The organism is Halomonas daqiaonensis, from assembly GCF_900109725.1.
GTDB lineage: Bacteria > Pseudomonadota > Gammaproteobacteria > Pseudomonadales > Halomonadaceae > Halomonas > Halomonas daqiaonensis.
On record NZ_FOBC01000001.1, the window covers coordinates 223,900 to 281,570 of the forward strand.

The following is a 57,671-nucleotide window of genomic DNA, read 5'->3' on the forward strand; positions in this document are numbered from 1 at the left end:
CTGCGACGACCCGCTGGGCGGCATCCGCGACACCGAGCGGCTGATCGGTGACTGGCACGGCAAGGGGCGGCTGGGCTACAGCTTGACGCCGCGCTTCGCCCCCACCTCCAGCCGGGCGCAACTGGACGCCACCGGGGGAGTGATGCGCAACGATGCCAGCCTCTGGCTGCAGACCCACCTGGCCGAGAACACCGGCGAGCTGGACTGGGTGGCGGAGCTCTTCCCGGAGAGTCGTGACTACCTTGCGGTCTACGAGCAGTCGGGCCTGGTCGGCTCGCGCAGCACCTTCGCCCACGGCATCCACCTGGACCAAGCGATGCGCGGCAGGCTGGCCGAGCGGGGGGCGAACCTCGCCTTCTGCCCGAGCTCCAACCTCTTCCTCGGCAGCGGCCTGTTCGACCGGCTGGCGGCCCGTGAGGCGGGACTCAATATCACCTACGCCAGCGACGTGGGCGGCGGCACCGACCTCTCGGGCCTGGCGACGCTGAAGGCTGCCTATCAGGTCGGTCAGCTCAGGGGCCAGCCGCTCACTGCCTGGCAGGGCTTCTACGGGCTAACGCTGGGCAACGCCCGGGCGCTGTCGCTGGAGGGCCACATCGGGCGCCTCGCCCCGGGGATGGAGGCCGACTTCGTGGTGCTCGACCCGGCTGCCACCCCGCTGCTGGCACGCCGCACGGCCCGCAGCCGCACTATAGGCGAGACGCTCTTTGCGCTGATGATGCTCGGCGACGACCGCAGTGTGGCCGAGACCTGGGCCGGCGGGCGATGTCAGCATCGGCGAGGATGAATCCTGCTTGACAAGAAGATCAGACCAGGACACGGGCAGCGTTTCTGCCCTCGTCCTTCGCCTGGTAGAGCGCCTCGTCGGCCCTCAGCAACATCGCATCCAGACTCTCGCCGGGGATCGACAGACAGGCCCCGATGCTGATCGTGATAGGCGATGCCCTGCCCACCTGGGCTTTCACCTCATGGCGTAGCCTCTCGGCCACACGCAGAAGATTGTCGGCGTCACAGGGCGAGAGCAGAACGAGAAACTCGTCACCGCCCCAGCGTGCCGCCTGGTCGTAGGGTCGCAGGGTTTCCTGCAGGACGTCGGCCACGGTGGTGAGCGCACGATCACCCGCGGCGTGTCCCAGGGTATCGTTGACCTTCTTGAAATGATCCAGATCCAGCCAGATCAGCCCGAAAGGCGACGCTTCGCGACTGGCGCGCTCGACCTCCTCCTCGAGACGCAGCTGCATGCCGCGGCGGTTCATCAACCCTGTTAGTACGTCGCGACTGGCCAGGCGTTCGAGCTCCTCGGTGCGCTCGCGAACACGCTGCTCGAGTTCCCTAGTATTCAAGCGGATGGCCTCGGCCATGGAGCGGAAATGCGTGATGAGACGACCCATCTCGCCGTGACCGGAAGTCAGTGGCGCCGGGGAAAAATCCCCTTCCCTCACCCTTGCCATCGCCGACTCCAGGGCCGATACCGGCGCCAGGATCTGGCGGCGAAGCACCAGGTGGAAGAGCAGCAGGGTCACCAGCAGGGTCAGCACGAAGACCACCGCCACCGGGGTGAAGCTGGACAAGGGCATCAGGACACCCAGATCGAGCAAGGTCACCTCGAACCAGCCGATACTCGGCAGGAAGGCCACCCCGGCCAGGTGACGCTTGCCTTCCACAGTGACGAAGACAGTACGTACCTTGGGGCCCTGGTCCGGCGCATTGCGCAGCTCGCGCATCACGGTCTCGAGCGCGGCCGCATCTTCGGGCAGGTCGACGAGCAGATCCAGGGTGCGCTTCTGGCCCTCCGGCTTGACGAAACTGCCGTAATCAATCAGACGACGGTCGCGATAAAGCTGGATGGCGCCGTTGTAGTCGACGAAGAGCGTGGTGATACCCGGCTGCTGGATATCGATGATCTCCTCGAGAAAGCCCTCCAGCTCCATTCCCGTGCCGATCACGCCGAGAATCTCACCCGAGGCATCGCGCATCAGGACATCGATCCACAGCTTGGTTACACCCAGCTCCACATCGGGGTTGACGTTGAGATGGAAGTCCCGCCCCTCCTCGATAAGCCGATAGAACCAGGCATCCGCGGGGCGATCGGGACGCAGGAAATAACGGAAAGGATCACCCGCATAATCATTGTCGGCGTTGTTGTGGTAGTAGGCACCGCTGTCGCGCAGGGCGACGAAATAGCTGTTGTCACGGAAGTTGCGCCGGAAGCTCTCCATCTCCGCGAATGCCTGGCTCTGCAACAGCGGATCATCGGGGTTGGCCGCCCAGCGCTCGAGGACGAGGGAATCGGCCATCTGGCGGGCCAGGGCAATCTCTCGCTCGAGGGGCTGAAGCAGGCGTCCACTGTCGTACTGGACCTGGATGGTGGCGATCCGCTCTCCCCACTGCTCGATGATGCCTTCGGTGATGCGATGAAAGACGATCCAGGCAGCAGCCGAGGCGAGCAGCACGAGGGCAGCGGCGAGCAGCAGGAAACGGGTCTTCAGGCTCAAGAGACGACACTCCGGAGTGGCGTGATGGCACGGTCTTTCTCAGGCCATTTAACATCATGCAACAGAGCAAATCACACCCGACTGCGAAGAGCCAATTTAAACGCCGCATGGCCGCATAAGTGAGCGCTTGGTTTTTACGAACGAGGTCTAGACCTTGATCCAGGACAAGCTTGCCCCTTATCCGAGTGCTGCGCTGGGTTGAATCACCCCGGGTGGGGCTCTAGCTTGACGGCAGACGAAAAAGGTTTCGTCTTCACGGATCCATTCAGGGGTAGAAGAACATGATCATCAAATCCCATCCGTTGTCGTGTGCCATCGCCATGGGCACGGCCCTACTCGTCTCGGGAGCCGCCCTGGCGGACGACGGCCTCGGCGACTATCGCGATCGCTTCGAACCACTGCCGCACTTCCCGCCGCTTCCGGCAGACAACAGCCTGACACCGGCGAAAGTCCAACTCGGCAACATGCTGTTCTTCGAGCCGCGCATCTCCTCCAGCGGGGTGATCAGTTGCGCCACCTGCCACAACCCGGCCCTGGGCTGGAGCGATCGCATTCCGCGGGCGACCGGCCACGACGGCCAGATCGGCGAGCGCAACACCCCCACCGTGCTCAATTCGGGCTTTCTGGATGCCCAGTTCTGGGATGGCCGCGCGCCGGACCTGGAAGCCCAGGCGCTGGGTCCCATCGAGGCGGACGTGGAAATGGCCATGGACCTGGGAGACGCCCTGGAGCGACTCGAGGGCTTCGACCTCTACCAGGAGCGGTTCGCCGAAGCCTTCCCCGACCAGGAGACGCCCATCAACGAGACGAACCTGGCCCAGGCCCTGGCAAGTTTCCAGCGTACCCTCAATACGCCGGAATCGCCGTTCGACCGGTACCTCTACGGTGACATGAACGCCCTGAACGAACAGGAAAAGGACGGCATGGTTGCCTTCGTCGACAATGGCTGCATCGCCTGCCACCGCGGCCCCAACTTGAGCGACAGCCAGTTCCACCGCATCCAGGTACCGGGCTCCACCGACGTGGGCCGCTACGAGGTGACCGGTGAGGAGAGCGATCGTCACAAGTTCCGCACCCCGACCCTGCGTAACGTAGCCGTCACCTACCCCTACATGAACAACGGCGCCACCGAAACCCTCGAGGAGGCCGTGGCCATCATGGGCCAGGAGATGCTCGGACAGGACTTCCAGGATGAGGAGATCGCTAATATCACCGCCTTCCTGCACACCCTGACCGGCGAGATGCCTGATTTCGAGGTCCCCGCCCTGCCCTGATCCAGCGTTGGCTCTCGCACGTCAAGAACCCCGGTCACCACCGGGGTTATTTCGTTGGTGGTGGCACAAACTAGAGGCAGTCCGCCAACTGGCGATGCAGCTCGAGGCGGCGCGTCTCGCCGATGAAGGCGGCTTCGATGGCCGTACCGGCGAACTGGATGAAAATCTCCTTCGACCAGCCAAAGGCATCGGCGCAGGCCTCGAAGTTGGCCAGCATACCGCCGCCGAAATAGGCCGGATCGTCGGAGTTCAGGGTCAAGCGCAGGCCGGCATCGAGCAGTTGCGGCAGAGGATGGTCGGCCATGCGCTCGACGACACGCAGGCGCACATTGGAGAGCGGACAGACGGTGAGCACCACGCCTTCGTCCCGCAGCCGGGACACCAGTTCCAGGTCCTCCAGGCAGCGCACGCCATGGTCGATACGACAGACATCCAGCAGGTCCAGGGCCTCACGGATGTAGGCGGGCGGCCCCTCTTCACCAGCGTGGGCCACCCGGGGAATACCGAGTTGTCGGGCTCGCTCGAACACCTCAACGAACTTGGCCGGAGGATTGCCCTGCTCGGCGCTGTCCAGTCCCACGGCGTCGAGCATCTCCCAGTAGGGAGCCGCGCTCTCCATGACCGCCATCGCTTCCTCGGCCGGACGGTCGCGCAGGAACGCCATGATCAGTGCCGTGGACATGCCCAGCTCGCGCTGCGCCCGACGTCGCGCCAGGGAGAGTCCCTCCATCACCACCGGCAACTCGATGCCACGCACCAGGTGGGCCTGGGGATCGAAATGCATCTCGACATGCACTACCCCTTCGGCGCTGGCACGGCGGAAATAGTCCATGGCCAGGTCATGGAAGTCCTCGGCGGTGCGCAGCACACTCATGCCCTGGTAGTAGAGATCGAGGAAGGATTGAAGATCGGAAAAATCATAGGCCGCCCGGACCTCCTCCACCGAGGCATAGGGCAGGCTGACGCCGTTGCGTTCGGCCAGGGAAAACATCAGCTCGGGCTCCAGGGAGCCCTCGATGTGCAGATGGAGTTCGGCCTTGGGCAGGCGCTTGAGGAAATCACGCATGGCATACCTCGTCGGGGAAGTCGTGGGTCTCATCCTGAAACATCCTGACCATTCGTGCAAAGGCGTCCGCTGCGCAGGGTCAGGCAGCGGTCGATGCCGGGCGGGTCGACGACCTCGCCGAGCTGGTGCACCAGGTAGATGACGGTGCGATCTGCCAGCCACTCATCGAGGCGGGTCGCGAGGCGGCCCGCAGTATCGGCGTCGAGTCCAGCGAAGGGTTCATCCAGCACCACCAGGTCCGGCTCGCACAGCAGCAACCTGGCCAGGGCGAGGCGACGGGATTGGCCGCCGGACAACCGCTTGCCGCCCTCCCCCACGCATGTGTCGAGCCCCCGCGGCAGGGCCAGGGCCCAGTCGGCGAGCTCGACCATTGCCAGCACCCGCCACAGCCGTGACTCGCCCGCCTCGGGGTCGCCCACCCGCAGGTTGGCGGCCAGGGTATCGTCGAACAGGTCCGTCTGCTGGGTCAGCAGGGCCACACGTTTGGTCAATGCCGATTCCGGCCAGGCCGCCAGCGCCACACCTCCCAGCCGCACCTCGCCCCCCTGGGGCCTGAGCTGTCGCGTCAGCAGCCCGGCCAGGCTGGACTTGCCCGCACCGGATGCCCCGCACAGGGCAAGCCGCTCGCCGGCTGCCAGACCCAGACTGACCTCGACCAGGGCCGGCACCAGGGCGTCCGCATGGGTCAGGGTGACGTCCGCGAGAGTCACCGAGAGCGCTCCTGCGGGTAGTCGCACGAAAGCGTTCTCTGGGGCCGTCTCACCCTGCTGCGCTTCCAGTGCATTGAGGCGCTCGGCGGCGCCCCGTGTAGCCCCCAGCCAGGTAAAGGCGGCTGGCAGCGGGGCCAGCGCTTCGCTGATGGCCAGCACCGCGAGGGGCATCATCACCGTCAGCGGCCCGGACAGCAGCCCGGCGCTCCAGGCCTCGGCCGCGAGCCACAGGGACAGGAGCATTCCCAGGCCCACGACCAGCGACGCCAGCGCATTGCCCAACGCCACCCGCCGTCCCAGGCGGCGCTGATCCCGGTAGAGCCGCGCCTCGATCTCGGCGAGCCGGGCACGGTGATCCGCCAGGCTGCGATACGCTTCGAGCTCTGCCAGACCCTGGAGCTGCTCGATCAATCGCCCCCTGAGCTGCTCGAGATCACCAACCTGGCGGCGGCTGGCGGCCATGCCGAGACGGGCCTGACCCAGTGTCAGCCAGAGCCAGCCCAGCAGCAGCAGCGCCCCGATCGCCAAACCGGCCCTCGGCGCCCAGAGGGCCAGGAATCCGGCCAGGCCGAGGATCGCCAGCAGCGCCACCAGCGCCGGGGCCAGGAGGCGCAGGTAGAGGCTATCGAGGATGTCGATATCCGCCGTCAGGCGGTTGAGCCAGTCACTGGCGCGTCGCCGCGACAAGGTGTGGGCGTCAAGGCCGGAGAGCACCGAGAACAGTCGGGACCGCAGGTCAGCAAGCAGTCGCAGCACGATATCGTGGTTGTAGAGGCGCTCAAGATAGCGCGATACCGTGCGGGTCACCGCGAAGAAGCGGATCCCGCCCCCGGGAACATAGACATCGAGGGTCGCGGAGATGCCCATCGCCAGGAGCAGGCCGGCCATCGCCGTGGCCGTGATGAACCACCCCGAGAGGGCCAGCAGGCCGATGGCCGAGACCAGGGTCAGCCCCATCAGCAGGGCGCCCAGGATCAGCCGGCGGCGACGCTCTCCGAGCAAGGCAAGCCAGGGACGCAGGCTGTGCCAGAGCGAAGCATCATGCCGGGGCATCGTGGCTCACCTCCCGCGGTGTTGCCTCGGGCTCGAGCGACAGGCGCCGCTTCGCCAGCGCCATCAGGGCGGGATGATGGGTCGCGATGACCAGGGCCCGACCCTCATCGGCCAGGACCTGGAGTGCTTCGATGAGGTCGTCCTGCGTCTCGGCGTCCAGGCTGGCCGTGGGCTCATCGAGCAGCACCAGTGACGCCCGGGAAAGGAAGACCCTGGCCAGGGCAAGCCGCTGTGCCTGCCCCCCGGAGAGGCCCACACCGCGCTCGCCGAGGCGCGTCTCGAGTCCCAGGGGAAGCGCCGCCAGCAGCTCACTCAGTCCGGCCCGGCCCAGCGCACGACGCATCTCGGCCTCAGTGGCATCGGGTGCCGCCAGCAGCAGGTTGTCCGCCAGGCTGCCCTGGATCAATAACGGGCGCTGGTCCATCCAGGCCAGGCGAAGCCCTTCGGCTACACGGATGCTGCCGCTGGCGGGCGCCACGAAGCCGGCCAGCAGCTGCAGCAGGGTGGACTTTCCGACGCCCGAGGGACCGGTGACGGCCACCACCTCTCCCGCGGCCAGCGACAGATCGACGGGCCCCAGCACACGGCCGCGACCGAGGTGCTCGACGCTGGCAGCCTCGAGTTCGACCAGCACATCGTGAGAGGTAGCCGGAACAGCACCACCCGTCATGCGACGGGCATCGGGGGTTTCGGTGAGCAGGGCCACCAGCCCCTCGGCAGCGCCCAGCGCCGCCGCCCGGTCATGGTAGTGCTGCGACAGGCTGCGCAGCGGCTGGAAGAATTCCGGGGCCAGCAGCAGTACCAGCAGGCCGCTGAACAGGGTCAGTTCGTCCGCGGGGCCATACGCGATGTAGCCCAGCAGACCGAAGCCCACGTAGATCGCCACCACGGCGATCGCCACCGAGGCGAAGAATTCCAGTACCGCCGAGGAGAGAAACGCGAGGCGCAGGGTTCGCATGCTGCGCTGCCGGTAGTCATCGGCAGCGGCATGTACCTCGCGGGTGGCCTGGGACGTGCGACCGAACAACTGCAGCGTAGTGATGCCCCGCACGCGATCGATGAAGTGACCCGAGAGTCGCGCCACGGCGGCGAACTGCTCGCGATTGAGCCGCTCCGCCCCCATCCCCACCAGCGCCATGAACAGCGGGATCAACGGCGCGGAGATCAGCAGGAAGATCGCCGCCAGCCAGTCCAGCCACAGCACCGGCAGCAGGATCGACAGCGGCACCAGCAGCGCCAGGTGCAGTTGCGGCTGGAAACGGGCGAAGTAGCCGTCCAGGGCCTCCACCTGCTCCACCAGTTGGTTGGCAAGGGACGCGCTGTGCCGCGACGTCAGTCTCACCGGCCCCAGTTGCGCCAGGTGATCGAGCAGCGAGCGCCGGACGCGCTGGCGAATCCGCACGCTCGCCACCTGGGCCAGCGTTTCCTGCAGATAGAGCGCCAGGGCACGCAGTGGCAGGACGACCATCAACCCCGCCAGCAGAGGTGTGAGCGTAGACAGCGCTGCCCCCTCGACGAGCAGACGACTGATGAAGCTGGCCATCAGCACCAGTTGTCCGATGGTCAGCAGGCCAGCCGAGGTGCCTGCCAGGACGGCGAGACGCAGCCGCCGGCGTTCGCCGGCGGCCAGATCCTTGAGGTAGCGGCGGGCGGTCAGCTCACCTGTCGCCTCGTCGGGCGAGCCCATCGACTCAGTGGTACCCCTCGCCGGGGCGCACCTTGCCGCGGAATACCCAGTAGGTCCAGGCGGTATAGGCCAGCACGATGGGGATCACGAAGAGCACCCCGATCAATAGGAAAAGCTGAGAGCCAGGGTCCGAGGCGGCATCCCAGAGGGTGTAGTCGGGCGGCACGATCACCGGCCACTTGCTGACCACCAGTCCCAGGTAGGTGAAGAGAAACAGGCCCAGGGTCGCGATGAAGGGCTGTCCTTCCCGCCGCTGGATGACGGCACGCCACAGCAGAGCGGCACAGGCCAGCGCCAGCACCGGGAAGACCCAGATCAGATGCAGGTGGCCGAACCAGCGTTCGCGAACCGCGGTATCGACGAAGGGGGTCCAGATACTGATGATGGCGAACACCCCCAACACCGCCAGCAACAGACGTGGCGCAAGCCGATAGGCCCACTCCTGTATCGCCCCCTCGGTCTTCATGATCAGCCAGGTGGCGCCGAGCAGGGCATAACCTGCCATCAGCCCCAGGCCGGTGAGCACGGTGAAAGGCGTCAGCCAGTCCAGTGGCCCGCCCACATAGACGAAATCCTCCACGGCAAAGCCTTGGATGTAGGCCCCTACCACCACGCCCTGGGCGAAGGACGCCAAGGCGGATCCCCAGCAGAAGGCACGGTTCCACCAAAGCCGGTTACGCTTTGACTTGAAGCGGAATTCGAAGGCGATGCCGCGGAAGATCAGGCCAGCGAGCATCAGGAAGACCCCGAGATAGAGCGCCGGCAAGAACACCGAATAGACCAGCGGGAAGGCCCCCAGCAGGCCTGCTCCGCCGAGCACCAGCCAGGTCTCGTTGCCATCCCAGACCGGGGCCACCGTGTTCATCATGATGTCACGCGATTCCTCGTCCGGGGCGAAAGGAAAGAGGATCCCTACACCCAGGTCGAAGCCATCCATCAGCACATACATGATCACCGCAAAACCGATGATCAAGGCCCAGATGAGAGTCAGGTCGAACGCTTCCATGGCTCAGCTCCTTCCCGGTTGGCGAGAGGCGTCATCGAAGGACACATGGGCCGCCGACAAGGGGCGCTTGGGCCGTTCCACCTCATGCTCGTGGGGCGATTCGGGCAGCATGCCTTGACGCACTACCCGGGTGAGGTAGTAGACGCCGGCCCAGAACACCACGGCGTAGACGGCGATGTAACCGATCAGGGTGAACAGCGCCATGCCGCCGGAGAGCGACGGCGTCAGCCCCTCGGCATGGGTCATCATGCCGTACACCAACCAGGGCGCACGGCCGGTCTCGGTGACGACCCAGCCCGCCAGTACGGCGATGAAGGGCGTCACCGTCATCACCCGCATCAGTTGCAGATAGCCGCGATGCTCGTACACGCGTCCGCCACGGCGCAGCCAGAGCCCTGCCAGGGCAACGGCGATCATGGCAAAGCCGATGCCCACCATCACCCGGAAGGACCAGAACACCAGCCACACCGGGGGCTGCTCCTCGGGCGGCACCTCACTGATGCCGGGCACCTCGCCGTCGGCATGATGGGTCAGGATGAGACTGGCAAGGCTCGGGATGCCGATCTCGAAATGATTCTGCTGGGCCTCCTGGTCGGGCCAGGCGAAGAGCAGCAGCGGCACATGGGAACTCCGTTCCCAGTTGCCCTCCATGGCGGCGATCTTGGTCGGCTGGTGCTCCAGGGTGTTGAGGCCATGGAAGTCACCGAGCACGGCCTGGGCCGGCGCCAGTACCAGCAGTAGCCACAGACACATGGAGAAGGCCTTGCGATTGGCCTCCACGTCGCGCCGGATGAGCAGGTACCAGGCACTGACACCGGCCACCACAAAGCCCCCGGTCAGAAAGGAAGCCAGCACCATGTGCCAGAAGCGATAGGGGAAAGATGGATTGAAGATCGCCTCGCTCCAGGAGGTCACGTGGAAGCGACCGTCAATCAGTTCCACGCCGGCCGGGGTATGCATCCAGCTGTTGGCCGAGAGGATCCAGAACGAGGAAATGAAGGTACCCGTGGCCACCATGATGGCGGCGAAGAGATGCACGCCCTGGGGCACCTTGCCGCGCCCGAAGAGCAATATCCCGAGGAAGGCGGCCTCGAGGAAGAAGGCCGTGACGACCTCGTAGCTGAGCATGGGGCCGAGGAAGTTCGATGCTGCATACGAGAAGTTGCTCCAGTTGGTACCGAACTGGAAGGACATCACGATGCCCGAGACCACCCCCATGCCGAACACCACGGCAAAGACCCGGGTCCAGAACAGTGCCAGACGGTCCCATGCCGGGTTCTCGGTCTTGAAGAAGAGGCCATTGAGTAGGGCGATATAGGACGCCAGCCCGATGGTGAACACCGGGAAGATGGCGTGGAAGGCGACCACGAAGGCAAACTGCAGTCGCGACAGCAGCAGGGGATCCAGTTCCATCACGCACTCCTGATTACGGCTTACGGCGGAGCGGGAGCTCCACGAAGACTCAGGGGATGCGCATGGCACTCGCCGGTGCTCTTGTACTTGAGGCCGCCATGCTCATGGGACCTTGCCGCATTCCTCCTCACCCATGCCCAGCCTAGTCCAGTCTGATGGCGAGACCGTCATGGATTTTTCCGACTGCGGGGACTTGACATTATCACCAAACATGCCTTGCATCTTTTCCGCACCGAGAAGGTATGGCCGGCACGGGAGCCGTATCGCTGTATCGCACCGGTCTCATCCGGCCGTGCCGGAGCGTATGACCATGCTGATCATGTAGGCGGTATAGCCGAGGAACATGGCCAGCAGGGCAGCGCCCTCGGCCCGGTTGATGCGGCCCTCGCGGCCACGCCAGCCCATGGCGAAGACCGCCATCATCACCGTCATCGCCATCATCAGGCTCCAGTCACGCAGCAGTACCTCGCGACCGACCTCGATGGGCGCGATCATGGCGGCCAGACCCACCACGCCCAGGGTATTGAAGAGGTTGGAGCCCACCACGTTGCCCAGTACCAGGTCGTGCTCGCCTCGGCGCAGGGCACTGATCGAGGAGGCCAGTTCCGGCAGCGAGGTGCCCACCGCGACCACGGTCAGGCCAATCACCAGGTCGCTGACGCCGAAGCCCTGGGCGATGGCCACCGCGCCCCATACCAGGATGCGTGAGCTGACCACCAGCAGCACCAGGCCAATGCCCGTCCAGGCGAGCCCGGCCTTCAGCGACATGGGATGGACCGTCAGGCTCTCTTCGGTGTCGCTGGAAAGGGAATCGTTGCCGTGACGAAGCCCCAGGTAGATGGAAACACCGATGAAGGCGGCCAGCAGCACCAGCAACAGGAGAGCCTCCAGGCGACTGATCACACCACCCAACAGCAGCAGAGCGGAGAGCAGGGTCACGCCGCCAAGCACCGGCAGCTCGCGACGTACGACCCCGGAGTGCACAGCCAGCGGCGAGATCAGCGCCACCAGGCCCAGGATCAGGCCCATGTTGGCGATGTTGGAGCCGTAGGCGTTGCCCAGCGCCAGGCCGGGGTTACCTTGGCTGGCCGCCAGGGCGGAGACCACCAGTTCCGGAGCCGAGGTACCGAAGCCGATCACCAGCATGCCGATCAGCAGCGGCGAGAGCCCCAGCCGGGCAGATGTCGCCGCGGCCCCATCGACGAAGCGCTCGGCGCTCCATACGAGCAGGAGCAGGCCTGCGACCACGGCAGCAATAGGGAGCATCATGGCGTCATCGTCTCTGATTTCAGTGGAGGTTGGGGGTAGGCATGTTTGACTATGGTGTCGCCTACGTCAACGTGTCACACTTTTCGATTCGACGATCGCTCCAGCGACTCTCATCTGCAAACCGGGAGAATGACCGCCGCGGTCTCCATGCGCCAGTTCCGAGTCCCGAATCTGCCCCTGGGCGAACCACAGGTGGATCTCACCCCGCCGGAAGTTCGCACCACACGGCGCCGACTGCGTGCCTGCGAGGAGTGTGACTGGGTGTCGGCCTTGCCGCCATTGCGCAGCGGCGAGAAGGCCGAGTGCCCACGCTGCGGCCATACCCTGGCGACACGCCACTATCGACCCGCTCAACGCAGCATGGCCCTGGCGATCTCCGCCCTGGTGGCCCTCTTCCTGGCCGTCACCTTTCCCTTCGTCAGCTTCACCGCCGGGGGTGTCGGCAACCGTATCGAGCTTTCCGAGACAGCCACTTCCCTCATCGGCTTCGATCAGCCGATCGTGGCCATCGCGGTCATCCTCACCATCATGGTACTGCCGGCCGTCTACCTGCTGGGCGTGATCTGGCTGCAGTTCGGCCTGATGCGAGGCGAGCCACTCGAGGCGAGCCGTCGAATCGCTCGGTCGCTCGCACACTTGCACCCCTGGATGATGGCCGATGTCTTCATCATCGGCGCCCTGGTAAGCCTGATCAAACTCTCCAGCATGGCCCAGATCGACGTTGGCCCGGCCTTCTGGGCTTACTGTACCTTCGCGTTGTTGTTGCTGATGACGACCCAGTCCCTGGACGCCGACTGGATGTGGTTCTCGCTGGCCGGAGAACCCCTGGCTCCGAAGGGCACGCGCACCGGCATGACCGCCGCTCCCCAGGGACTCGCCGGATGCCACACCTGTGGCCTGATCAATCGACTGGATGACCACAGCCATTGCCGACGCTGCGGCGAGCGCCTGCATGCCCGTCTGCCCCACAGCCAGCAACGCACCTGGGCCTTGCTGGCAGCGGCCACCTTGATGTACATACCGGCCAACCTTTACCCGATCATGACCACCACGAGCCTTGGCCAGAGCAGCCCTTCCACCATCGTCGGCGGCGTGGTGGAGCTGATCCAGATGGGCTCCTGGCCGGTGGCGGTGGTGATCTTCATGGCCAGCGTCATCGTACCGGTAGGCAAGCTGTTCGCCTTGGCCTGGCTCTGCCTGATGGTGAAACGAAGCAGCGAGCTCAATGCCCTCACTCGCACACGCCTTTACCGGCTCACCGAATTTATCGGACGCTGGTCGATGGTGGATGTCTTCGTGGTCGCCATCCTCGTGGCGCTGATCCGTGCCGGCTCGCTGATGTCGATCACGCCCGGCCCCGCCGCCCTGGCCTTCGGTGGTGTCGTGGTCCTTACCATGCTGGCCGCCATGACCTTCGATCCCCGTCTGCTCTGGGATAGTCCGGCTCCCCGTGAGTCGGCAGAGCCCCGGGATCGCCCACGACAAGGAGCTCCCGGATGAGCGATACGAGATCCCCCGAGGATGACGCCCATCGCGACATGAAGCGGGCCAAGGCTTCCCCACGCAGGCGTCTCTCGCCTATCTGGATCGTGCCCTTCGTGGCGATACTCATCGGTGCCTGGCTGGTCTATGACGATTACCGCAGCCGCGGACCGGTGATCACCCTGACCATCGTCAATGCCGAGGGCATCGAGGCCGGCAGCACCCTGATCAAGACACGTAGTGTCGAGGTGGGGCGTGTCGAGAGCGTGCAACTTTCCGACGACCTTTCCCGCGCCGTGATCACCGCACGCATGCGCCCCGATACCGAGGACATGCTCGTCGAGGACAGTCTCTTCTGGGTGGTCAAGCCGCGCATCGGACGCGAGGGCATCAGCGGACTGGGAACCGTCCTCTCGGGAGCCTTCATCCAGTTGGCCCCCGGAGAGAGCGACGTCGAGGCCCGGGAATTCGAGGTCAGCGAGGACCCGCCGGTTGCCTCCGCCGGCGCCGAAGGGCTGCGCATCAACCTGATCAGCCAGTTGGGCAATTCATTGAACGTGGGCGACCCGGTCACCTTCCAGGGCTTCATCGTGGGTCGCGTCGAGGAAGCCAACTTCGATGTCGAGACGGGTCGCATGGACCATCGCATCTTCATCGAGAGCCCCTATCACACCCTGGTGACCGACAACACACGCTTCTGGACCGCCAGTGGCTTCGATCTGCGGGTGGACTCGCAAGGCTTCCGCGCCAACCTGGAATCCCTTGAAGTGCTTCTGGGTGGCGGAGTCACCTTCGGTGTGCCCGAGGACCTGATGCGTGGTCAGCCCGTCGAGGCAAACACTACCTTCGATCTCTATCCTGACGAGGAGAGCGCCCGCCAGGGTACCTTTAACCGTTATCTGGAGTACGTATTGCTGGTGGAGGATTCCGTGCGCGACCTGAACCGTGGCGCCCCGGTGGAATTCCGCGGGGTGCGCATCGGCACCGTGGCCGCGGTACCCTGGAACTTTACCGCTCCCCAGCCGGGCTCGCGTTCGAGCTTCGCCATCCCGGTGCTGATGCGCATCGAGCCCCAGCGCCTGGGCATCGACAATCAGGACCTGGATATCGAGGAATGGCGGGAGCGCTTCGATCGCCTCTTCAACATCGGCCTACGTGCCTCTCTCAAGACCGGTAACCTGATCACCGGCATGATGTTCGTCGATCTCAATTTCAATCGCGACCTGGCCGGAGAGCATGAGGCAGAGACCTTCGTCGAGCGTCCGATCTTCCCCTATGCCTCGGGAGGTTTCGCCCAGATCGAGAGTCAGGTCACCGACCTGCTCGCCAAGCTCAATGGACTGGAAATCGAACCCCTGCTTGCCGGCCTGGACCGCAACCTCGCCACCTCGGAGAAGATGCTCGCCGAGGTGACCGAACTCACCGCCAGCCTGGGCAGGCTCCTGGAGGATCAGGATACCCGGGAGATTCCTGTCAACCTCAACAGGACCCTGGAATCGCTGCAGGATACACTGGAGGGCGTTTCTCCCGAATCGAGCGCCTATCGTGACCTGACCGCTACCCTGTCGCAGTTGGAGCGGCTGATGCGAGACCTACAGCCTGTCGCGCGAACCCTTGACGAGAACCCCAGGGCACTGCTGTTCGACAGCCTGGATACGCGAGACCCGATTCCACGGGCCCCAAGCGAGAACTGAGGCGCCCCTCGAGGAGCGCCACCACCCCACAGGAGACGCCATGAGGATGACACCCTGGATCGCCGCCTTTGCCGCGATCCTGTGGCTGACCGGCTGCGCCAGCTCCAGTCCTCCCGCCAGCCGCTACACACTGCCGGCAGGGGAACTTGCAGGCGATACCGCCGGTGTCGATGCCGAGCATCTACTGCTGGTTCGCCCACCCCAGCTGGCGCGCTTCCTGGACGTGGAGGGCATCGTCTATCAGCTCGACGACATCACCCTGGTCGAGGCACGCGAGCACCGCTGGGCAGAGCCCTTGAGTAACCAGCTAGAGCGCGGCCTGCGGGACCGCCTGGCCGCCAGCCTGGCGGATACCCGGGTGGTGCTCGCCGAAGGCGAACGGGGCGACGCCGATGGCTATCGTCTACAGGTGGATATCGACCGCTTCCAGGGACGCGCCAATGGGCTGGCCGTGGCAGGGGGTCGCTGGCAGCTGCGTGATGGCGATGGCGAGCTGTTGGCCGTGAAAAACTTCACCGTCGAGAACAAACTCGAGGCCGATGGCTATCCCGCCCTGGTGCGGGCCCTGAGCCGGAGCTGGGACGGGGTGGCCGACGAGATCGCCGCTGAAATCAAACGGCTGCGTTGAGCCACGCACTGTGGCATAATGCTGACACGCGGCGATCGCTGGTCCCTCCTGCCGCGCCAGATTCCTTTTACACGCCTCGGCCCGGGACTGACCACGTCGTACCTCGACGCGGCGCGACCGGGGCGTCTCTGCGGAGACCGCATGACCTTTTCCGACCTCGGCCTGCGTGCCGAATTGCTGCGTGCCGTCGAGGCACAAGGCTATACCACCCCGACCCCGATCCAGCTCAAGGCAATTCCCGCCGTTCTCAAGGGCGGTGACCTGCTGGCCAGCGCCCAGACCGGCACCGGCAAGACCGCCGGCTTCACCCTGCCGATGCTGCAGCGCCTGGCCGACGGCCCGCGCCCGGCCAAGCGCCAGGTGCGTGCCCTGGTACTGACCCCGACCCGCGAGCTCGCTGCCCAGGTCGGCGAGAGCGTGGCCGACTACGGTCGCCACCTGACCCTGCGCTCCCACGTAATCTTCGGCGGCGTCGGCCAGCAGCCCCAAGTGGACGCCATCCGTGCCGGCCTCGATGTGCTGGTCGCTACCCCCGGCCGCCTGCTGGACCTGCATCAGCAGAAGCACGTGGATCTGTCGAAGGTCGAGATCCTGGTGCTCGACGAAGCCGATCGCATGCTCGACATGGGCTTCATCCACGACATCAAGAAGATCCTGCGCGTGCTGCCCGAGAAGCGCCAGAATCTGCTGTTTTCCGCCACCTTCTCCAACGAGATCCAGGCGCTGGCCGGCAAGCTGCTCGACGATCCGGCAATGATCGAAGTCGCCCGCCGCAACACCACCGCCGAACTCGTCGATCAGGCGATCTACCGCGTCGACCGCGAGAAGAAGCGCGACCTGCTGGCCCACCTGATCACCGAGCACGACTGGCAGCAGGTGCTGGTCTTCACCCGCACCAAGCACGGCGCCAACCGACTGGCCGAACAGTTGTCCAAGCAGGACATCCCGTCCATGGCGATCCATGGCAACAAGAGCCAGTCGGCTCGAACCAAGGCGCTGGCCGCCTTCAAGACCGGTGACCTGCAGGTACTGGTGGCCACCGACATCGCGGCCCGCGGTCTGGATATCAACGAACTGCCCCACGTGGTCAACTTCGAGCTGCCCAACGTCGCCGAGGACTATGTCCACCGCATCGGCCGTACCGGCCGGGCCGGCAGCGAGGGCCAGGCGGTTTCCCTGGTCTGCGTAGACGAGCACGGCCTGCTCAAGGGCATCGAGCGGCTGATCAAGCGCGACCTGGAGAAGCGCATCGAGCCCGGCTTCGAACCCGATCCCAATGCCAAGCCCGAGCCTATCGAGAACGGCCGCGGCAAGCGGTCGGGCGGCGGCGGACGCAACGGCGGCCAGGGCCAGCGACGCCAGGGTCAGGCCGCGGGCCAGCGCAGCGGTGGCGACGAGGCGCGTGCTCCGCGTCGTCGCCGCGGCGGCCGCTCCGGCTCACGTCAGGCCTGATACGCACGACTGGCGGGCTGCATCGCAGTGTGTGAATGTAGCCCGTTAATCATCGCCCCCCTTCCACCATCCAAGGCAGGACACTTCCATGGATGAAAAGAATCTCGTCTCCGGCTACCGACGCTGGCTGACCTTCCAGCAGCAGGCCCGGCTGGATCGTGAACATCACGGCGCCCGCCAGCGGCTCGAAGAATCGAAGGTATCGTCGACGCGCATGACCGAGGCCTACCGCAGCATGGCGGCCAAGGCCGCCAGCGAGGGTGCCAGCTATCGCACCCTCTTCCTGCGTGACCACGACGACACGGCGCTGGCCTGCGAGGGCTGGCTGTTCGTGCGCCGGGTGCTGGCGGAGGGCGGCTCGACGCGCGTGCGTGCCACCCTGCTGACCACCTTCACCCTCGAGGAAGGCCGCATCGAGCCCGGCAGCCAGCCGGCAGAAAAGGTCACCCTGGAGATCTTCGACCAGTTGAACATCGACCGCGGCATGAGCAGCGTGGTACGTGTCGATCGCATCGACGGCAACCGTGACACTCGCTTCATCACCCTGCTCGACGCGGTGCGAGGCGACCTGCGTCGCCATATGCAGTAAGCGCGGCACCATGTTCAAGAAGCTGTTCGGCAAGTCCCCCGTGGAGGTCTGGGTCATCAAGCAGGTCGATGATGGCCTGCTGCACCTCTGTGGCCAGGGCACCCTCGAAAGCCAGAGCAGTCGCAAGGCGATACTCGCGGCCCTCGCACAGGGCCAGTTCCAGGGCGGCGTACGCCTGGCCGGCGGTGGCCTGGTGCTCAATACTCGGCTGTTCGCCGCCCTGGTGCCGCTGGACGACCTGACGCTGACCGATGACGGCCAGGCCCATTGGCATGGGCGCCTCTGGCGAGTCTCCCAGGTGCCCCAGCGCTGCTGGGGCTTCGAGGGCAGGCTGGTCGCCGAGCAGGAAAGCAATCTCCACGGGCCGGGCCTGGTCAGCAGCGAGGATGTCTCCGGCATCCGCGGGCGCGTGGCGCGCGAGAAGCCGCACCAAGGCGGGGTTACCTTCCGTGCGGACAACGAACTCGAGGACCACCCCCTGACCACCAAGCACCGGGACGAGCGTCGCGTCATCCGACCCACGACCCGAGGCGAGCGGCGCGATGATGAGCGGCACTGAGGCATCTCGGCCCGCAGCCCGCCAGTTGGCGCTGTTCATCGGCCTGATGGTACTGGTGGGGCTCAACCTGCGCCCTGCCCTCTCCACCCTGGCGCCGGTACTCACTCGCATCCAGCAGGATACCGGGCTCTCGGCGCTGGCCATCGGTGCCCTGACTACCCTACCGGTACTCTGCCTGGGAGTCTTCGCTCCGCTGGCCCCCTGGCTGGCCAAGCGCTTCGGCCCCGAGAACACCCTGGCCGCCGCCCTGCTGCTGCTGGCCGGCGGCCTGCTGCTGCGTGGCGTGCCAGCCGTCGTCGCGCTATTTGCCGGCACCCTGATGGTGGGGGCCGCCATCGGCGTTGCCGGCACCCTGCTGCCGGCCCTGGTCAAGCGCGAGCTGCCGGCCGGAGCCGACTTGATGACCGGCGTCTATACCATGGCACTCTGCCTCGGCGGCGCCCTGGGCGCAGGCCTCAGCATTCCCCTGGCCGAGACCCTGGGAGGCTGGCCGGCCGGACTGGCCAGTTGGGCCCTGCTGGCGCTGATAGCCCTGGTGGCCTGGCAGGTCCTGATGCCGCGCCATGATGCCACCACGAGCCTGCCCGGGAGCAGCGGGTCCATCCGCGAGTTGCTGAGCCAGCCGTTGGCCTGGCAGGTTATGCTGTTCATGGGCAGCCAGTCGTCGCTGGCCTACATCGTCTTCGGCTGGCTGCCCACCCTGCTGATGGCACGGGGATTCAGCGAGGCGGAGGCCGGCTGGATGATGGGTGCGTCGGTGATGGTGCAGCTGGTCTCGGCCCTTTCGGCGCCCTGGCTGGCACGGCTGGGCCGCGACCAGCGTCCTGCCCTGCTGATCGTGCTGGGCCTGGTCGCCGCCGGCTTCTGGCTGCTGCTGCAGGGACCGGCGGCCTGGCGCTGGCCCGGCGTCGTGCTGCTCGGCCTCGGCCAGGGTGGCGGCTTCAGCCTCGCTCTCACCCTGATCGTGCTGCGAACCGCCACCTCGCGCCTCGCCGGCAAGCTCTCGGGGCTGGTCCAGGGGGGCGGTTACACCCTGGCCGCCATGGGACCGCTGGCCATCGGCGTGATGCTGCAGTTCGAGGTGGGGCTGACCGTACTGACCCTGGTGCTGCTCGGCATCATCGCCGTCAGTATGGGCTTCGCCCTGCTCGCCGGTCGCAACCGACGCCTGGAGATCGACGACGAGGGACGGCTAGTCACCCGCTAGCGGGTCATCGTCCACCCGGCCTACTGACGACCCTGAGCCCATATTGCCGCCTCTCGGCGAACCGGTATCATGGCGCCTTCTCGTTCCCGATCCACCACCGACTGGAGCCCCTATGCACGCCCAGGTTTCCGCTGAACTTCCCGTTCTGGTGATCTACACCGGCGGCACCCTGGGCATGGTCGAGTCCTCCCGCGGCCTGGTTCCGGGCCGCAACATCGAGGAACGCCTGCGCAGGGCCCTGGCCGACCTGCCCCCGGGACGCCAGGCGAGTCTGCCGACCTTCGAGGTACTCGAGACAGACCGCCCCATCGATTCCAGCAATGCCACGCCCGATGACTGGCAGCGACTCGCCCTCCTGGTGGCGCGCCATTACCGGCAGCATGCCGGGATCGTCATCCTGCACGGCACCGACACCCTGGCCTGGACGGCCTCGAGCCTGGCCTTCCAGTTGCTGGGACTCGACCGCCCGGTGATCCTTACCGGTGCCATGCGGCCTCTGGAGGCAGAAGACAGCGATGCTGTGGCCAATGTCGAGGATGCCCTGCGCTTCGCGGTCATCCCCCGCCTGCAGGAAGTGGCGATCTGCTTCGCCGGCCGCCTGCTGCGAGGGTGCCGTTCCCGCAAGTGGCAGACCCGGGAGGCCAACGCCTTCACCAGCCCCAACCAGCCACTGCTCGGCGAGCGGGTCGACGAGGATATCGTGCTCTATCCGGGACGCGGCCTGGCAGATCACCAGCGGGGAGCCCCGCGCTTCGAGCTGGCCGACTATTCGGCAATGCCCCCGGGGAGTGTCATTCGCCTCGCCCTCTGGCCGGGCATGCAGGCCTGGCAACTGGAGGCCTGGTTGCGGGACGACCGGGTCAACGGCGCCATGCTCGAGGTATGGGGAGGCGGCAACCTGCCCAACGACCCGGCTCTGGTCGGGGCGCTCGCCCGAGCGAGCGGCGAGGGCAAGCTGCTGGCGGCCCTCAGCCAGTGTCCCTACGGCCCGGTGACCTTCGGCAGCTACGCTGCGGGACAAGGGCTGAACGATGCCGGGGTGCTCTCGGCCGATGACATGACCCCGGAGGCCACCTTCACCAAGCTGGCCCACCTGCTGGCCCTGCCGCTAACGGAAAGTGATCGACGACGGCGGTTTCTTACGCCACTCGCCGGTGAGCGTTAAGGCATTGCCTGCAGCGTTGACGGACGTCTAGCACGTCGTCTCTGAAGTCGCTAAGGTGGGTGTTTCTCGACAGGACAGCAGGAGCTACGTCATGGAACACCCAGACCACCCCTTCACCGAACTCTTCGAGCAGCTCGGCCTCGCCTCGGATCCCGAAGCGATCAAGCGCTTCATCGAGCGCCATGCCCCCATTCCCGAGGAAATCCCCCTGCACGAGGCGCCCTGCTGGAACGAAGGCCAGGCGGAGTTCCTGCGCGAGGCCCTCGAGGAAGACGCCGACTGGGCCGAAGTGGTCGACCATCTCGACGCCTCGCTGCGCAAGGGCTGAGTGAGCAGCAATGCCTCAGCCCCAGGATTCAGGTCGACGGATTCAAGTCACCGAAGGGGGCCCACTCGGAGGCGTATCGGAAGCAGGCGGATCTTGCGGCAGCCGCCCTGACTCGGACAGCAAGCTTGGCATGGACGCCACACGGCAATCCACGAGATGCAGCACCCAAAGCTGTCCCGCCAGAGCGGCAAGACACCAGAACAAGCCATTGATCATGGGGAGACCCTCGCACAAGCCGACGGCTTGTTCACCCCAGCATAGCCCTCCCGAAAGGCGGCAGTAAGACGGGCCGCTGGTTGTTTTTATCGATCACGGTCGTCGAGCTCATAGCTTCGCCTCGACCCGCTCCAGGATCTGGCGGCTGACCTTGCTGACCAGAGGACGGGCAGCGCGGTTGACGGCCTTCTCCAGCAGCCGGTTGCGGATGGCATAGGTCAGTGTCAGAGCCACTTCGGTGCCCTCTGGTACAGGCCTGAGGCGATAGCAGCCCCGGTTGTGCACCCCGTCCAGCGATTCCCAGGCCAGCACCTCCGGCGCTCGCGACTCGGTAATCTCCACATCGAAGGTCCAGTCCATGCCGACCGCGTGGACATGCCAGCGATAGCGGTCCTTCCCCAGTGGCTCGATGGCCTGGATCAGGTCGGAGTAATCGGCAAAGTCCTCGACCCGTTCGAGCAGGGCGAAGACCCGCTCGGGAGGTGCCTTGAGAATCGCGCTGTGTTCGATAGTGGCCATGCCGCTCCCTGTTCGATGATCAATCGATGTCCACAATGTCGCCGGCAACCCTGGATGTCCAGCCGCCGTCCGGGTCAGCCAAGACTATTGCACATAACTCCGAGGCTAATCTGGGGAAAAGCCTGCGAGGAGGCGCTGTGAACCCGTCCTTGGGCGCTACCGACGCCATCCGTGGCGTAGGACCTCCTCTTCGGCTTGTCCCCAACGCCTCTCACCGTACGTAACTGCGATAATTCTGCCGGGTCAGAGATCACGCATCAGCAGCGCGAACTCGATGCGCTCCGGCGCGATGGCTTCACCCGGCACAGGGATGCGTACCACATGGCCCGAACCCGGTGCCGCCCCCACGGATTCGCCGCGCCGGTTCTCGATATGCTCGAGCACGAAGCGACGGTTGCCGCCGGGCAGCATCAATTCCATGCCGTCGCCCACCTCGAAGCGGTTCTTGACGTCGATCTGGAGTACACCGCGGTCCGGGTCGTAGCCGGTGACCTCGCCGACGAACTGCTGGTGGACACCCACCGAATTGCCCTGCTCGTAGTTCTGGTATTCGTCGTGGACGTGACGACGATAGAAGCCCTCCGTATAACCACGGTTGGCCAGGTTGTCGAGTTCGTCCATCAGGCGCATGTCGAAGGGCCGGCCGGCCACGGCGTCATCGATGGCCCGGCGATAGACCTGGGCAGTACGCGCCACATAGTAGTGGGACTTGGTGCGACCCTCGATCTTCAACGACGTCACACCCATCTCGGTGAGCCGCGGCACATGCTGGACGGCACGCAGGTCCTTGGAGTTCATGATATAGGTACCGTGCTCGTCCTCGAACACCGGCATCAGCTCACCGGGCCGGGAGCGATCCTCGATCAAGGCCGAGAGCTCGTCCTGACCCTCCACGCCGCCGGCGGTAGCGGTACTGGCAACCTCGGCACTGCCGCCGCCGGAGGCGATAAGCCCTCCCTGACCTTCCGGCGTCCAGATGCCGCTGCCCGCATGCGCGCGGGCGGAGTTGGCCGGCACCAGGTCGCCGGTCTCGTCGTGGGCGGCGGCCACGGTGTTGTACTTCCAGCGGCAGGCGTTGGTGCAGGTGCCCTGGTTGGGGTCGCGATGGTTGAAGTAGCCTGAGAGCAGGCAGCGCCCGGAGTAGGCGATACACAGCGCGCCGTGGACGAAGGTCTCGATCTCCAGTTCCGGGCATTCGGCGCGTATCTCGGCGATCTCCGCCAACGACAGCTCACGCGAAAGGATGATGCGGCTGATGCCCTGCTGCTGCCAGAACTTCGCCGCGGCCCAGTTGACCACGTTGGATTGCACCGAGAGGTGGATGACCTGGTCCGGCCAGCGCTCGCGGACCATCATGATCAGGCCCGGGTCGGACATGATCAGCGCATCCGGCCCCGCCTCGATCACTGGCTCCATGTCGCGCAGGTAGGTCTTCAACTTGCTGTTGTGCGGTGCGATGTTCGAGGCCACATAGAACTGCTTGCCCCGCTCGTGGGCATAGGCGATGCCACGGTGCAGGTTGTCGATCTTGAAGTCGTTGTTGCGCACGCGCAGCGAGTAGCGCGGCTGGCCGGCATAGACGGCATCCGCCCCGTAGGCGAAGGCATAGCGCATGTTCTTGAACGTCCCCGCCGGGGAGAGCAGTTCGGGAGCTTTCATCTGGGGTCACCGTTGTCAGGACGATGGCGCGCAGCGGCGCAGGGTGTGAAGGGAGCAGGAGTATAACAGCGCCGAGCGCCTGGCGCCGAGCTGTCAAATGTTTTCGCCAGGGCTATCGCAGTTAGGCACAACGAGAGACGCCGGGGACAAGCCGAAGAGGAGGTCCTACGCCATGGAGGGCGTCGGTAGCGCCCAAGGATGGGTTTTAAAGCGCCTCCTCGTAGGCTTATCGCCGGATCAGCCTCGAGCAGATAGATCTATGTGCAAGAGCCCTGGTGTTTTCGCGACGAGGCGGCATCACGTAGACTGTGCCTTTTCGAATCTTCCGCCCAGGGCAACGCCATGACAGACGCCTGCCGTCCCGGATGCGGCGCCTGCTGTATCGCTCCCTCGATCAGCTCGCCGATTCCGGGCATGCCTGACGGTAAACCGGCGGGCATGCGCTGCATACAGCTCGATGATGCCAATCTCTGCCGGCTGTTCGGTGATCCGCGCCGTCCCGGAGTGTGCACGCGCTTCGATTACGACCCCGAGCTGTGCGGCGAGCGGCGCGAAGAGGCGCTCAGGCGCATTGAGGCCTTGGAGTTGGCCACCTGACGCCCTCGCCTCCCGACGTTAACGGCGCCCTCCAGGGGGCGCCGTTAACGTCAGCGAATTGCGTATCCGAATCTCAGGAGGAGAGATCCGCGGCACGGGGCAGCCGCCGGTCCAGCAGGGTTCGCCAGCGCATCAGGACCGGCGCATCGCTGTGGCTCACCTCGTCCAGCAAGGTTCGAAACTCCTCCCGAGACACCTCATCACAGGGATCGATGAGCATCAGCCAGAGCTCCAGGGCGGCGAGCTGCTGGTGGAGGTTGCCATCCTCCCGTGCCTGCACCAGTGCCTGCTCGGCGAGGTTCCTGACCTCCTCGTGGGAGTGCCCCAGGCGCTGCCGGACGCTTGCCAGATGCACGGCCAGTTCCGGGACGAACAGGGTGGTGCGCTCACGGGCGATCATCAGGCACTGGTCGAGGTAGTCCTCGGCACGGGAAAGCTCTCCCAGGGCCAGACAGGCATCCACGTACCACAGCGCCGGACGCTGGTAAGGGTCTCGCCCGGTAACCTCGGCCAGCTCCTCCTGGGCCGACTCGATCTGGGCCAGTCCGTCACGGTCACCGGCCAGGGCCCGCTGCCATCCCAGCACGATGCGCGAGGCCACCTGCCAGAGATGCAGGTCGGGGGTGCCGGTCAGCTCGAACGCCCGTTCGGCCCGCATGGTGGCCAGGTGCACATGGCCCAGTTGGCGATAGAGGGCTGCGGCATACATCAGCGCCATCGCCAGGCTGCCGGGGTGGCCGATGCGTTCGGCCAGCCGGATGGCCGATTCCACCTGACGCTCGGCACGCCGGTAGTCGCCCCGCAGACAGAGTGTCCAGCCCTGGAAGCAGGCGGCCGCGACCTGGGGATGGTCGGAGAACGGCAACCACTCGATCATCATCGGGACATTGAGCGGGTCGATCTCCTCCAGATGGTCATAGGCCTGGGAGATGCGTCCGGCCCAGTATTCGCAGCTGGCGCGTGCGTAGTCGGCCAGGCGCTGGTAGCGGGGATCTTCTAGACGAGCGGCGAGGCCTGCCAGGCGCGAGGCCAGCGAGAAGGCATCGGCATGGGCATGGCGCTGGCTGCAGCCCACCCAGAGGCCCCACTGGACCAGGAAGGCCTGCTCCAGATCTCCGCCCTCGTCCAGACCGGCCTCTTCCTGGGCGAGAAGTTCCCGGGCCCGCACAAAGCTCTCGTGGGCGGTAGGCGAGCCGTGTCCCTCCAGGGTGAAGGCGGCCTGACCGCGCACGGTGAGCAGGCTGATCTCGCGCTCGGCCTGACCCTCGACATGGCGCAGGCTGGCCAGACCGAAGTCGGCCATCTTCAGCGCCGTGCGGTTGGCGCTGACCTTGAGGGCCTCACGGGCAGCCAGCTCGAAGTAGCGTGCACCACGAGCATAGTGGCCGCTGCGCCGCAGGTGGGTGGCGAAGTCGCCGGGATGGCGACTGATCCACATGGGAAAGCGCTCCTCGATCAGGCTGACCACCTGACGGTGGATGCTGACGCGCACGTCCCGGGGGCAGGAGAGATAGGCGGCTTCCTGCAGCAACTGGTGGGTGAACTGATATTCGCGCTCGCCCTCCTCGCCCTCGGCCGGCTCGATGATCTCAAGCCGTCGCATCTGTTCCAGCGCCGGTGCCAGGCGGCTCATCTCCCAGCCACTGCATTCGGCCAGGAAGTCGAGACGAAAGCGGCGTCCGAGCACGGCCGCCACGTGGGCCACCTCGCGGTCGCTGTCGAGCTGGTCGATGCGGCTGGCCAGCAGCCCCAGCAGGCCACGGGGCAGCTCGTCGAGCTGAACGCTGCGCCCTTCTCGGCGATCCATGTCCACCCGCCGGCAGATCTCCTGAAGGTAGAGCGGAACGCCATCGCAGCGCTCGATGATCTGGCCGCGCAGCCGTGGGCTCAAGTGGATGCGGTAGCGACGCGCCAATTGGGAGAGCAGACGCGAGGACTGCATGGCGTCCAGCCGGCCCAAGGAAATCTGCTGGTCCCAGTGCAGCTTTGCCGGCAACGCTTCTCGACCGTGGTGGCTGGCCACCAGCAGGAAGGGAGTGTTGATCGGCAGCCGCGCCTGAAGCCCTGCCAGCACCTTGAAGGAGGGCTCGTCGAGCCACTGCAGGTCGTCGATCATCAACACCAGGGTACGCTCGCGGGACAGTTCGCGGATCAGGCGATGGACCAGCCCCACGACCAGCTCGACGGCCTCACCGCTCTGGGCCAGAACCGCCATCTCGCGGGGCTCGAGCACACCGAGCGCCTCCTCCAGCAACAGGCGGTGATCGGCATTGGGGGCCACGGCATCATCGCCGGCCAGAAGCTCCGACAGCGCCTCAGAATCGATGCGCCCCCCGAAGTGCCAGCGCAGCAGCTGTCGCGCCACCCCATAGGGCTCCTGGACGGAGAGTCGGGTAGTGGGCTGCCAGCAGATCGCCGCCTCGCGACTCTGCTCGAGCTGGCGAAAGCCCACCAGCAGCGCCGACTTGCCGAGTCCCGACGGCCCCCGCACCAGCACGCTCTGCCGCAGGCCGATGCCGGCCCGAGCGAGGGCATCACGCAGGGTGCGTAGGGACCCCTCGCGACCCACCAGGCTGGGCGGAGGCGCCTCGCGCCCACCCTCGTTCGTGCCGAGGACGAGCGCCCGCAGGCGCACGCGCCCGTCGCTGGCCACCAGCCGAGTGGAGAGCCTCGGCTGAAGGTCGAGGGCCGGCGGCATATGCTGGCTGGCGTCCTGGGAAATGACCAGCTCGCTGCCTTCGGCGGCGCTCATCAGGTCGAGGGAGCCCTGGGTCACCTGACCGAGCGGGTCGACCAGGTGGCGTTCGGGCAGGTAGACCACCCGGCCACTGTCCAGGCCGGCGGCCAGCTCGATGCGCGGTGGTTCGCCCTCTCCGCTCCAGTGGCGAAGAGACTCCTCGGGCAATACGCGTCGACAGTGCTCGTAGAGCGCCACCAGCTCGGCCAGCTGATGCGCCGGGCCATGGGTACCGAAGCAGGCCAGGCCCAGGCCGCCCGTCGCCCCCGGCAGCCAGAAGCCCCCGAGGTGGTGACACTGCTGCTCGAGCCAACGCATCAGCTCGACCTGCAGCGCCAGGCAGGCACAGGCATCGGCGCGTGCCGATAGGTCAGCCTTGAGCCGCAGGCGAATGGCCATCACCGAGAGCTGGCGCTGTTCGATCTCATCCTCGCGCAGGGGCGCACTGTCCATGGCCAGAGTGCGTGAGAAGGCGCCGTTGGGGCCGAGGTGTACCCCTTCGGTCTGGACATCGGACCAGAAGCGGGCCAATTGCAGAAAGGAGGGCTCCGGCTGCTGGCCGGAGAGCGCCAGCAGCTGCAGATAGGCGTTGTACTGCTCGTGGGCGGCGGCCAGTTGGCCCTGCTCGGCCAGCTGGCGCACCAGGCGTTCATGGAAGGGGCCATAGCCGGAAAATCGGCTGACCAGTGACTCCAGTACACCGCCCGGCAGCGGTTCCTGACGCTCCAGGACACTCTCGGCGAAACGGATCACCCGCTGGCGCCACTCGTTGCGCACCTGCACCAGCCAACGCTGGTACTCGGCACAGCTGGCGATATGCAGCTCCTCGGCGAGATCGCCTCGGTAGCAGGCCAGCACCGACTCCAGCGTGGCCACGTCGACGGGTCCCTCCAGCAGGGCCTGCAGTCGGTGCATGTCGAAGTGCCAGCTCTCCGGAAGACGAAAGGCAATGGTCTGACGAGACACCGACAGCACGCGTTCGGCTTCGTCACCCAGTGACTGACGCAGGCAGTGCAGGGCATGGCGCAGGTTGGTGCGCCCCGACGACAGGCCCTGATCGGGCCACAGCAGTTCGGCCAGGGTGGCGCGGCTGACCGGCTGGTCGTGGAGCAACAGGTAGACCAGCAGCGCCTTGACCTTGTCGTAACTGAACTGGGTCAGGACATCATCGCCCAGACTCAGTGAAAAGTGGCCGAAGAGCGCCAGGTGGTCCCGCTCGTTGTCGTGTACGTCGTCGGCAGCATCCCGCATGGTGATCATTCCTGCATGGCGGAAGTGATGGCCTCAGGCCGGCACGCCGCTGTGAAAACGAAAGGCCGTGTCCGGCATGGTGACCAGCTCGGCCTCGCGATCGGAGAAGAAGGCGATACGCGCATCGATGGGGGCCGGGGCCAGGCGGCGCGCCAGCATCAGATAATCCTCGAAATGGCGACCTTCCGACTTAACCAGACTGCGATAGAACTTGGCAAGTTCATCATCCAGATGCGGAATCAGGCGGGCAAAGCGCTCGCAGCTGCGCGCCTCGATCAGCGCCCCGATGATTAGGATATCCACCAGGCGCTCCGGCTCCTGACCCCGCACGTGGCGTCGCAGCCCCTCGGCATAGCGCGAGGCACTGATAGGGCGATAGACGATACCCCGCGCCTCCATCAGCTTGACGACCTGCTCGAAGTGCAGCAACTCCTCCCTGGCCAGCTGCGACATCTTGGCCAGTAGCAGCGGCTGGTCCACATAGCGGTAGAGCAGGCTCATGGCCGTGGAGGCCGCCTTCTTCTCGCACTGGGCGTGGTCGATCAGCAACAGCTCGGGATTGGCCAGTGCCCAGGCCACCCAAGCATCCGGCGTAGCACAGGGCAGGAATGCCAGCAGCTCGGCAGGCAGCAGGTCCCGGCAATCGGTCGTCTTGAGGGTCGGCATCGGGGGCATCATGGGTCCAGTGTCGGCAGGTCAAGGGGGGCGGGGAGCACTGCCTGTCGCCGCTCGGCGGCGGCCAGCAGGTCGGCGGTGATGCGCCCATGGAGCGTTGTGACGTCCCCTTCGTCGCGACCGGCCAGCCCGTAGCGCGACAGGTCGCGAATGCGGCCACGCCCCACCCGCAACAGCTCCACGGCGCGGGACAGCGGCGGTTGCGCATCCCGATAGCGGATACGGTGGCGGCGCAGCTGGGCCTCCAGGCTGTCGGGGTCCACGACCACCAGGTAGCGACCGGCAACCTCGGCCCGCAACCGGTCCAGCTCGACCATGCAGCGGTGTCGCTGCTCGCCGGACAGGGCCGGCCAGTCGCGGATCTCGCTGTCGATGCGCTGACAGCCACGGCACACGCGGTCGCCCAGGGTGGTCGAACAGAGGCCGACACACGGCGAGGTGATGCGCTCTCTCATGCCCCTCCCGTTGACGTTAACGTGCGTTGATAGAGCGTCATGGTAACGCGGGGAATGCCGAGGTGGCATCCCGAGTTGCCGCCGACCAAAGTTCAAGGCCGGGATCACGGGCCAACCTTAACATTGTCGACAGTTTCCTCTATGATCGCGGCACCGCTGACACCCTGGTAACAAGAAAAGGTCTGCCAGACGTTTTCCGCGCCGAAGCGTGCCTGTCATCGATGCTCGACTCGTCGAAGCGTGACAAGGTCTGCCGGTTTCGGCCACCACCACCGATGAGGGCCCCAACGTGCTTGAAGCCTATCGCCAACATGTCGAGGAGCGCGCCGCCGAGGGCGTGCCGCCGAAGCCGCTGAACGCCGAGCAAGTCGCCGCACTGGTCGAGCTGCTGAAGAATCCGCCCGCCGGCGAGGAAGAGTTCATCCTCGACCTGCTCACCAATCGCGTTCCCCCCGGCGTCGACGAGGCGGCCTACGTCAAGGCCGGCTTCCTCACCGCCATCGCCAAGGGCGAGGCCGAGTCCCCGCTGATCGACAAGGTGCATGCGGTGAAGCTGCTGGGCACCATGCAGGGCGGCTACAACATCGTCTCCCTGGTCGAGTTGCTCGACGACCCAGAGCTCGCTAAGGAAGTGGGTGAGCAGCTCAAGCACACCCTGCTGATGTTCGATGCCTTCCACGACGTGGAAGAGCGTGCCAAGGCCGGCAACGCCGTGGCCAAGGACGTCATCCAATCCTGGGCCGAGGCCGAGTGGTTCCTCTCCAAGCCCGCGCTGGACGAGAAGATCACCCTGAGCGTCTTCAAGGTGCCCGGCGAGACCAACACCGACGACCTCTCCCCCGCGCCGGATGCCTGGTCGCGTCCCGACATCCCAGTGCATGCCAACGCCATGCTCAAGAACGAGCGCGATGGCATCGAGCCGGAACAGCCGGGCGTCAAGGGTCCGCTCAAGCAGATCGAGGACGTCAAGGCCAAGGGCTTCCCGGTCGCCTATGTGGGCGACGTGGTCGGCACCGGCTCCTCGCGCAAGTCTGCCACCAACTCCGTGCTGTGGTTCTTCGGCGACGACATCCCCAACGTGCCCAACAAGCGCGCCGGCGGTTTCTGCTTCGGCGGCAAGATCGCGCCGATCTTCTTCAACACCATGGAAGATTCCGGCGCCCTGCCCGTGGAGATGGACGTCTCCAAGCTCGAGATGGGCGACGTCATCGACGTCTACCCCTACGCAGGCAAGGTGTGCAAGCACGGCACCGATGAGGTGCTCACCACCTTCGAGCTCAAGACCCAACTGATCCTCGACGAGGTACGCGCCGGCGGCCGTATCCCGCTGATCATCGGCCGCGGCCTGACCACCAAGGCGCGCGAATCCCTGGGCCTGCCCGCCTCCGACGTCTTCCGTCTGCCCGAGCAGCCCAAGGACACCGGCAAGGGCTTCACCCTGGCCCAGAAGATGGTCGGCAAGGCCTGCGGCCTGGAGGGCGTGCGTCCCGGCATGTACTGCGAGCCGAAGATGGCTACCGTGGGCTCCCAGGACACCACCGGCCCGATGACCCGCGACGAGCTCAAGGACCTCGCCTGCCTGGGCTTCCAGGCCGACCTGGTGATGCAATCCTTCTGCCACACCGCTGCCTATCCCAAGCCGGTGGACGTGGACACTCACCACACCCTGCCCGACTTCATCATGAACCGCGGCGGCGTCTCGCTGCGCCCGGGCGACGGCATCATCCACAGCTGGCTGAACCGCATGCTGCTGCCTGATACGGTCGGCACCGGCGGCGACTCCCACACCCGCTTCCCGCTGGGCATCTCCTTCCCGGCCGGCTCGGGCCTCGTCGCCTTCGCCGCCGCCACCGGCGTGATGCCGCTGGACATGCCGGAATCGGTGCTGGTGCGTTTCAAGGGCAAGCGTCAGCCGGGCGTCACCCTGCGTGACCTGGTCCACGCCATCCCCTACTACGCCATCCAGCAGGGCCTGCTGACCGTCGAGAAGTCCGGCAAGAAGAACGCCTTCTCGGGTCGCGTGCTGGAGATCGAGGGCCTCGAGGAGCTTACCGTCGAACAGGCCTTCGAGCTCTCCGACGCCTCCGCCGAGCGCTCTGCCGCGGGCTGCACCATCACCCTGTCCGAGGAGAGCGTAACCGAGTACCTTAAGTCCAACATCACCCTGCTCAAGTGGATGATCGCCAACGGCTACGGCGACCGTCGTACCATCGAGCGGCGCATCCAGGGCATGGAGGAGTGGCTGGCCAATCCGAGCCTGATGCGCGCCGACCAGGACGCCGACTACGCCGAGGTCATCGAGATCGATCTCGAGGAACTCAAGGAGCCGGTACTCTGCGCTCCCAACGATCCGGACGACGCCCGCCTGCTGTCCGACGTCGCCGGTCAGAAGATCGACGAAGTCTTCATCGGTTCGTGCATGACCAACATCGGCCACTTCCGCGCCGCGGGCAAGCTGCTCGAGAAGCAGCCGGCCGGCAGCCTGAAGACCCGCCTGTGGCTGGCCCCGCCGACCAAGATGGACCAGCACCAGCTGACCGAGGAAGGCTACTACGGCATCTATGGCCGCGCCGGGGCACGCATGGAGATGCCGGGCTGCTCGCTGTGCATGGGCAACCAGGCTCGCGTCGCCGCCAAGAGCACGGTGGTCTCCACCTCGACCCGCAACTTCCCCAACCGCCTGGGTGACGGGGCCAACGTCTACCTCGCCTCCGCCGAACTGGCGGCCGTGGCCGCCGTGGAAGGCCGCCTACCCAGCGTCGATGAATACCGTCGCTATATGGGCGAGTTCGACGCCATGGCCGGCGAGATCTACCGCTACATGAACTTCCACGAGATCGAGGAATATCAGAACGCCGCGTCCAACGTGATTCCGATCGCGCAGGAAGCCTGATATCCCTATTTTCTGGTAACCTAGGGTTCGACTCCGATGCTCGCAACATCGAAGGCCACCATTCGCGGCGGCCGGAGCCGATGAACGAAGCGCCCCGATTGGGGCGCTTTTTTGTTTCCACTCCGTCCAGACCGGCTTTTTCACCAGAAGGACAAAGGACAGGACTTTCGCAGATAGTTCTACCGCTCGAGGCTGATAAGGCAATAAGCCTCTCCCTTCGAAACTGCAGAAGCCTTGACCAAAAGGGACTTTCGTTCTTTGCGAGCCGTGGCATCATTGTTCTATCACCCACGTCACGAGGAGCCTCACCTTGAGCCATATCAGCACGCCGGACATCTGCGACGCTTACCCCGAGGTACAGGTGCTCGATCCGATCTTCGTCAACGTCGGTGGCCTCGAGGCCTTTGCCGGCCCGATTCGCACCGTCAAGTGCTTCGAGGACAACTCCCTGGTCAAGCAGGCGGTGGCCGAGCCCGGCGACGGCGCCGTGCTGGTCGTCGATGCCGGCGGCTCCACCCGCTGCGCGATGCTGGGCGACATGCTGGCCGAACAGGCCGCCGGTCATGGCTGGGCCGGCGTGCTGATGTACGGCTGCGTGCGTGACGTCGACATACTGGCCGAGACCGAGCTCGGCATCCAGGCCTTGGGGGCCCATCCACGCAAGAGCGAGAAGCGCGGCGAGGGACAACGCGACATCCCAGTCAGCTTCGCCGGCGTCACCCTGTCGCCAGGCCAATGGCTGTATGCCGACAACAACGGCATCCTGATTGCCGACGAGCCGTTGGACCTGGAGCGCTGAACCGCGCCGAGGCCTGCGATAACAGGCACTTGCCCGTGGCGGGCAAGTGCTGTCACTCTGATGTCATGCTCCTGTCACGCGCCTTTCCATGCTACCCCTGCCACGACTGAGCGGCGATGTACTGCGCACCCTGCGCGAGCATCTGCGCCCGCTGATCGCCTATCACCTCTTCTTCACGCTGCTGGCCTCAAGCCTGCTGCTGCCGGCCGTGGGCTGGACCCTCTCGGGCCTGCTTGCCCAGTTCGGGCGTCCGGTGATCACCAACAACGAGCTGATCGAGCTGCTGATGAGCCCCGGTGGCCTGCTCTGGCTACTGGCCGCCGTGGGCCTGACCTTCCTGGTACTCTACCTGCAGCAATCCGGCATGATCCTGGTGGCGGTACGCCCCCGGGACCACCATGTGCGCCTGGCCTTCGAGGCACTCTGGGCCACGCTGCGCCGGCTGCCGGCCATCAGCGGCCTGGTAGTGCTCCAGGTGGGGGCCCAGTTGCTGCTGATGGTTCCGCTGGCCCTCAGCCTGGCCTGGCTCCATGCCTTCTTCCTGGGTGGCCTGGATCCCTACTTCGTACAGAACGTGCGCCCCCCTGCCTTGTGGGCCTTCCTCGGCAGCGGCCTGGTTCCGATACTGATATGGATCCTACTCGCTGGCAGCCTCTATGTCCGCTGGCACCTGGCCCTGCCGGCACTGACCCTGGAGGGGCTCTCGCCGCCGGCGGCCCTGGCACGCAGCGTACAGTTGACCCGAGGCCGCGGGCACCAAATCGCCGTGGCGGTGGTCATACTGTTGTTGGGCATCATCGCGCTGCCGCTACTGGCCACGGCACTGTTCGACTGGATCGTCACGCCGCTGCTGTGGGGGCTACCCGAGCGCAATGCGGTGCTGGTGCCGGCCATGCTCGCCTACCTCACCGCCTACCTGCTGATCGCCCTGGCCATCACCTTCGCCGGCATCGCCGCCAACGCCCTGCAGGCCACCTGCCTCTACCTGCACCTGGCCCATCGCGAACCGAGGCCCGAACCACCGCCGCCCGGCACCCACCCGGGCCGCCTGGCCTGGGTCGTCGAGCTCGCCGTCGTGCTGTTCGCCATCGGCCAGGCGTGGTTGATCGTCAACCGCTTCGAGATCCGCGACGAGGTCGCCATCATCGCCCACCGCGGCAGCTCGCTGAAGGCGCCGGAGAACACCATGGCCGCGGTGGAACAGGCCATTCGGGACCGATCCGATGGCATCGAGATCGACGTGCGTCTCACCGCCGACAGCGAAGTCGTCCTCTACCATGACGAGACACTCAGGCGGTTGGCCGGCGACAACCGCCGGGTCGGAAACCTGACGCGATCGGAGCTTGCCGAGGTGGATGTGGGGAGCTGGTTCGGAGATTCCTTCATCGACGAGCCGATTCCGGGGCTGGACGAGGTCCTGGCAACGGTGCGTGGACGCGCCAACCTGATGATAGAGCTCAAGCCCGACCCCGGGCGCGAACTCGAGCTGGTCGAGGCGGTCCTCGACGACCTGGAAGCGGAGCGGGAAATACGCCTCGCATGCCGGCACCGCGCCGAGGATCGGGTGACCGCCCTGGCCTGCGGCGATCCGGACATCATGAGGGAAATGTTCTTCGCCGCCATGTCGCCCTGGCTGCTGCGCGAGGCCACATTACGAGAGCCTCGGTTGCGTACCTCCCTGCTGGCCCAGCTGGTGATGTCGGGCAGCCTGGAGCGCCAGGGCTTCGATGCCCTGGCCCTTCGTCATAACCGCATCGACGAGGAGGAGATTCGCCTTGCCGGGTACTACGACTACGAGCTGCATGCCTGGACCATCAATGATCGCACCCGGATGTCCCAGCTGATCGATCTGGGGGTGGATGCCATCATCACCGACCGGCCGGCCATGCTCGCCGAGCTGATCGCCGAGCGCCGCCGGCTGGGCGACGGCGCCCTGCTGCTGGTCAAGCTGCGCAACTGGCTAAGGAACTAACGGGGCAGGCCTACGCCACGGCGCATTTACTCCCCCATCACCACGCCTTCACGTCGCGGATCCGCGCCACCGAAGAAGCCTTCATCGGTCCGCTGGATCGCCTGCAGGCCGCTGGTCAGCTCGCGCTCCTCGACCTCGTGGCCACGCTCGCGCAGCGCCTGCAGGGTGGCCGGCGGGAAGCGTCCCTCCTCCAGGTAGACCGTCCCTCCCAAGGTGATGGCATGGGGCAGGTCCACTGCGCGCTGGGCATCCAGGCCCCAGTCGAGCATCGCCAACAGCGAGCGGGCGGTATAGTGGATGATGGCTGCGCCCCCCGGCGAGCCGAGGCTCGCCACCAGTTCGTCGCTGTCGCGGTCGAAGACCAGCGTCGGGCTCATGCTTGAGCGTGGCCGCTTGCCGGGCTCCACCCGATTGGCGATCGGTGTGCCCTCGTCATCCGTGGGGGTGAAGGAGAAATCGGTCAGCTGGTTGTTGAGCAGGAAGCCCCCCGGCATGCCGGTTCCCCCGTCGGAAAGGATGCGCGCGCCGAAGGCCTGTTCGATGGAACTGGTCATGGCCAGGGCGTTGCCGTGCTCGTCGACGATGCTGATGTGGCTGGTACCGTATTCCGGCTGCGTGGGCTGCACGGCCCAGGTGGTGGCCAGGGCACCGGGGTTGCCCGGCGTGGCCCCTTCGCTGCCCATGCTCTGCCCCGCCTCGATCAGGTCGGCACGCTCGGACAGGTAGTCCGGGGCGAGCATCAGCGACCAGTCGCCTCCGGGCGCCTCGACGAAGTCCGGGTCGGCGATATAGCGTCCGCGATCGGCGAATGCCAGCCGCGAGGCCTCGAGGAAGCGGTGCAGCCAGTCGACATCGGGAAGATCGTCTTCCAGGCTGACCTCGATGGGAGGAAGCTGCTCCAGGGTGCCGAGGATCTGCATCACGGTCAGGTGGCCCGAGGAGGGCGGTGGAAAGCCGCATACCCGATAGGCCTGCCACTCGGTACAGAGCGGCTCGCGCTCCTTCGCCGTGTAGGTCGCCAGGTCCTCGAGGCCAAGGCTGCCGGTAATTGCGGGATGATTCTGCACCCGCGACACGATGTCCTCGGCGATCTTCCCGGTGTGCAGCGCCGAGCTGTCCTGCTCGGCGATCCGCTCTAGAATCACCGCCAGGGCCGGATTCTTGAGCCTGTGCCCTTCCGGCAGCGGTTCGCCTTCCTCGGTGAAATAGAAGGCCGACGCCCGGGCGTCGTCACGCAGGTCGTCGGTGGCGGCGATGCTGTGATGGAGCCTGTGGCTGACGAGAAACCCCTCGTCGGCGAGGGTGATGGCCGGCTCGAAGAGCTCGGCCCAGGGCAGACGACCATGGGCATCGTGGGCCAGTTCCAGCATACGCAGGGTACCGGGCACGCCGACCGAACGACCGCTGGCCACGGCCTCCATGAACGCCAGGGGCTCGCCTTCCCCGTCCAGGAAGAGCCCCTCCTCCACCGAGGACGGCGCGGTCTCGCGACCGTCGTATGCCTTGACCTCCTCGCCGTCGTGATACATCAGGAAGGAGCCACCGCCGATACCGCTGGACTGGGGTTCGACCAGGGTGAGCACCATCTGCACCGCGATGGCGGCATCGATGGCCGAGCCTCCCGCCTTGAGGATCTGGTAGCCGGCATCGGTGGCCAGGGGGTTGGCGGCGGCCACGGCGAAGTGCTGAGTGGCCCAGCCCGGCTTCTCCTCGCTGCCGGATCCCGTCTCCGGCGCGATATCCGGGCGCTGGTACTGGAAATCCACCTCGCCCAGGGCCGCCGAGGACAACAGCAACGCAGAGAGGGTCAACAGCAGGGATGCCGAGCGGTACCAAGCGGTGGGGATGGCCATGATCATGACTCCTTGTCTCGAATCGGGGTCATGACAGCATAGGTGAGTCCGGTCGGGTCGTCGCCACCCTCACTGCTGGCGACAACGCCAGAGAGCGAGCAGATTCATGCCGGCGAGCGTCAGCAGTACGGCGGCACCCCAGCCCAGGGAGCTGACCAGGCCATGGAACTCGCCGGGGGCGGCCTGCGGCCGGAAGGCCATGCCGTATTCGGCAAGGCGGCTGCCCCCATAGAGCAGAAGGGCCAGAAGCCCTAGGGGCAGCGGGGAACGCTGGCGGGCGAGCCAGCGGGTCACCCACCAGGGTTTCGCGGGCGCCTTGGCTGGTGCGGCCTTGCGAGTCCTGGATCGTGGAGCGGCCTTGGGTCTGCTGGGCGACGGTCGCGCCGCGCGTCGCGCCGGCTTGCGGTCCGCGCCCGGCAGGCAGCCCGCCAGCCATCGCGAAACGCAAACCAGGCCCCAGGCCAGGGTAAAGAGGACGGACAGCGCCATTCCCCCCATCACCAGCAAGTATGCCATCCCGGCAGATCCCCCTTCGGCTCGTTGGAGGCACTATCTTGCCAAATTCCCGCCGCCCTGTGGGCCTGAATCGCCCTTACCCTTCAGGTTGATACGAACCGACGAATGCCAGCAAACTTACTCTGAAGGTCGCCGATCAGATGAGTGCTCGGCGATGGCAATCACCGCAGGATGTCGTGAATCACTTCGCGGATGACGTCGTTGGTGAGGTCGACCAGCACGGCGTCGGTGCCCACTCGGCGCCATTCATAGCCCTGGTAGTAGGGCAGGTCGCGCCGCACGCGGTCGTCGAATTTCTTGGCGATGCCGGGAGGCAGGGGCTTACCGCGCTCCAGGTTCATGCGGATGCCGGGCGGCAGGCTATCGCGATCGTCATGGCTGATAACCTCGCGCCGGCTACGGAAGATCTCGCGAATCTCGCGCTCGTCGATCAGCGGCCGGCTTGCCTCATCGTAATACCGATCCCGCTCCCGAGAACCGTCGCGCATCCGGTCACGGTCCTCGTAGCGGTCGCGCTCGTCGCTGTCTCGCGCTTGATGGTTGCCCTGGCCCTTCTGGCCAGGATGCTGCTGGCCCTGCCCCTTCCAGGAACCACCACCCTGACCCTTGCCCTGGCTATTGCCGGGCTGTCCCTGGCTGTTGCCAGGCTGTGCCAACAGCGGGGTCGCCACAAGGCTCAGGCCAAGGGCGCCGGCCATCAACAGGGAATAAAATGCGGTCGGAGTCTTCATGCAGACCTCCTCGTCGGGGCATGTCCCATCAGTCTAGTCCGACATCGTGCAAGGGCAGTGCACAAAGCAAGACACGCGGGCAGGCCCGCAGGGTTATCGCAGATGGAAGTAATGCTCGAGACTGTTCCGGCGACAGGCCCCGAAGTGTCGGACCATCGGGGAGGCGCTGTGAACCCCTCCATGGGCGCTACCGACGCCATCCCTGGCGTAGGACCTCCCCTTCGACCTGTCCCCGGCGCCTCTCGCTTCGGCTAACTGCGATTGCCCTGCACAGGCCCGGGTGTCTTGCTTGCTGTTAGTGGATGCAGGGTCAGCCCAGGGTCTCGCCGGCCAGCATGAACCAGGTCTCGAGGACCGCATCGGGATTGAGCGACACGGAGTCGATCCCTTGCTCCATCAGCCACTTGGCCAGATCCGGATGGTCCGAGGGTCCCTGACCGCAGATGCCGATGTACTTGCCCTGGGCGTGGCAGGCCTGGATGGCCATGGCCAGCAGCTTCTTCACCGCCGGATTCCGCTCGTCGAAGAGGTGGGCGACGATGCCGGAGTCGCGATCCAGCCCCAGGGTCAGCTGGGTGAGGTCGTTGGAGCCGATGGAGAAACCATCGAAGTACTCGAGGAACTCCTCGGCCAGCAGGGCGTTCGCCGGCAACTCGCACATCATGATCACCCTGAGGCCCTGCTCACCACGAGCCAGGCCGTTGGCGGCGAGCAGGTCGACCACCTCGCTGGCCTCCTCGGTGGTACGCACGAAGGGCACCATGATCTCGACGTTGTCCAGCCCCATCACCTCGCGCACCCGCTTGAGCGCCCGGCACTCCAGCTCGAAGCAGGGGCGGAAGGTGTCGGAGATGTAGCGAGAAGCGCCCCGGAACCCGAGCATGGGGTTCTCTTCGCCCGGCTCGTAGAGCTTGCCGCCGATCAGGTTCTCGTACTCGTTGGACTTGAAGTCCGACAGGCGCACGATGACCGGCTGCGGATAGAAGGAGGCCGCCAGGGTGGCAATGCCCTCGACTAGCTTGTCGACGTAGAACTCCACCGGGTCGCTGTAGCCGGCGGTGCGCAGGTCGATGGTCTGCTGCAGGTCGGCAGGCAGGGTGTCGTACTCGAGCAGTGCCTTGGGGTGCACACCGATCATGCGATTGATGATGAACTCGAGGCGAGCCAGGCCGACCCCGGCATTGGGCAGGCTGGCGAAGCTGAAGGCGCGATCCGGGTTACCGACGTTCATCATGATCTTGAACGGGATCTCGGGCATGGCATCGACGCTGGTCACGCGACGATCGAATTCCAGCAGCCCTTCGTAGACGTGCCCGGCGTCGCCTTCGGCACAGGAGACGGTAACGTCGCGTCCGTCGTTCAGCGCCTCGGTGGCATCACCGCAGCCCACCACTGCCGGGATGCCCAGTTCACGGGCGATGATCGCCGCGTGGCAGGTGCGACCGCCGCGATTGGTGACGATGGCCGAGGCGCGCTTCATGATCGGCTCCCAGTCCGGGTCGGTCATGTCGGTGACCAGCACATCGCCGGAGTTGACCTTCTCCATGTCATCCGGGGAGAACACCACCTTGACCGCACCGCGGCCGATGCGCTGGCCGATGGCCCGGCCGACCACCAGGGTGCGCCCCTTCTCCTTGAGCTGGAAACGCTCGAGCTTGCCGCCCTCCTGCTGGGAGACCACGGTCTCGGGACGAGCCTGGACGATGTAGAGTTCGCCATCGTCGCCATCCAGCGCCCATTCGATGTCCATGGGGCGGCCGTAGTGCTCCTCGATGGTCATCGCCTGGCGGGCCAGCGCCATGATCTGCTCGTCGTCGATGCAGAAGCGCGCGCGGTCGGCCAGCGGCACATCGACGGTTTCCACCGACTTGCCGGCACTGGTGTCGTCGGTGTAGATCATCTTGATCAGCTTGGAGCCGAGGTTGCGACGCAACACCGCCGGGCGCCCCGCCGCCAGGGTCGGCTTGTGGACATAGAACTCGTCGGGGTTCACCGCGCCCTGCACCACGGTCTCGCCCAGCCCCCAGGAGGCGGTGACGAAGACGGCATCGCGGTAGCCAGACTCGGTGTCCAGGGTGAACATCACGCCCGCGGCGCCGGTCTCGGAGCGCACCATCTTCTGGATACCGGCGGAGAGCGCCACGTTCTCGTGGGCATAGCCACGGTGCACCCGGTAGGAGATGGCGCGGTCGTTGAACAGCGAGGCGAAGACCTCATGCACGGCGCGCTTGATGTTGTCGAAACCCTCGATATTGAGGAAGGTCTCCTGCTGGCCGGCGAAGGAGGCATCCGGCAGATCCTCGGCGGTGGCCGAACTGCGCACGGCCACCTTGAGGTTGGGATGCATCGACGACAGCGTCGCGTAGCTCTCGCGCAGGTAGCGCTCGAAGGTCGGCGGCAGCGGGGTGTCGATGACCCACTGGCGGATCTCGGCACCCGCCCTCGCCAGTTCGGCAACGTCATCGACATCCAGGGTAGCGAGCCGTTTGTTGATGCGCTCGTTGAGCCCTTCGTGGGAGAGGAATTCGCGATAGGCGTGAGCCGTGGTGGCGAATCCGCCGGGGACGGTGACACCCGCACCGGACAGGTTGGAGATCATCTCGCCGAGGGAGGCATTCTTGCCGCCGACTCGCTCGACATCGTCCATGCCCAATTGATCGAACCACTGAATGTAATCGTCCATGAGAGCTCCAAGGATGTCGACGACGGATGCATCATGCCGGCAGGCCACAATGGGCTCTGGCATGAGGGGATGCTGGCGACCTTAACAGCGGGCTTCCATATTCGCCATTAGTCTAACATCGAAGTCATTGGAGGATTTTTACAACACCGGTCGAATCGCCGGAAACCCCGCCTCTTGTTCCGGCCCCGACCAGCACCGACAATGGGCTCCAACTTCGTACTGGAGCACAGCGACCCGCCATGACGCGTACCGCCTTCTTCATCTCCGATGGCACCGGCATCACCGCCGAGAGCCTGGGACGCAGCCTGCTCGCCCAGTTCGAGAGCGTCGAGATCCGCATGCTCACCAAGCCTTATATCGACTCCCTCGAGAAGGCTAAAACCCTGGTGGCCATCATCGAGGCCACGGCGGTGCGCGACGGCGAGCAGCCGATCATCATCGACACCATCGTCGACGAGAAGATTCGCGATGTGATACGTGAGGCCCCGGGCTTCAAGGTCGACATCTTCTCGACCTTCCTCAAGCCGCTGGAGGAGGAACTGGAAGCCCACTCCTCCTACAGCGTCGGTCGCACCCATGCCATCGGCCGCGACGACGTCTACATGGACCGCATCCATTCGGTGCACTTCGCCCTGGACAACGACGACGGGGCCCGCACCCACCAGTACGACAAGGCCGACCTCATCCTGGTCGGGGTCTCGCGCTGCGGCAAGACGCCCACCTCGCTCTACCTGGCCCTGCAGTTCGGCATCCGCGCCGCCAACTACCCGCTCACCGAGGACGACCAAGACGAGAACGGCACCCTGAAGCTGCCGAAGGCCCTGGTGCCGCATCGCCACAAGCTGTTCGGGCTGACTATCGACCCGCGACGGCTGGCGGCAATACGCCACGAGCGCCGGCCCAACAGCCGCTACAGCTCGATGGACCAGTGCGTCCAGGAGGTCGAGCAGACCGAGGGGCTCTATCGCCAGTTGCACATCCCCTATATCGACACCACCCGCTTCTCCGTGGAGGAGATCTCCACCCGGATGATCGCCGAAACCGGCCTGACGCGGCGCTTTTCGCCGCGATAAGCGCCGAGGGCCGAGCGCTCGGCGCCGAGCAGAATGGTGCTCGCGCACCACTATGGCACCAAGAAAAACCTCCATCAGGCTACTCTGAACTGCACCCCGAGAGTTGGACACCTAATCCAACCTTCGGGGGTTTTTCTTGGCTGCTTGGCTGCTTGGCTGCTTGGCTGCTTGGCTGCTTGGCTGCTTGGCTGCTTGGCGCTTGAGGTTATCTCACCACCCCTGCCTTTCTGAGCTTGGCGATATCGTCCCTGGAGAGACCCATCTCGGCGAGGATGTCATCGCTGTCCTGCCCGAGCCGCGGCGGCGCCACTTCGCTGGTAGCGGATTCGCCGTCGAATCGCAGGGGGTTGGCGACCTGGGGCACCTCGAGAGCGTCACGCTGCAGCGTCCGATGCAGGCCGCGGTGGCGCACCTGGGGGTCGTCAAAGACCTCGGTGAGGGTATTGATCGGACCGGCGGGAATACCACGCGCCTCCATCTCGGCCAACCAGTCATCGCGATCGCGCTCGAGCAGGATCGGCTGGATAAGCGAGACCAGCACCTCTCGATTTCCGACCCGGGCGCCATTGGTGGCATAGGCAGGGTCCTCGGCCCACTCGGGATGGCCGAGCATGTCGGCAAAGCGTGCAAACTGGGCGTCATTGCCTACGGTGAGCACCAGATGGCCGTTGGCGCAGGCGAAGGCCTGATAGGGCACGATATTGGGGTGGGCGTTGCCATGACGCTCGGGTGAACGGCCCTCGACCAGCGCATTGAGCGCCTGGTTGGCGAGAGTGGCCACCTGGACGTCGAGCAGCGCCAGGTCGATGTGCTGCCCCCTGCCGGTGCGTGCACGTTCCTGAAGGGCCGCCAGCACGCCTACCGTGGCGTACAGACCGGTCATCACGTCGGTAATGGCCACGCCGGTCTTCATCGGCATGCCATCCGGCTCGCCGGAGAGGCTCATCAAGCCGCCCATGGCCTGGATCATGAAGTCGTAGCCGGCACGATGGGCATAGGGGCCATCCTGCCCGAAGCCGGTGACCGAACAGCCGATCAGCCGCGGATTGATCGCCTTCAGGCTGGGGTAGTCGAGCCCGTACCTGGCCAGGCCGCCGACCTTGAAGTTCTCGAGCAGGATATCGGCACCCTTCGCCAGTTCCCTGACCAGCTCCTGTCCAGCCTCAGTCGCGATGTCCACGGCCAGCGACTGCTTGCCGCGGTTGGCACAGAGGAAATAGGCCGCGACCCGTTCGGCATCGTCCTCCTCGGCTAGCCAAGGCGGTCCCCAGCCGCGGGTGTCATCGCCGCGCAATGGGTGCTCGACCTTGATCACCCGCGCCCCGAGATCGGCGAGCAGCTGGCCGGCCCAGGGTCCGGCCAGTACCCTCGAAAGATCCAGCACCACGATACCCGCCAGGGGTTCGCTCATGTTGACTCCTTATAGAGTGTGCAGATGGCTGCTCCACTCGGGGCTAATCCTGCGACAGGCCTTCGAGGAGGCGCTGTAAATACTTCCTTGTACGCTACCGACGCCATCCCTGGCGTAGGACCTCCTCTGCGACCTGTCCCAGGCGCCTCTCGTTTCCGTCTACTTGATAATCCTGGCAGATCAGCCGGAAAAGGCCTGGATGCCAGTCTGGGCGCGCCCGAGGATCAGGGCATGGACGTCATGGGTGCCTTCGTAGGTGTTCACCGCCTCGAGGTTCATGACGTGGCGGATCACGTGGTACTCGTCGCTGATGCCGTTGCCGCCGTGCATGTCCCGAGCCATACGGGCGATGTCCAGCGCCTTGCCGCAGTTGTTGCGCTTGATCAACGAGATCGCTTCGGGCACCAGCTGGCCGTCATCGATCATGCGGCCGACGCGCAGCGCCGCCTGCAGGCCCAGGGTGATCTCTGTCTGCATGTCGGCGAGCTTCTTCTGGATCAGTTGGTTGGCGGCCAATGGGCGGCCGAACTGCTTGCGCTCCAGGGTATAGTCGCGAGCCGCATGCCAGCAGGCTTCGGCGGCGCCCATGGTGCCCCAGGCGATGCCGAAGCGGGCGCGGTTGAGACAGGAGAACGGTCCCTTGAGACCGGTGACGTTGGGCAGGCGCTGCTCCTCGGAGACCTCAACGTCCTGCATGGCGATCTGGCCGGTGATGGAGGCGCGCAGGCTGAACTTGCCCTCGATCTTGGGGGCCGAAAGCCCCTTCATGCCCTTCTCGAGGATGAAGCCGTTGACGATCCCCTCATCATCCCGGGCCCAGACCACGAGGACATCGGCGATGGGCGAGTTGGTAATCCAGGTCTTGGTGCCGTTGAGCCGCCAGCCGTTATCAGTGCGTGTGGCACGGGTGCTCATGCCGCCGGGGTCGGAGCCGTGATCTGGCTCGGTGAGGCCGAAGGCACCCACCCACTCACCGCTGGCCAGCTTGGGCAGATATTTCTCGCGCTGGGCCTCGCTGCCGAAGGCGTGGATCGGGTACATCACCAGGCTCGATTGCACACTCATGGCACTGCGGTAGCCGGAGTCGACACGCTCCACCTCACGGGCGATCAGGCCATAGCTGACGTAGTTGAGCCCGGCGCAGCCGTAGCCGTCGATGGTCGCACCGAGCAGGCCCAGCTCGCCCATCTCGTTCATGATCTCGCGGTCGAAACGCTCGTGACGATTGGCCTCCAGCACTCGTGGCAGCAGCTTTTCCTGGCAATAGTCGTGGGCGGTCTGGAGGACCATGCGCTCGTCCTCGGAGAGCTGATCGACGAGGCGGAAGGGGTCGTCCCAGGTGACGGGAATGATCTGGCTCATGGGGTATCCTCGGCTGATGTGCTGATAATATCTATATTTTTGTTAAATGTAGACCAAGACCCGGCATCTGCCAAGCCTTGCCATCGAAAAAACACGCTGATCATCCTGGTCGAACAACCGCTACCGGCTTACGGTTAAAAAGCCAGTACGCGGCGAATTTGTCGCCAGGCGAGCAACGCGACCAGCAGGTTGGCGGCGAGCATCCCGGCGAAGACGCCGGTGCTGCCAGCCAGCCAGCCACCCAGCCAGGCCAGCGGCACGGTCAGGGCGAAGAGCCTGACTACCGACAGCCGCATGGCCCGGGCGGGACGGTGCAGGGCGTTGAAGGAGGAGACCGCCAGGATCACCACGCCCTGGGCACCGAGTCCGAGGGGTACCAGCCACAGGAAGCTGCGTAGTACCTCTCCTACGGCCTCCCGGCTGGCATAGCCGGCCACCAGCCAGGGCGCCAGCAGCTGCAGCACACCCCAGACCAGTAGCTGCCAGGCCAGCACGAAGACGAAACAGCCGAGGATCGCCCGACGCACCCGGTCGTGCTGGCCGGCGCCGGCATTCTGGCTGACCAGCGGCGAGAGAGTCATGGAGAGTGCCAGCACGGCGATCAGGGAGATAGCCTCGATACGCGACCCGACGCCGAAGCCTGCCACCGCATCGTGGCCATGACCGGCCATGATGCGGGTTATCAGCCCCAGGGCAATGGGAGTAAAGACACTGGTGATGGCTGCCGGGCCCGCAATGCGACCCAGCTCCCGCCAGGAGGCAGCGAGGCCCTGCCAGCTCAATCCGGCCAGGTCAAAGAGCTCGCGAAGCTCCCGCTGGAAGACCAGTAACCCGGCCATGAGGCCCCAGCTCAACACCGTGGCGAGCGCCGCACCGGAGACCCCCAGGGCCGGGAAGGGCCCGATGCCGAAGATCAGCAACCAGTCCAGCAGCACGTTGACGCCGGCAGCCAGTGCCATCGTCAACCCCTGGGTGGCGGTATTGCCGTGGGCGCGCAAGATGCTGTTGAGTACCCTCGGCACGATTACCGCCGCCGCCCCCAGGTACCAGATGCCCATGTAATCGCGGATATGCGGCATCAGCAAGTCATCGGCGCCCATCAGGCGGAATAGCGGCTCCAGGGTGGCCAGCCCCAGCAGCGTCATGCACAGCCCCACTACCACCGCCAGCAGGGCCGCGTCGGTGGCCCGTCGTCGCACCGTGCCCGGGTCGCCTTCTCCCAGGCGCCGCGCCACCACCGCCGAGGTGCCGATCCCCAGGCCGATGGCCAGGCTGATCACCGTGAAGACCACGGGGAAGGTGAAGGCCACTGCTGCCAGTTCCTCGGTGCCGAGACGCGAGATGAACCAGGTATCCACCAGGTTGAAGCTCATCATGGCGATCATGCCGCCGACCACCGGTAGGCTCTTGCGCATCAGCGTCAGGCCGATAGGTCCCTCGAGGAGGTCGCGACGAGCAGGACGGGAGCGTGACGGAGAAGACGAGGAAGCGGGTGCGCTCATGAAGGCTCTCGACGGAAACGGGCATCCGATTGTGCCGCTTCACCGCATGGAGGGCAAAGCGCGCCGAGCGCCGAGCGCCGAGCGCCGAGCGCCGAGCGCCGAGCGCCGAGCGCCGAGCGCCGAGCGCCGAGCGCCGAGCAGGATGGTGTTCGCGCACTACTATGCCAACAAGGCAAAACCTCCAACAGGCAACTTTGTTGGAGGTTTTGCTTGGCTGCTTGGCTGCTTGGCTGCTTGGCTGCTTGGCTGCTTGGCTGCTTGGCGCTTACGTATCCTCGCCCTGGCGGTAGAGGGTCTGGATGCTGGAGAAGTCGAGCTGACCGCTGCCCTGGGCACTATGCAGGGCGAAGAGGTTGCGGGCCTGGGAGCCCATGGGCACGGTGGACTTCGAGCCCAGCGCCAGCTCCCAGGCCAGTCCCAGATCCTTGGCCATCAGGTCGGTCAGGAAGCCGCCCTGGTAGTCGCGGGAGGCGGCGGCGCCTTCCATCACCCCGGGCCAGGGGTTGTAGACATTGAGCGCCCAGTTGCCCCCGCTGCTCTGCTTCATGATCTCGGAGAGCACGGCCGGGTCCATGCCGTTCTTCACGCCCAGCGCCAGGGCCTCGGCGGTACCCGACATCAGGATGCCCAGCAGCATGTTGTTGCAGATCTTGGCTACCTGCCCCGCCCCCACTTCGCCGGCGTGGAAGATGTTCTTGCCCATCGCCTCGAGCAGCGGCTTGGCTTGCGCATATCCCTCTTCCGCTCCCCCGACGATAAAGGTCAGGGTGCCGGCCTTGGCACCGCCTACCCCGCCTGAAACAGGAGCATCCAGGTAGGTGAAGCCACGTTCGCTGGCGGCGGCTCCCACCAGGCGGGCGTCGTCAGGTGCGATGGTCGAGGAGTCGATGAGCAGCGGCTTGCCGTCGAGGGCATCGAGCAGCCCAGGCGCGCCATCGCGGCCCAGATAGAGCCCCTTGACGTGCGCCCCGGCCGGCAGCATGGAAACGACCACGTCCGCGCCGTTGGCGGCTGCCTCGGCGCTGGCGGCGCGCTGCGCGCCCTCGGCTTCCAGGGCCTGAATGGCGCTCTCGGCCAGGTCGAAGACGGTAACGTCATGGCCGGCCTTGACCAGGTTGATGGTCATGGGCGCACCCATATTGCCGAGGCCGATAAAGGCGATATTCATAGGTTGTGCTCCTCGTTTTTGCGCTCGTCACTCTGAAGCTGCGATGGTTGATGCTGCGCCGGTCCTAGCCAACCCGGTGTCCCAGCCCCAGGTCACGCAGGGGATGCGACTCGCTGGACCAAGGCGGGGTCATCAGGGCCTGGATATCGGCATGGGGGACCCCGGCAACGCTGTCGTGCTGCCAGCGTGGCGACTTGTCCTTGTCGACCAGCAGCGCACGCACTCCCTCGACGAAGTCCCCCTGGCGGCAGCACTGCACCGACAGACCGAGTTCATCGCGGAAGGCATCGGCGAGGCTGGTATGGGCGTGACGCTCGAGCATTCGCCACACCAGTTGGGCACTCATCGGGCAGCCGACGTCGAGACGCGCACGGTTGGCGGCGAGCCAGCCGTCTTCGGTGGTGTCGTGCAGGATGCGACTGACGGCCGTGGCGGCATCCACACGGCCCACCAGCGCCTGGATATGGTCGAGATGCGGCCACACCTGGCCGGCCGGCACGGTGCAGCGATCCTCGTGGTCATCGAGTACCGCCTGCACCCCGGCACGCAGAGCCGGCAGGCTACGGTCGCCATAGTCCGCCTCTTCCAGGGCGCCGAGCAGCGCCTCGCGGCGTTCGCGGGGGACGAAGCGGTCGGCCATCCCCAGGTCCAAAGCATCGCGGGCATTGAGCTGGGCTCCGGTCAGGCCCAGGTAGGCCCCTACGCCCGGGGGCATGCGACCCAGGAACCAGCTGGCACCGATGTCGGGGTAGAGGCCGATGGTGATCTCCGGCATGGCGATGCGCGTCGTCTCGGTAACCAGGCGCTGAAAGCCGCCGGCCATCAACCCCAGGCCACCGCCCATGACGATGCCGTCGCCCCAGACCATCAGCGGCTTGGGGTAGGTGTGGATGCGGTAGTCGAGGCGGTACTCCGCGGTGAAGTAAGTCTCGGCGAAGAGGCTGTCACGGCCAGCACCGCGGTTTTCGCCCTCCTCGGTCAACGAGCGGTAGAGGGCCACCACATCGCCGCCGGCACAGAATGCCTTGTCGCCGCTGCCCTCGAGCCACACCGCCACCACGCTGCGGTCCACCGCCCAGGCCTCGAGTTTGGCCTCGAGCTGGCGGATCATCTCCAGCGACAGGGCATTGAGCGATTTCGGGGCGTTGAGGGTGGCCACGCCGATGCGGCCACCACAGCGGGTAGGCAGCTCGTCGAAGAGCACTGCAAGGTCCGACATCCGGAATCTCCTATTGCAACGATTCGATGACGCCGTCGGCCAGCAGACGACGGGCGACGATCAGGCGCATGATTTCATTGGTGCCTTCGAGGATCTGATGCACTCGGGTATCACGCACCATGCGCTCCAAAGGGTACTCACTAATGTAACCATAGCCGCCATGCAGTTGGAGGGCCTCGTTGCAGACAGTGAAACCCATGTCGGTGGCGAAGCGCTTGGCCATGGCACAATGGGCCGTGGCCTCCGGGTCGCCCTGGTCGAGCCGCCAGGCAGCATGACGCACCATCAACCGCGCGGCGGTCAACTCGCTGGCCATATCGGCGAGCTTGAACTGCAACGCCTGGAAGCTCGAAAGCTCGCGGCCAAACTGCTTGCGCTCGGCGAGGTAGTCCCGCGACAGGGTCAGCGCCTGCTGGGCCGCCCCCAGCGAACAGCTGGCGATGTTCAGTCGCCCGCCGTCCAGCCCCTTCATGGCGAACTTGAAGCCCTCCCCCTCAGCGCCCAGGCGATTGGTAACCGGTACCCTCACCCCGTCGAAGCTGACCAGACACGTCGGCTGGCTCTTCCAGCCCATCTTCTCCTCTTTCTTGCCGTACTCGACACCCGCCGCATCGGCCGGCACCACGATTGCCGAGACGCCACCTGCTCCACTACCAGGCTCGCCGGTACGGGCCATGACCACCAACACCTCGGTGGCTCCCGCGCCGGAGATAAACATCTTGGAGCCGTTGATTACATAGTCATCACCCTCGCGCACGGCCTTGGTACGCAGGCTGGCGGCATCGGAACCGGCACCTGGCTCGGTGAGGCAGTAGGAGCCGAGCGCCTCACCGGCCACCATGGCAGGCACCCAGGCTTCGCGAAGCGCATCGTCGCCCCAACTGGCGATCATCCAGGTCACCATGTTGTGGATGGTCAAGTAGGCGGTGGTAGAGACGCAACCTTGGGCGAGCTGCTCGAAGATCAGCGAGGCCTCGAGGCGCGAAAGACCCAGCCCCCCGTGTTCTTCCGGGGTATAGATGCCGAGGAACCCCGCTTCGCCGGCCCGGCGGATGACATCCAACGGGAAATGGGAATGCGCGTCCCAGTCGGCGGCATGCTCGACCAGCTCGGCCCTCGCGAAATCAGCGGCGGCCGCGGCCAGCGCCTTCTGGTCATCGGTCAGGGAGAAGTCCATGGGGAATCCCTCTCGTTCAACAATGGGTGAGTGACGTCTTGGGGCTGTTGTCCGGGCCGCTACTGGGCCGGGGGCATGTCGCGGTGACATCTCGGCGGTATCATCGCCTCGTATGACTGGACACCAACCTAGCACTTGCTAGGTTTATCCCATATCACCCCATGGTCGAACAAGCACTTTACGTTAACGTAAAGCTCGTCTAGTGTTGCCAGACGAGGTGGGAAACCGCCGGTTCACCACCCGGCCACAGGATCGACGTCATGACACAGCCAACCACCCCGGCCAACGAGGCCAACCAGGAAGCACTGCCTCGTCAGCACCGACACTACACTATCGGTGAGCTGGCGAGGATGTTCGAGGTCACGCCGCGCACCATCCGCTTCTACGAGCAGGAAGGCCTGTTGGCGCCGCGACGCGAGGGGCAGAAGCGCATCTACCGCGAGAAGGACCGGGTGCGCCTGAAATTGACCCTGCGTGGCAAGCGGTTGGGGTTCTCGCTGGCCGAGATCCGCGAGGTGGTGATGATGTACGACGCCATGCCCGACGGTAACGCGCGCCAGCTTTGGCGCCTGCTGGAGATACTGGCCGACAAGCGGGCCAACCTCGAGCGGCAGCTGGAGGACATCCGCCTGATGCGCATGGAGCTCGACGACGTGGACAACCGTGCCCGGGAAGTACTGCGCAGTCTCGGCCAAGGCCAAGAGGGCTGAGCAAGCTTCCCAAGCGACAAGCGACCCCGACGTCATCACCCGTTTCACGCACACCGCCACAGGCGACAACAAGACGAGAAACACCATGACACGCCAACATCAAACGATCAGCTATGTCAGCGGCATCAGCGACACCCCTCTCAAGGGTCAGACCATCGGTGACTGCTTCGACGATACCGTGGCGCGCTTCGCCGAGCGCGACGCCCTGATCAGCCGACACCAGGGACTTCGCTACAGCTGGAAGGAACTGCAGCAGACCGTGGACGAGGCGGCCCGCGCCCTGCTCGCGCTGGGAGTGGACAAGGGAGACCGAGTCGGCATCTGGTCACCCAACTGTGCTGAATGGACCATCACCCAGTTCGCCACGGCGAAGATCGGCGCCATCCTGGTCAACATCAATCCCAGCTATCGCACCCACGAGCTCGAATATGCCCTCAAGCAGTCGGGCGCCTCGACGCTGATCCTGCAGGGTACCTTCAAGGCTTCCGACTATGTCGCCACCCTGGCCGAGCTGGCCCCGGAACTGCGTGACGGTGGGCCCAACACTTTCTCGAGCGCCAAGCTGCCCGAACTCAAGCGCGTGATCTGCCTCGACGCAGATCGTGCCCTGACCGGCATGTTCAGCTGGCAGTCGATGCTGGCCCACGCCGACGAGGTTTCCGCCGAGCACCTGGCCGATGTTCAGGCCAGCCTGCAGTTCGACGACCCGATCAACATCCAGTACACCTCGGGAACCACGGGCGCTCCCAAGGGAGCTACCCTCTCCCATCACAACATCCTCAACAACGGCTTCTTCGTGGCACGCACCATGAACCTCAGCGAAGCCGACCGCATGGTGATCCCGGTACCGCTCTACCACTGTTTCGGCATGGTGATGGGTAACCTGGGCTGCGTGACCCACGGTGCCACCATGATCTATCCCGGCGACGGCTTCGAGCCGGAAGCGACGCTGCGCGCCGTCTCCGAGGAGAAGGCCACCACCCTCTACGGGGTGCCGACCATGTTCATCGCCGAGCTGGAGCATCCGGAGTTCGAGACCTTCGATCTCTCCAGCCTGCGCACCGGCATCATGGCTGGCTCCATCTGTCCCATCGAAGTGATGCGCAACGTCATCGATCGGATGAACATGCAGGACGTCACCATCTGCTACGGCATGACAGAGACCAGTCCGGTGAGCACCCAGACCCAGACCGACGCCCCGCTGGAGAAGCGCGTCACCACGGTGGGCACCATCCACCCTCATCTGGAGGTCAAGCTGGTCAGCCCGGACACCGGCGCCGTGGTGCCCCGCGGCGAGACCGGCGAGCTCTGTACCCGCGGCTACAGCGTGATGCTCGGCTACTGGAACAACCCCGAGGCGACCGACAAGGCCATCGACGAGGCCGGCTGGATGCACACCGGCGACCTCGCCACCATGGATGACGAAGGCTATGTGGCGATCGTCGGGCGCATCAAGGACATGATCATCCGCGGCGGCGAGAACATCTATCCACGCGAGATCGAGGACTTCCTCTACACCCATCCGGCCATCTCCGACGTTCAGGTGATCGGCGTGCCGGATGAGAAGTATGGCGAAGAGGTGATGGCCTGGGTCAAGCTGAGCGAGAGCGAGTCGCTAGGCGAGGAGGAGCTCAAGGCCTTCTGCAAGGGCAAGATCGCTCACTACAAGATCCCGCGCTACGTGAAGTTCGTCAACGAGTTCCCGATGACCGTCACCGGCAAGATCCAGAAGTTCAAGATGCGCGAGGAAGCCACCCACGAGTTGGGGCTGGCGTAAGCGCCGAGCGCCGAGCGCCGAGCGCCGAGCGCCGAGCGCCGAGCAAGATGGTGCTCGCGCACCACTATGGCCAACGCAAAAACCTCCAGCAGAGTAGCCTGCTGGAGGTTTTTCTTGGCTGCTTGGCTGCTTGGCGCTTACAGCCCCTTTGGCGCGTAGATACCCGGGGCATTGCGCCAGTAGCCCTTGTAGTCCATGCCGAAGCCGAAAACATAGCGGTCGGCGACTTCCAGGCTGCAGTAGTCGGCCCTGAGGCCAGGTACCGCCTTGCGCTCGTGCTGCTTGTCGACCAGCACCGCCGTGGAGATGCTCGCCGCCCCCGCCTGCCGGCAGTAGTCGAGAATGGCAGCCAGGGTGGCGCCCTCATCGAGGATGTCATCGACGATCACCACATGGCGACCGGCCATGGGCACCTCCGGAGAGACCCGCCAGAACAGCTCGCCGCCCCGCAGGCCACCCCGATAGCGGGTAGCGTGGAGGTAGTCGACCTCCAGCGGGAAGCCCAGACGGGTCAGCAGGTGGCCGGTGGTGATCAGCCCACCGTTCATCACGCAGTAGAAGACCGGCAGGCGGTCACCCAGGTCACGGGTAATCTCATCGGCCATGCGGTCCAGCGCACGCTCGACCTCTGGCTGGGAGATCAGGCAGTCGGCATTGTCCATGACATCGTGCATGTCGGTCAGGGACGGCAAGGAATCGGCATCGAGTCGGGACATCGTCGTTCGGCTCTTGAAGGGAATCGGAGAAGGGGAAAACGTTTCAGCCGGCGGCCATCGCTTCGAGCCGCGCATGGATGCGACGCCAGCGTGACAGGGCCTCCAGCGCCTTGAGGTCGGGACGGGCCCGGGCGTAGCGCAGGCGCGTGGCGCGACGCGACTGGCGGCCCTTGCAGGCATCCAGCACCTCGTAGGCCGCGCTACGGTCATTGCATACCAGCAACATGTCGCACCCCGCCGCCAACGCCAACCGGGCCCGCTCGGCTGGCGTACCGGCGGAGGCCGCTCCGGCCATGCTCAGGTCGTCGGAGAAGATCACCCCCTTGAAACCCAGGCTCTCGCGCAGCATGCCCAGCCAGGCAGGCGAGAAGCCCGCCGGACGCGAATCGAAATCGGGATAGACGACGTGGGCGGGCATCACCGCATCGAGCCGGGGCGCCAGTTCGGCGAAGGGCAGGAGGTCGTGGCGGTGCAGCTCCTCGAGGGAGCGCCCATCCACCGGCAACTCATGATGAGAGTCGGCCGCCACGCCCCCATGGCCCGGGAAGTGCTTGCCCACGGCCACCATGCCCGCCTCGTGCAGGCCATCGATGAAGGCGCGCCCGAGGCGGGCCACCGCCCGGGGATCCGCGGAGAAGCTGCGATCGCCGATCACGCTGGAAGAACCACCGTCCACATCCAGTACCGGCGCAAAGGAGAGATCGAGGCCACAGGCCGCCAGCTCCATGCCCAGCAGCCAGCCGGCATCCTGGCAGAGACGTACCGTCACCTCGGGCTGCTGAGCGAAATCACGCCCCAGGCGTCCCATGGCCGGCAGACGGGTGACGCCCTCGCGCAACCGCCGGACCCGCCCGCCTTCCTGATCGACCGCCAGCAGCAGGTCGGGACGTACGCGGCGGACCTCGTCGCACAGCGTGTGGACCTGGCCGGCCGAAGCAATGTTGCGGGCAAACAGGATCACGCCCCCGACCTCGGGCCGCACAAGCAGCTCGCGCTCCTCGGGGGTCAGGCTTAGACCCTCCAGATCCAGCATCACCGGTCCGAGCATCTGGGTCATGATCGTGCCCCTGAAACATGAAAGGGAGCCGATTCTAGACCAAAGCCGCACCGCAGGACAGCCTGCCAGGCTCTCGGCGTATCCGGGCAATCGGCGCCATCCCCCGATACAATGATGGGGATTCGACTGGACAGGAGTCCCCCCCTTGCTCGCCGACCTCCCCCCCTTACTGCTCTGGCCACTGGCGGCCGTGCTGGGCCTGTGCCTGGGCAGCTTTCTCAACGTGGTGATCACCCGACTGCCGGTGATGCTGATGCTCGGCTGGCGCGCCGAGGCCCGCGAGGCCCTGGAACTGGAGCCTGAAGAGACACACCCCTTCAACCTGATGACCCCCCCCTCGCTGTGTCCGCACTGCGAGGCTCCGATCGCCTGGCACGACAACATCCCGCTGCTGGGCTGGTTCAAGCGGCGCGGACGCTGTGCCAACTGTCAGGCGCGCATCAGCCCCCAGTACCCCTTGGTGGAGCTCGCCGGCGGCGTACTGGCCGTGTCGGTGCTGGCGCTATTCGGGCCGACCCTGGAGGCCCTGTTCATCCTCGGGGCTTGCCTGGCCCTGCTGGCCATGGCGGTGATCGACCTGCGCACCCAGCTGTTGCCTGACCTGCTCACCCTGCCACTGCTGTGGGCCGGGCTGCTCTACCAGCTGTTGTTCCAGCCGTTGCTGCTGCCCTCGGCCGTCATCGGCGCCATGGTCGGCTACCTGGCGTTGTGGAGCTTCTATTGGCTGTTCAAGCTGGTCACCGGCAAGGAAGGCATGGGCTACGGCGACTTCAAGCTGCTGGCCGCCCTGGGCGCCTGGCTGGGCTGGCAATACCTGCCGCTGGTACTGATCCTCTCGGCCGGGGCGGGAGCGGTGGTGGGCATCCTGATCCAGTTGGCCATCCCGCGCCTGCGCGGTGCACCCATGCCCTTCGGGCCCTGGCTGGTAATGGCGGGCTTGATCGCCCTGTTGGGCGGCGAACCGCTGATGGCGCTCTATACTGGCTTGCTGTATTGAGCTCGCTACGGCCGTGCACAACGGAAACACGAGGGAGACCAAGATGATCATCGGCGTAACGGGCGGTATCGCCTCGGGCAAGTCGACGGTGGCGCGGGCGTTCTCATCGCAGGGCATCCCCTGGGTGGATGCCGACGAGGTGGCACGGGAAGTCGTGGCCCCCGGCGAGCCGGCACTCGACGAGATCGCCGAGCAGCTCGGGCGCGAGGTCCTCGCGCCCGACGGCAGCCTGAACCGCCGAGCGCTGCGCGAGCTCGTCTTCGCCGATCCCGAGGCGCGAGAACAGCTGGAGCGGATCACTCATCCGCGAATCCGCGAGCGCCTGGTGGTTCACCTCGAGCGGCTCCAGGCACAGGGTGCCCCCTATGTGCTGCTGGTCTCACCGCTGCTTTTCGAGTCCGGCCAGGACGCGATGGTCGACCGCTGCCTGGTCATCGATGTCCCCGAGCCCACCCAGATTGCCCGCACGGCAGCACGCGACGGGGTGGACGAGGCCCAGGCCCGGGCCATCGTCGCGGCCCAGATGTCACGGGAGGAGCGTCTGGCGCGCGCCGATGACGTGATCGACAATTCTGCCGATGAGGCAGACCTGGCTGCGCAGGTGGCAGAGCTCGACCGCCAATACCGGCAAGCCGTCGGTTTGCCTCCCGAGTCCTGATTCGTCATCCTTCCCCGACACCCTGCCGAAGACGACATCGCATGAACACGCAAGACACCACACGCCCCCTGGAAGTCGCCTGCCCGCAGTGCCGCAAGAAGGTGCTGTGGAGCGAAACCAATCCCTATCGCCCCTTCTGCAGCAAGCGCTGCCGCCTGCTCGACCTGGGCGCCTGGGCCGACGAGTCACACCGCATCGCCGGGGAGCCCGCCATGGACGAGACCGACCTCGACGCCCTGCTTGCAAAAGCGGACAGGGACGGAGAGCCATCGTGAGTGGCGACGGGCAGCGCCCGGAATACCGCCTGCTGGCCGAACTGGAGGCCCGCTTCGATCACTTTGTGGAGGAGACCGACGCCCTGGTGGCGACCTGGCAGGCCTCGGGTGCCTCGGCCTGGTCCTTCGAGCACGAGACTGCCGATGCCGCCTGGCTGCGCCATGCCCTGCTCGACGTCTGGTACCAGGATGGCCAGGACGGCCGCGCGACCCGCAGCCACGTAGGCCTGGTGGCTGCCGATGAGCCGGTGATGGAAGCGGTCGCCCGCGTGAATGCCACCAAACAGGCCTTCTCCGCGCTGCTGGCGGAGATCCGCAACGAAGTCCCGTCGCTGATCCCGGAGATCAAGGCGGTCCTGCCTTTCCGCCATCCGGCCCTGCAAGAGCACCTGCGCGGCAAGGGGCTCGCCAGGCTGCACCTCAAGCAGTGCTGGCGAACGATCCCCCTGGCCGAAGCCCCGGTGGCCCGCGTGCGCCTGGCCTGGTATGCCAGTGGGCGATCGATCAAGCGGCTGACGGTTCGCGAGGCTGAAGAGAAGCTGCTAGCCCTGGACAGCGAAGCGCCCCATGTGCGCATCCAGCTACGCCAACTGGCCGGCATCCCCGATGGCGAACCCCTGGCTCAGGTGCAGAGCCAGGCACCACTGATGCGCGCCAACCTTTTCTATCGCGAGCCGCTCGAGGACGGCCGAAGCCGGCGGGCCATGAACATCGCCCTGCCGCTGTTCGTACCCAGCCCCGACGGCCGACTACCCGACCACAACCTGCCCCCCTCTCACCCACCCGTCACCCGCACCCGGGCCCGGCGCCGCGACGAGCGACTGGAGGAATCGGCCTTTCTGCCGAGCCTGCGCGTCTATCGCTACAGGTGACGTACGCTATCGGTGACCGGCACTGACAGCACGGGCAAGGAACTCGTCAGGCGATCCGACCCAGGGACTCGAGGGTCCGCAGCAGCCTGCTGACGCTCTCCGACGGCTGGGCATACTCGGTCATCAGGGACTTGAGGCGCTGTTCGAAGGCGCGCTGGCGGGCCTGCTCATCCTGCCGCTCGGCGCGTTCCTCCTGTTCCAGCCGCTCAAGTGAACGGACCGGTGGGCCGGTGGGAATATCGAGTGCGCTATCGGGACGCTCGAGTTCGCGCAATGCATCGGAGAAAGCATCATCGAGTTCGCGGAACTTGCGCAACTTCTCTCGTTCGTCCATGGGCTGTCGCTGATTGGGTGATTTCATTGGATTCCAATGGTGTCGAGACGAAGACCTTGGCGAGAGGAGGCAGGAACAGGTCATCGTCAATATTCGGGAACGACGACGCCGCCCCTCGGGACGGCGTCTTGCCTTCATGTATCGAGGCTCATTCCTCGACACGCACCAGCCAGGACTCGACGGTGTCGGAACCGTGTTGGTCCTTCCAGGCCTTGAGGGTCTTCTGATTACCGCCGCGGGTTTCCACGACTTCCCCGGTGTTGGGGTTCTTGTAGATCTTCAACTTGCGCTTGCGGCGAGCACCGCCGGTCGCCGGAGCGGAAGCACTGCTTCGAGTCGCCGTGGCCGGCTTGGGATCGATCAGGGCGATGACGTCGGCAGCGCTCTTGTTGTACTCGCGCATCAGTTCTTCAAGCTTTTCCTTGAACTCGAGCTCGGCCTTGAGGCGGTCGTCGTTCTGCAGCTTGTCCAGTTCCGACTGGAGTTGCTTGAGCTGCTGCTCCATCTGCATGTAGTTGCTGAGCAGTGATGACATATAAATCGTTCCTTCTTGGGGATGACAGAATGCAGCGGCATTATTGCCTTTTAACACTTGCTTGGCAACAGTATGCACAGGGTTCCGAAGTTCGTCTAACGACATTCAGGACGTTTAGCGACACACTTGTCGCCCTGAAAACATGAAAATAAATTGTCCCGGAAAAAAGCCACAACACTAAACAGCGTCAATATG

The 57,671-nt window shown here is 65.6% G+C and carries 48 protein-coding genes (1 of these 48 running past the window's edge); 22 read left to right on the forward strand and 26 right to left on the reverse strand.

The annotated features are described in order from the left end of the window. Window positions 1-787, forward strand: partial view of a guanine deaminase gene (guaD, locus tag BMY30_RS01085; RefSeq protein WP_089709794.1) — the 3' portion only. It extends 530 nt beyond the left edge of the window; 787 of the gene's 1,317 nt are visible here — the last part of the coding sequence; the start codon falls outside the window, past its left edge; its stop codon occupies window positions 785-787. 19 nt (window positions 788-806) lie between these two features. Here guaD and BMY30_RS01090 read toward each other — a convergent pair whose 3' ends face one another. Next, window positions 807-2,495, reverse strand: a complete 1,689-nt coding sequence (locus BMY30_RS01090) for a sensor domain-containing diguanylate cyclase (RefSeq protein ID WP_089709795.1) — start codon at window positions 2,493-2,495, stop codon at window positions 807-809. Between the two features lie 281 nt (window positions 2,496-2,776). Here BMY30_RS01090 and BMY30_RS01095 point away from each other — a divergent pair, with 281 nt between their 5' ends. Then, window positions 2,777-3,769 (forward strand): cytochrome-c peroxidase, encoded by a 993-nt coding sequence (locus BMY30_RS01095; protein ID WP_089709796.1) that lies wholly within the window; start codon window positions 2,777-2,779, stop codon window positions 3,767-3,769. 70 nt (window positions 3,770-3,839) lie between these two features. On the opposite strand, the gene BMY30_RS01100 is transcribed toward BMY30_RS01095, so the two are convergent. From BMY30_RS01100 to BMY30_RS01125, 6 genes are all read right to left on the reverse strand, one after another. After that, window positions 3,840-4,835, reverse strand: a complete 996-nt coding sequence (locus BMY30_RS01100) for an adenosine deaminase (protein WP_089709797.1) — start codon at window positions 4,833-4,835, stop codon at window positions 3,840-3,842. Window positions 4,836-4,864: 29 nt separating this feature from the next. Beyond that, on the reverse strand, window positions 4,865-6,598 hold the full coding sequence (gene cydC, locus BMY30_RS01105) for a thiol reductant ABC exporter subunit CydC (RefSeq protein ID WP_089709798.1): 1,734 nt from the start codon (window positions 6,596-6,598) through the stop codon (window positions 4,865-4,867). Next, entirely contained in the window at window positions 6,585-8,285 is a 1,701-nt protein-coding gene (gene cydD, locus BMY30_RS01110; protein WP_089709799.1) for a thiol reductant ABC exporter subunit CydD, read from the reverse strand. Before cydD ends, cydC begins: the two co-directional genes overlap by 14 nt. Before the next feature lie 4 nt (window positions 8,286-8,289). Continuing rightward, window positions 8,290-9,291, reverse strand: a complete 1,002-nt coding sequence (gene cydB, locus BMY30_RS01115; RefSeq protein ID WP_089709800.1) for a cytochrome d ubiquinol oxidase subunit II — start codon at window positions 9,289-9,291, stop codon at window positions 8,290-8,292. Between the two features lie 3 nt (window positions 9,292-9,294). Beyond that, entirely contained in the window at window positions 9,295-10,704 is a 1,410-nt protein-coding gene (locus BMY30_RS01120; RefSeq protein ID WP_089709801.1) for a cytochrome ubiquinol oxidase subunit I, read from the reverse strand. Between the two features lie 282 nt (window positions 10,705-10,986). Continuing rightward, window positions 10,987-11,973, reverse strand: coding sequence for a calcium/sodium antiporter (locus BMY30_RS01125; RefSeq protein WP_089709802.1), 987 nt, complete (start codon window positions 11,971-11,973; stop codon window positions 10,987-10,989). Between the two features lie 129 nt (window positions 11,974-12,102). Here BMY30_RS01125 and BMY30_RS01130 point away from each other — a divergent pair, with 129 nt between their 5' ends. The 9 genes from BMY30_RS01130 to BMY30_RS01170 all read left to right on the forward strand — a co-directional run bounded on the left by BMY30_RS01130 (window position 12,103) and on the right by BMY30_RS01170 (window position 21,077). Further along, window positions 12,103-13,473, forward strand: coding sequence for a paraquat-inducible protein A (locus BMY30_RS01130; RefSeq protein ID WP_244516082.1), 1,371 nt, complete (start codon window positions 12,103-12,105; stop codon window positions 13,471-13,473). Continuing rightward, window positions 13,470-15,149 carry an intermembrane transport protein PqiB gene (pqiB, locus tag BMY30_RS01135; RefSeq protein WP_089709803.1) on the forward strand — a complete coding sequence of 560 codons (1,680 nt, stop codon included), beginning with the start codon at window positions 13,470-13,472 and terminating at the stop codon, window positions 15,147-15,149. Before BMY30_RS01130 ends, pqiB begins: the two co-directional genes overlap by 4 nt. A gap of 40 nt (window positions 15,150-15,189) precedes the next feature. Beyond that, window positions 15,190-15,777 (forward strand): PqiC family protein, encoded by a 588-nt coding sequence (locus BMY30_RS01140; protein ID WP_089709804.1) that lies wholly within the window; start codon window positions 15,190-15,192, stop codon window positions 15,775-15,777. A gap of 141 nt (window positions 15,778-15,918) precedes the next feature. After that, window positions 15,919-17,229 carry a DEAD/DEAH box helicase gene (locus tag BMY30_RS01145; RefSeq protein WP_089709805.1) on the forward strand — a complete coding sequence of 437 codons (1,311 nt, stop codon included), beginning with the start codon at window positions 15,919-15,921 and terminating at the stop codon, window positions 17,227-17,229. A gap of 88 nt (window positions 17,230-17,317) precedes the next feature. Further along, window positions 17,318-17,818 (forward strand): hypothetical protein, encoded by a 501-nt coding sequence (locus BMY30_RS01150; protein WP_089709806.1) that lies wholly within the window; start codon window positions 17,318-17,320, stop codon window positions 17,816-17,818. A 10-nt stretch (window positions 17,819-17,828) separates the two neighbouring features. Continuing rightward, entirely contained in the window at window positions 17,829-18,377 is a 549-nt protein-coding gene (locus BMY30_RS01155; protein ID WP_089709807.1) for a hypothetical protein, read from the forward strand. Further along, a complete protein-coding gene (locus BMY30_RS01160; protein ID WP_425283414.1) occupies window positions 18,361-19,584 on the forward strand; it encodes an MFS transporter in 1,224 nt (407 codons plus the stop codon). The genes BMY30_RS01155 and BMY30_RS01160 overlap by 17 nt, the downstream gene beginning before the upstream one ends. A 112-nt stretch (window positions 19,585-19,696) precedes the next feature. After that, window positions 19,697-20,749: an asparaginase gene (locus BMY30_RS01165; protein ID WP_089709808.1), complete on the forward strand. Its 1,053-nt coding sequence runs from the start codon at window positions 19,697-19,699 to the stop codon at window positions 20,747-20,749. 91 nt (window positions 20,750-20,840) lie between these two features. Beyond that, window positions 20,841-21,077, forward strand: coding sequence for a DUF2789 domain-containing protein (locus BMY30_RS01170; protein ID WP_089709809.1), 237 nt, complete (start codon window positions 20,841-20,843; stop codon window positions 21,075-21,077). Between the two features lie 324 nt (window positions 21,078-21,401). Here the strand turns inward: BMY30_RS01170 and BMY30_RS01175 are convergent, their stop codons facing one another. Both BMY30_RS01175 and trhP read right to left on the reverse strand, forming a co-directional pair. Further along, window positions 21,402-21,812 (reverse strand): SRPBCC family protein, encoded by a 411-nt coding sequence (locus BMY30_RS01175; RefSeq protein ID WP_089709810.1) that lies wholly within the window; start codon window positions 21,810-21,812, stop codon window positions 21,402-21,404. A gap of 243 nt (window positions 21,813-22,055) precedes the next feature. Continuing rightward, on the reverse strand, window positions 22,056-23,471 hold the full coding sequence (trhP, locus tag BMY30_RS01180) for a prephenate-dependent tRNA uridine(34) hydroxylase TrhP (RefSeq protein ID WP_089709811.1): 1,416 nt from the start codon (window positions 23,469-23,471) through the stop codon (window positions 22,056-22,058). A 342-nt stretch (window positions 23,472-23,813) separates the two neighbouring features. On the opposite strand from trhP, the gene BMY30_RS01185 reads away from it, so the two are divergent. Beyond that, window positions 23,814-24,068 (forward strand): YkgJ family cysteine cluster protein, encoded by a 255-nt coding sequence (locus tag BMY30_RS01185; protein ID WP_089709812.1) that lies wholly within the window; start codon window positions 23,814-23,816, stop codon window positions 24,066-24,068. Window positions 24,069-24,141: 73 nt separating this feature from the next. Here the strand turns inward: BMY30_RS01185 and BMY30_RS01190 are convergent, their stop codons facing one another. From BMY30_RS01190 to BMY30_RS01200, 3 genes are read right to left on the reverse strand one after another with little or no spacing between them, the layout of a single operon-like run. Further along, on the reverse strand, window positions 24,142-28,056 hold the full coding sequence (locus BMY30_RS01190; RefSeq protein ID WP_089709813.1) for an ATP-binding protein: 3,915 nt from the start codon (window positions 28,054-28,056) through the stop codon (window positions 24,142-24,144). A gap of 33 nt (window positions 28,057-28,089) precedes the next feature. Further along, window positions 28,090-28,722 (reverse strand): MiaE family protein, encoded by a 633-nt coding sequence (locus tag BMY30_RS01195; protein ID WP_244516083.1) that lies wholly within the window; start codon window positions 28,720-28,722, stop codon window positions 28,090-28,092. 8 nt (window positions 28,723-28,730) lie between these two features. Further along, entirely contained in the window at window positions 28,731-29,186 is a 456-nt protein-coding gene (locus BMY30_RS01200) for a DUF1289 domain-containing protein (RefSeq protein WP_089709815.1), read from the reverse strand. A gap of 289 nt (window positions 29,187-29,475) precedes the next feature. On the opposite strand from BMY30_RS01200, the gene acnB reads away from it, so the two are divergent. The 3 genes from acnB to BMY30_RS01215 all read left to right on the forward strand — a co-directional run bounded on the left by acnB (window position 29,476) and on the right by BMY30_RS01215 (window position 34,850). Next, complete coding sequence (gene acnB / locus BMY30_RS01205) at window positions 29,476-32,079, forward strand: bifunctional aconitate hydratase 2/2-methylisocitrate dehydratase (protein ID WP_089709816.1); 2,604 nt, start codon at window positions 29,476-29,478, stop codon at window positions 32,077-32,079. A gap of 310 nt (window positions 32,080-32,389) precedes the next feature. Then, on the forward strand, window positions 32,390-32,878 hold the full coding sequence (rraA, locus tag BMY30_RS01210; RefSeq protein ID WP_089709817.1) for a ribonuclease E activity regulator RraA: 489 nt from the start codon (window positions 32,390-32,392) through the stop codon (window positions 32,876-32,878). An 88-nt stretch (window positions 32,879-32,966) separates the two neighbouring features. Then, window positions 32,967-34,850: a glycerophosphodiester phosphodiesterase family protein gene (locus BMY30_RS01215; RefSeq protein WP_089709818.1), complete on the forward strand. Its 1,884-nt coding sequence runs from the start codon at window positions 32,967-32,969 to the stop codon at window positions 34,848-34,850. A gap of 26 nt (window positions 34,851-34,876) precedes the next feature. On the opposite strand, the gene ggt is transcribed toward BMY30_RS01215, so the two are convergent. The 4 genes from ggt to ppsA form a co-directional block, all read right to left on the reverse strand. Next, window positions 34,877-36,703, reverse strand: coding sequence for a gamma-glutamyltransferase (ggt, locus tag BMY30_RS01220; RefSeq protein WP_089709869.1), 1,827 nt, complete (start codon window positions 36,701-36,703; stop codon window positions 34,877-34,879). Window positions 36,704-36,772: 69 nt separating this feature from the next. After that, window positions 36,773-37,219, reverse strand: a complete 447-nt coding sequence (locus BMY30_RS01225) for a hypothetical protein (protein WP_089709819.1) — start codon at window positions 37,217-37,219, stop codon at window positions 36,773-36,775. A 161-nt stretch (window positions 37,220-37,380) separates the two neighbouring features. Next, window positions 37,381-37,950 carry an anti-virulence regulator CigR family protein gene (locus BMY30_RS18045; RefSeq protein WP_089709820.1) on the reverse strand — a complete coding sequence of 190 codons (570 nt, stop codon included), beginning with the start codon at window positions 37,948-37,950 and terminating at the stop codon, window positions 37,381-37,383. Window positions 37,951-38,260: 310 nt separating this feature from the next. Then, on the reverse strand, window positions 38,261-40,633 hold the full coding sequence (gene ppsA / locus BMY30_RS01235) for a phosphoenolpyruvate synthase (RefSeq protein WP_089709821.1): 2,373 nt from the start codon (window positions 40,631-40,633) through the stop codon (window positions 38,261-38,263). Window positions 40,634-40,872: 239 nt separating this feature from the next. Here ppsA and ppsR point away from each other — a divergent pair, with 239 nt between their 5' ends. Beyond that, window positions 40,873-41,706, forward strand: coding sequence for a posphoenolpyruvate synthetase regulatory kinase/phosphorylase PpsR (gene ppsR, locus BMY30_RS01240; protein ID WP_089709822.1), 834 nt, complete (start codon window positions 40,873-40,875; stop codon window positions 41,704-41,706). A 205-nt stretch (window positions 41,707-41,911) separates the two neighbouring features. Here the strand turns inward: ppsR and BMY30_RS01245 are convergent, their stop codons facing one another. The 6 genes from BMY30_RS01245 to BMY30_RS01275 all read right to left on the reverse strand — a co-directional run bounded on the left by BMY30_RS01245 (window position 41,912) and on the right by BMY30_RS01275 (window position 49,545). Next, window positions 41,912-43,117: a CaiB/BaiF CoA transferase family protein gene (locus tag BMY30_RS01245; RefSeq protein WP_089709823.1), complete on the reverse strand. Its 1,206-nt coding sequence runs from the start codon at window positions 43,115-43,117 to the stop codon at window positions 41,912-41,914. 180 nt (window positions 43,118-43,297) lie between these two features. Continuing rightward, window positions 43,298-44,479 (reverse strand): acyl-CoA dehydrogenase, encoded by a 1,182-nt coding sequence (locus tag BMY30_RS01250; protein WP_089709824.1) that lies wholly within the window; start codon window positions 44,477-44,479, stop codon window positions 43,298-43,300. 134 nt (window positions 44,480-44,613) lie between these two features. Next, complete coding sequence (locus BMY30_RS01255) at window positions 44,614-45,981, reverse strand: MATE family efflux transporter (RefSeq protein WP_089709825.1); 1,368 nt, start codon at window positions 45,979-45,981, stop codon at window positions 44,614-44,616. Between the two features lie 265 nt (window positions 45,982-46,246). Continuing rightward, complete coding sequence (mmsB, locus tag BMY30_RS01265) at window positions 46,247-47,149, reverse strand: 3-hydroxyisobutyrate dehydrogenase (protein WP_089709827.1); 903 nt, start codon at window positions 47,147-47,149, stop codon at window positions 46,247-46,249. Window positions 47,150-47,213: 64 nt separating this feature from the next. After that, window positions 47,214-48,368 (reverse strand): enoyl-CoA hydratase/isomerase family protein, encoded by a 1,155-nt coding sequence (locus BMY30_RS01270; protein WP_089709828.1) that lies wholly within the window; start codon window positions 48,366-48,368, stop codon window positions 47,214-47,216. Window positions 48,369-48,378: 10 nt separating this feature from the next. Beyond that, entirely contained in the window at window positions 48,379-49,545 is a 1,167-nt protein-coding gene (locus BMY30_RS01275; protein ID WP_089709829.1) for an acyl-CoA dehydrogenase family protein, read from the reverse strand. A 260-nt stretch (window positions 49,546-49,805) separates the two neighbouring features. Between BMY30_RS01275 and BMY30_RS01280 the strand changes: the two genes are divergently transcribed. Both BMY30_RS01280 and BMY30_RS01285 read left to right on the forward strand, forming a co-directional pair. After that, on the forward strand, window positions 49,806-50,255 hold the full coding sequence (locus BMY30_RS01280; RefSeq protein WP_089709830.1) for a MerR family transcriptional regulator: 450 nt from the start codon (window positions 49,806-49,808) through the stop codon (window positions 50,253-50,255). 85 nt (window positions 50,256-50,340) lie between these two features. Further along, window positions 50,341-52,032 carry an AMP-binding protein gene (locus BMY30_RS01285; protein ID WP_089709831.1) on the forward strand — a complete coding sequence of 564 codons (1,692 nt, stop codon included), beginning with the start codon at window positions 50,341-50,343 and terminating at the stop codon, window positions 52,030-52,032. Window positions 52,033-52,169: 137 nt separating this feature from the next. Here BMY30_RS01285 and BMY30_RS01290 read toward each other — a convergent pair whose 3' ends face one another. Together BMY30_RS01290 and nagZ are read right to left on the reverse strand one after the other, a co-directional pair. Continuing rightward, window positions 52,170-52,748 (reverse strand): hypoxanthine-guanine phosphoribosyltransferase, encoded by a 579-nt coding sequence (locus BMY30_RS01290; RefSeq protein WP_089709832.1) that lies wholly within the window; start codon window positions 52,746-52,748, stop codon window positions 52,170-52,172. Between the two features lie 43 nt (window positions 52,749-52,791). Next, window positions 52,792-53,805: a beta-N-acetylhexosaminidase gene (gene nagZ / locus BMY30_RS01295; protein WP_089709833.1), complete on the reverse strand. Its 1,014-nt coding sequence runs from the start codon at window positions 53,803-53,805 to the stop codon at window positions 52,792-52,794. Window positions 53,806-53,950: 145 nt separating this feature from the next. Here nagZ and BMY30_RS01300 point away from each other — a divergent pair, with 145 nt between their 5' ends. Genes BMY30_RS01300 through BMY30_RS01315 form a run of 4 tightly spaced genes read left to right on the forward strand, consistent with a single transcriptional unit; the run spans window position 53,951 to window position 56,607 of the window. Then, entirely contained in the window at window positions 53,951-54,802 is an 852-nt protein-coding gene (locus BMY30_RS01300; RefSeq protein ID WP_089709834.1) for a prepilin peptidase, read from the forward strand. 43 nt (window positions 54,803-54,845) lie between these two features. After that, window positions 54,846-55,460, forward strand: a complete 615-nt coding sequence (gene coaE, locus BMY30_RS01305; protein ID WP_089709835.1) for a dephospho-CoA kinase — start codon at window positions 54,846-54,848, stop codon at window positions 55,458-55,460. Between the two features lie 41 nt (window positions 55,461-55,501). Further along, window positions 55,502-55,735: a DNA gyrase inhibitor YacG gene (yacG, locus tag BMY30_RS01310; protein WP_089709836.1), complete on the forward strand. Its 234-nt coding sequence runs from the start codon at window positions 55,502-55,504 to the stop codon at window positions 55,733-55,735. After that, on the forward strand, window positions 55,732-56,607 hold the full coding sequence (locus tag BMY30_RS01315) for a DNA replication terminus site-binding protein (protein ID WP_089709837.1): 876 nt from the start codon (window positions 55,732-55,734) through the stop codon (window positions 56,605-56,607). Before yacG ends, BMY30_RS01315 begins: the two co-directional genes overlap by 4 nt. A gap of 46 nt (window positions 56,608-56,653) precedes the next feature. Here BMY30_RS01315 and BMY30_RS01320 read toward each other — a convergent pair whose 3' ends face one another. Both BMY30_RS01320 and BMY30_RS01325 read right to left on the reverse strand, forming a co-directional pair. Then, window positions 56,654-56,941: a hypothetical protein gene (locus BMY30_RS01320; RefSeq protein WP_089709838.1), complete on the reverse strand. Its 288-nt coding sequence runs from the start codon at window positions 56,939-56,941 to the stop codon at window positions 56,654-56,656. Window positions 56,942-57,089: 148 nt separating this feature from the next. Continuing rightward, window positions 57,090-57,476: a histone-like nucleoid-structuring protein, MvaT/MvaU family gene (locus BMY30_RS01325; RefSeq protein ID WP_089709839.1), complete on the reverse strand. Its 387-nt coding sequence runs from the start codon at window positions 57,474-57,476 to the stop codon at window positions 57,090-57,092. Between the last annotated feature and the right edge of the window lie 195 nt (window positions 57,477-57,671).

Coding starts and splice junctions, on each gene's coding strand:
- BMY30_RS01215 (WP_089709818.1), top strand. CDS start 32,967: ATGCTACCCCTGCCACGACTGAGCGGCGATGTACTGCGCACCCTGCGC.
- BMY30_RS01150 (WP_089709806.1), top strand. CDS start 17,318: ATGGATGAAAAGAATCTCGTCTCCGGCTACCGACGCTGGCTGACCTTC.
- BMY30_RS01165 (WP_089709808.1), top strand. CDS start 19,697: ATGCACGCCCAGGTTTCCGCTGAACTTCCCGTTCTGGTGATCTACACC.
- pqiB (WP_089709803.1), top strand. CDS start 13,470: ATGAGCGATACGAGATCCCCCGAGGATGACGCCCATCGCGACATGAAG.
- cydC (WP_089709798.1), bottom strand. CDS start 6,598: ATGCCCCGGCATGATGCTTCGCTCTGGCACAGCCTGCGTCCCTGGCTT.
- BMY30_RS01275 (WP_089709829.1), bottom strand. CDS start 49,545: ATGGACTTCTCCCTGACCGATGACCAGAAGGCGCTGGCCGCGGCCGCC.
- mmsB (WP_089709827.1), bottom strand. CDS start 47,149: ATGAATATCGCCTTTATCGGCCTCGGCAATATGGGTGCGCCCATGACC.
- BMY30_RS01170 (WP_089709809.1), top strand. CDS start 20,841: ATGGAACACCCAGACCACCCCTTCACCGAACTCTTCGAGCAGCTCGGC.
- BMY30_RS01155 (WP_089709807.1), top strand. CDS start 17,829: ATGTTCAAGAAGCTGTTCGGCAAGTCCCCCGTGGAGGTCTGGGTCATC.
- BMY30_RS01160 (WP_425283414.1), top strand. CDS start 18,361: ATGATGAGCGGCACTGAGGCATCTCGGCCCGCAGCCCGCCAGTTGGCG.
- BMY30_RS01195 (WP_244516083.1), bottom strand. CDS start 28,722: ATGCCGACCCTCAAGACGACCGATTGCCGGGACCTGCTGCCTGCCGAG.
- BMY30_RS01245 (WP_089709823.1), bottom strand. CDS start 43,117: ATGAGCGAACCCCTGGCGGGTATCGTGGTGCTGGATCTTTCGAGGGTA.
- cydB (WP_089709800.1), bottom strand. CDS start 9,291: ATGGAAGCGTTCGACCTGACTCTCATCTGGGCCTTGATCATCGGTTTT.
- BMY30_RS01285 (WP_089709831.1), top strand. CDS start 50,341: ATGACACGCCAACATCAAACGATCAGCTATGTCAGCGGCATCAGCGAC.
- BMY30_RS01095 (WP_089709796.1), top strand. CDS start 2,777: ATGATCATCAAATCCCATCCGTTGTCGTGTGCCATCGCCATGGGCACG.
- BMY30_RS01250 (WP_089709824.1), bottom strand. CDS start 44,479: ATGAGCCAGATCATTCCCGTCACCTGGGACGACCCCTTCCGCCTCGTC.
- BMY30_RS01255 (WP_089709825.1), bottom strand. CDS start 45,981: ATGAGCGCACCCGCTTCCTCGTCTTCTCCGTCACGCTCCCGTCCTGCT.
- ppsA (WP_089709821.1), bottom strand. CDS start 40,633: ATGGACGATTACATTCAGTGGTTCGATCAATTGGGCATGGACGATGTC.
- yacG (WP_089709836.1), top strand. CDS start 55,502: ATGAACACGCAAGACACCACACGCCCCCTGGAAGTCGCCTGCCCGCAG.
- BMY30_RS01185 (WP_089709812.1), top strand. CDS start 23,814: ATGACAGACGCCTGCCGTCCCGGATGCGGCGCCTGCTGTATCGCTCCC.
- BMY30_RS01270 (WP_089709828.1), bottom strand. CDS start 48,368: ATGTCGGACCTTGCAGTGCTCTTCGACGAGCTGCCTACCCGCTGTGGT.
- ggt (WP_089709869.1), bottom strand. CDS start 36,703: ATGGCCATCCCCACCGCTTGGTACCGCTCGGCATCCCTGCTGTTGACC.
- BMY30_RS01200 (WP_089709815.1), bottom strand. CDS start 29,186: ATGAGAGAGCGCATCACCTCGCCGTGTGTCGGCCTCTGTTCGACCACC.
- BMY30_RS01175 (WP_089709810.1), bottom strand. CDS start 21,812: ATGGCCACTATCGAACACAGCGCGATTCTCAAGGCACCTCCCGAGCGG.
- BMY30_RS01325 (WP_089709839.1), bottom strand. CDS start 57,476: ATGTCATCACTGCTCAGCAACTACATGCAGATGGAGCAGCAGCTCAAG.
- BMY30_RS01130 (WP_244516082.1), top strand. CDS start 12,103: ATGACCGCCGCGGTCTCCATGCGCCAGTTCCGAGTCCCGAATCTGCCC.
- BMY30_RS01140 (WP_089709804.1), top strand. CDS start 15,190: ATGAGGATGACACCCTGGATCGCCGCCTTTGCCGCGATCCTGTGGCTG.
- BMY30_RS01190 (WP_089709813.1), bottom strand. CDS start 28,056: ATGCGGGATGCTGCCGACGACGTACACGACAACGAGCGGGACCACCTG.
- BMY30_RS01225 (WP_089709819.1), bottom strand. CDS start 37,219: ATGGCATACTTGCTGGTGATGGGGGGAATGGCGCTGTCCGTCCTCTTT.
- BMY30_RS01145 (WP_089709805.1), top strand. CDS start 15,919: ATGACCTTTTCCGACCTCGGCCTGCGTGCCGAATTGCTGCGTGCCGTC.
- BMY30_RS01120 (WP_089709801.1), bottom strand. CDS start 10,704: ATGGAACTGGATCCCCTGCTGCTGTCGCGACTGCAGTTTGCCTTCGTG.
- BMY30_RS18045 (WP_089709820.1), bottom strand. CDS start 37,950: ATGAAGACTCCGACCGCATTTTATTCCCTGTTGATGGCCGGCGCCCTT.
- BMY30_RS01100 (WP_089709797.1), bottom strand. CDS start 4,835: ATGCGTGATTTCCTCAAGCGCCTGCCCAAGGCCGAACTCCATCTGCAC.
- nagZ (WP_089709833.1), bottom strand. CDS start 53,805: ATGACCCAGATGCTCGGACCGGTGATGCTGGATCTGGAGGGTCTAAGC.
- ppsR (WP_089709822.1), top strand. CDS start 40,873: ATGACGCGTACCGCCTTCTTCATCTCCGATGGCACCGGCATCACCGCC.
- trhP (WP_089709811.1), bottom strand. CDS start 23,471: ATGAAAGCTCCCGAACTGCTCTCCCCGGCGGGGACGTTCAAGAACATG.
- coaE (WP_089709835.1), top strand. CDS start 54,846: ATGATCATCGGCGTAACGGGCGGTATCGCCTCGGGCAAGTCGACGGTG.
- BMY30_RS01280 (WP_089709830.1), top strand. CDS start 49,806: ATGACACAGCCAACCACCCCGGCCAACGAGGCCAACCAGGAAGCACTG.
- BMY30_RS01290 (WP_089709832.1), bottom strand. CDS start 52,748: ATGTCCCGACTCGATGCCGATTCCTTGCCGTCCCTGACCGACATGCAC.
- cydD (WP_089709799.1), bottom strand. CDS start 8,285: ATGGGCTCGCCCGACGAGGCGACAGGTGAGCTGACCGCCCGCCGCTAC.
- BMY30_RS01320 (WP_089709838.1), bottom strand. CDS start 56,941: ATGGACGAACGAGAGAAGTTGCGCAAGTTCCGCGAACTCGATGATGCT.
- BMY30_RS01125 (WP_089709802.1), bottom strand. CDS start 11,973: ATGATGCTCCCTATTGCTGCCGTGGTCGCAGGCCTGCTCCTGCTCGTA.